The 55,872-nt window shown below is 67.8% G+C and carries 58 protein-coding genes and 1 riboswitch (1 of these 59 only partly in view); of the genes, 51 read left to right on the top strand and 7 right to left on the bottom strand.

Going from position 1 to position 55,872, the window contains the following annotated elements; all coding sequences use genetic code 11:
• From HWX55_RS29860 to msrQ, 4 genes are all read left to right on the top strand, one after another.
• A protein-coding gene (locus HWX55_RS29860) for a cytochrome c biogenesis protein ResB (protein ID WP_175978350.1) crosses the window boundary here: on the top strand, positions 1-345 show its end. Its footprint begins 1,869 nt before the window's first position; only the last 345 of its 2,214 coding nucleotides appear in the window; the start codon falls outside the window, past its left edge; the stop codon is at positions 343-345.
• A gap of 4 nt (positions 346-349) precedes the next feature.
• Complete coding sequence (gene ccsB / locus HWX55_RS29855) at positions 350-1,528, top strand: c-type cytochrome biogenesis protein CcsB (RefSeq protein ID WP_175978349.1); 1,179 nt, start codon at positions 350-352, stop codon at positions 1,526-1,528.
• A 160-nt stretch (positions 1,529-1,688) separates the two neighbouring features.
• Complete coding sequence (gene msrP, locus HWX55_RS29850) at positions 1,689-2,684, top strand: protein-methionine-sulfoxide reductase catalytic subunit MsrP (RefSeq protein ID WP_175978348.1); 996 nt, start codon at positions 1,689-1,691, stop codon at positions 2,682-2,684.
• A gap of 20 nt (positions 2,685-2,704) precedes the next feature.
• The gene (msrQ, locus tag HWX55_RS29845; RefSeq protein WP_175978347.1) at positions 2,705-3,391 is read left to right on the top strand and encodes a protein-methionine-sulfoxide reductase heme-binding subunit MsrQ; all 687 of its coding nucleotides are present in this window, start codon (positions 2,705-2,707) and stop codon (positions 3,389-3,391) included.
• An 81-nt stretch (positions 3,392-3,472) separates the two neighbouring features.
• Here msrQ and HWX55_RS29840 read toward each other — a convergent pair whose 3' ends face one another.
• Entirely contained in the window at positions 3,473-3,751 is a 279-nt protein-coding gene (locus tag HWX55_RS29840; protein ID WP_175978346.1) for a lipoprotein, read from the bottom strand.
• A gap of 36 nt (positions 3,752-3,787) precedes the next feature.
• On the opposite strand from HWX55_RS29840, the gene cyaY reads away from it, so the two are divergent.
• The gene (cyaY, locus tag HWX55_RS29835; protein WP_050013156.1) at positions 3,788-4,114 is read left to right on the top strand and encodes an iron donor protein CyaY; all 327 of its coding nucleotides are present in this window, start codon (positions 3,788-3,790) and stop codon (positions 4,112-4,114) included.
• A gap of 81 nt (positions 4,115-4,195) precedes the next feature.
• Here cyaY and HWX55_RS29830 read toward each other — a convergent pair whose 3' ends face one another.
• Positions 4,196-6,589, bottom strand: coding sequence for a penicillin-binding protein 1A (locus HWX55_RS29830; RefSeq protein ID WP_175978345.1), 2,394 nt, complete (start codon positions 6,587-6,589; stop codon positions 4,196-4,198).
• A gap of 220 nt (positions 6,590-6,809) precedes the next feature.
• Between HWX55_RS29830 and HWX55_RS29825 the strand changes: the two genes are divergently transcribed.
• The 12 genes from HWX55_RS29825 to ugpQ all read left to right on the top strand — a co-directional run bounded on the left by HWX55_RS29825 (position 6,810) and on the right by ugpQ (position 18,956).
• On the top strand, positions 6,810-7,733 hold the full coding sequence (locus HWX55_RS29825; RefSeq protein WP_175978344.1) for a competence protein ComA: 924 nt from the start codon (positions 6,810-6,812) through the stop codon (positions 7,731-7,733).
• A complete protein-coding gene (locus HWX55_RS29820; protein ID WP_175978343.1) occupies positions 7,730-8,383 on the top strand; it encodes a fimbrial protein in 654 nt (217 codons plus the stop codon). Before HWX55_RS29825 ends, HWX55_RS29820 begins: the two co-directional genes overlap by 4 nt.
• Complete coding sequence (locus HWX55_RS29815) at positions 8,380-9,246, top strand: pilus assembly protein (protein ID WP_175978355.1); 867 nt, start codon at positions 8,380-8,382, stop codon at positions 9,244-9,246. The genes HWX55_RS29820 and HWX55_RS29815 overlap by 4 nt, the downstream gene beginning before the upstream one ends.
• Positions 9,243-10,874 (top strand): type IV pilus secretin PilQ, encoded by a 1,632-nt coding sequence (gene pilQ, locus HWX55_RS29810; RefSeq protein WP_175978342.1) that lies wholly within the window; start codon positions 9,243-9,245, stop codon positions 10,872-10,874. Before HWX55_RS29815 ends, pilQ begins: the two co-directional genes overlap by 4 nt.
• Positions 10,875-10,914: 40 nt before the next feature.
• Positions 10,915-11,469: a shikimate kinase AroK gene (gene aroK / locus HWX55_RS29805; protein ID WP_069619412.1), complete on the top strand. Its 555-nt coding sequence runs from the start codon at positions 10,915-10,917 to the stop codon at positions 11,467-11,469.
• The gene (aroB, locus tag HWX55_RS29800) at positions 11,466-12,545 is read left to right on the top strand and encodes a 3-dehydroquinate synthase (RefSeq protein WP_175978341.1); all 1,080 of its coding nucleotides are present in this window, start codon (positions 11,466-11,468) and stop codon (positions 12,543-12,545) included. Before aroK ends, aroB begins: the two co-directional genes overlap by 4 nt.
• Before the next feature lie 64 nt (positions 12,546-12,609).
• Positions 12,610-13,794 carry a deoxyguanosinetriphosphate triphosphohydrolase gene (locus tag HWX55_RS29795; protein WP_244140679.1) on the top strand — a complete coding sequence of 395 codons (1,185 nt, stop codon included), beginning with the start codon at positions 12,610-12,612 and terminating at the stop codon, positions 13,792-13,794.
• Positions 13,795-13,882: 88 nt separating this feature from the next.
• Entirely contained in the window at positions 13,883-15,217 is a 1,335-nt protein-coding gene (gene ugpB / locus HWX55_RS29790; protein ID WP_175978339.1) for a sn-glycerol-3-phosphate ABC transporter substrate-binding protein UgpB, read from the top strand.
• Between the two features lie 96 nt (positions 15,218-15,313).
• Positions 15,314-16,198, top strand: a complete 885-nt coding sequence (gene ugpA / locus HWX55_RS29785; protein WP_006481867.1) for a sn-glycerol-3-phosphate ABC transporter permease UgpA — start codon at positions 15,314-15,316, stop codon at positions 16,196-16,198.
• Positions 16,195-17,040 (top strand): sn-glycerol-3-phosphate ABC transporter permease UgpE, encoded by an 846-nt coding sequence (gene ugpE / locus HWX55_RS29780; protein WP_050013146.1) that lies wholly within the window; start codon positions 16,195-16,197, stop codon positions 17,038-17,040. Before ugpA ends, ugpE begins: the two co-directional genes overlap by 4 nt.
• A gap of 32 nt (positions 17,041-17,072) precedes the next feature.
• A complete protein-coding gene (locus HWX55_RS29775) occupies positions 17,073-18,158 on the top strand; it encodes a sn-glycerol-3-phosphate import ATP-binding protein UgpC (RefSeq protein WP_175978338.1) in 1,086 nt (361 codons plus the stop codon).
• A 27-nt stretch (positions 18,159-18,185) separates the two neighbouring features.
• A complete protein-coding gene (ugpQ, locus tag HWX55_RS29770; RefSeq protein ID WP_175978337.1) occupies positions 18,186-18,956 on the top strand; it encodes a glycerophosphodiester phosphodiesterase in 771 nt (256 codons plus the stop codon).
• Between the two features lie 188 nt (positions 18,957-19,144).
• Here ugpQ and HWX55_RS29765 read toward each other — a convergent pair whose 3' ends face one another.
• Positions 19,145-19,876 carry an OmpW family outer membrane protein gene (locus HWX55_RS29765; protein ID WP_175978336.1) on the bottom strand — a complete coding sequence of 244 codons (732 nt, stop codon included), beginning with the start codon at positions 19,874-19,876 and terminating at the stop codon, positions 19,145-19,147.
• A gap of 193 nt (positions 19,877-20,069) precedes the next feature.
• Between HWX55_RS29765 and HWX55_RS29760 the strand changes: the two genes are divergently transcribed.
• The 5 genes from HWX55_RS29760 (at position 20,070) to thpR (ending at position 28,187) form a co-directional block, all read left to right on the top strand.
• Entirely contained in the window at positions 20,070-20,783 is a 714-nt protein-coding gene (locus HWX55_RS29760) for a transposase (RefSeq protein ID WP_027783329.1), read from the top strand.
• Positions 20,784-21,071: 288 nt separating this feature from the next.
• Positions 21,072-25,775 carry a glutamate synthase-related protein gene (locus tag HWX55_RS29755; RefSeq protein WP_175978335.1) on the top strand — a complete coding sequence of 1,568 codons (4,704 nt, stop codon included), beginning with the start codon at positions 21,072-21,074 and terminating at the stop codon, positions 25,773-25,775.
• Between the two features lie 85 nt (positions 25,776-25,860).
• Positions 25,861-27,327, top strand: coding sequence for a glutamate synthase subunit beta (locus tag HWX55_RS29750; protein WP_175978334.1), 1,467 nt, complete (start codon positions 25,861-25,863; stop codon positions 27,325-27,327).
• A 159-nt stretch (positions 27,328-27,486) separates the two neighbouring features.
• Complete coding sequence (locus HWX55_RS36370) at positions 27,487-27,621, top strand: hypothetical protein (RefSeq protein WP_256975441.1); 135 nt, start codon at positions 27,487-27,489, stop codon at positions 27,619-27,621.
• Complete coding sequence (thpR, locus tag HWX55_RS29745; RefSeq protein ID WP_175978333.1) at positions 27,618-28,187, top strand: RNA 2',3'-cyclic phosphodiesterase; 570 nt, start codon at positions 27,618-27,620, stop codon at positions 28,185-28,187. Before HWX55_RS36370 ends, thpR begins: the two co-directional genes overlap by 4 nt.
• A gap of 53 nt (positions 28,188-28,240) precedes the next feature.
• Here the strand turns inward: thpR and HWX55_RS29740 are convergent, their stop codons facing one another.
• The 4 genes from HWX55_RS29740 to HWX55_RS29725 all read right to left on the bottom strand — a co-directional run bounded on the left by HWX55_RS29740 (position 28,241) and on the right by HWX55_RS29725 (position 33,481).
• Complete coding sequence (locus HWX55_RS29740) at positions 28,241-29,524, bottom strand: D-amino acid dehydrogenase (protein ID WP_175978332.1); 1,284 nt, start codon at positions 29,522-29,524, stop codon at positions 28,241-28,243.
• A gap of 25 nt (positions 29,525-29,549) precedes the next feature.
• Complete coding sequence (locus HWX55_RS29735) at positions 29,550-30,812, bottom strand: MFS transporter (protein WP_175978331.1); 1,263 nt, start codon at positions 30,810-30,812, stop codon at positions 29,550-29,552.
• A gap of 126 nt (positions 30,813-30,938) precedes the next feature.
• Positions 30,939-31,715: an SDR family oxidoreductase gene (locus HWX55_RS29730; protein WP_175978330.1), complete on the bottom strand. Its 777-nt coding sequence runs from the start codon at positions 31,713-31,715 to the stop codon at positions 30,939-30,941.
• The gene (locus tag HWX55_RS29725; protein WP_175978329.1) at positions 31,712-33,481 is read right to left on the bottom strand and encodes an ABC transporter ATP-binding protein/permease; all 1,770 of its coding nucleotides are present in this window, start codon (positions 33,479-33,481) and stop codon (positions 31,712-31,714) included. The genes HWX55_RS29730 and HWX55_RS29725 overlap by 4 nt, the downstream gene beginning before the upstream one ends.
• Before the next feature lie 270 nt (positions 33,482-33,751).
• Positions 33,752-33,875, top strand: a riboswitch (TPP riboswitch).
• Between the two features lie 225 nt (positions 33,876-34,100).
• On the opposite strand from HWX55_RS29725, the gene HWX55_RS29720 reads away from it, so the two are divergent.
• From HWX55_RS29720 to tatC, 29 genes are all read left to right on the top strand, one after another.
• A complete protein-coding gene (locus HWX55_RS29720) occupies positions 34,101-35,237 on the top strand; it encodes an FAD-dependent oxidoreductase (protein ID WP_175978328.1) in 1,137 nt (378 codons plus the stop codon).
• A 32-nt stretch (positions 35,238-35,269) separates the two neighbouring features.
• Complete coding sequence (thiS, locus tag HWX55_RS29715; RefSeq protein ID WP_027783340.1) at positions 35,270-35,467, top strand: sulfur carrier protein ThiS; 198 nt, start codon at positions 35,270-35,272, stop codon at positions 35,465-35,467.
• A gap of 38 nt (positions 35,468-35,505) precedes the next feature.
• Positions 35,506-36,321: a thiazole synthase gene (locus tag HWX55_RS29710; protein WP_089488086.1), complete on the top strand. Its 816-nt coding sequence runs from the start codon at positions 35,506-35,508 to the stop codon at positions 36,319-36,321.
• Positions 36,318-37,442 (top strand): thiamine phosphate synthase, encoded by a 1,125-nt coding sequence (gene thiE / locus HWX55_RS29705; RefSeq protein WP_175978327.1) that lies wholly within the window; start codon positions 36,318-36,320, stop codon positions 37,440-37,442. The genes HWX55_RS29710 and thiE overlap by 4 nt, the downstream gene beginning before the upstream one ends.
• Before the next feature lie 84 nt (positions 37,443-37,526).
• Positions 37,527-38,348: an ABC transporter ATP-binding protein gene (locus tag HWX55_RS29700; RefSeq protein WP_050013134.1), complete on the top strand. Its 822-nt coding sequence runs from the start codon at positions 37,527-37,529 to the stop codon at positions 38,346-38,348.
• Complete coding sequence (gene mlaE, locus HWX55_RS29695; RefSeq protein WP_050013133.1) at positions 38,345-39,112, top strand: lipid asymmetry maintenance ABC transporter permease subunit MlaE; 768 nt, start codon at positions 38,345-38,347, stop codon at positions 39,110-39,112. The genes HWX55_RS29700 and mlaE overlap by 4 nt, the downstream gene beginning before the upstream one ends.
• A gap of 24 nt (positions 39,113-39,136) precedes the next feature.
• Complete coding sequence (gene mlaD / locus HWX55_RS29690) at positions 39,137-39,706, top strand: outer membrane lipid asymmetry maintenance protein MlaD (RefSeq protein ID WP_175978326.1); 570 nt, start codon at positions 39,137-39,139, stop codon at positions 39,704-39,706.
• 30 nt (positions 39,707-39,736) lie between these two features.
• Positions 39,737-40,699: a VacJ family lipoprotein gene (locus tag HWX55_RS29685; RefSeq protein ID WP_175978354.1), complete on the top strand. Its 963-nt coding sequence runs from the start codon at positions 39,737-39,739 to the stop codon at positions 40,697-40,699.
• Positions 40,700-40,810: 111 nt separating this feature from the next.
• The gene (locus tag HWX55_RS29680) at positions 40,811-41,440 is read left to right on the top strand and encodes an ABC transporter substrate-binding protein (protein WP_050013177.1); all 630 of its coding nucleotides are present in this window, start codon (positions 40,811-40,813) and stop codon (positions 41,438-41,440) included.
• Positions 41,437-41,712, top strand: a complete 276-nt coding sequence (locus HWX55_RS29675) for an STAS domain-containing protein (RefSeq protein WP_050013131.1) — start codon at positions 41,437-41,439, stop codon at positions 41,710-41,712. Before HWX55_RS29680 ends, HWX55_RS29675 begins: the two co-directional genes overlap by 4 nt.
• A 192-nt stretch (positions 41,713-41,904) precedes the next feature.
• Positions 41,905-42,831, top strand: coding sequence for an ABC transporter ATP-binding protein (locus HWX55_RS29670; RefSeq protein ID WP_175978325.1), 927 nt, complete (start codon positions 41,905-41,907; stop codon positions 42,829-42,831).
• Positions 42,828-43,649, top strand: a complete 822-nt coding sequence (locus tag HWX55_RS29665) for an ABC transporter permease (RefSeq protein ID WP_244140678.1) — start codon at positions 42,828-42,830, stop codon at positions 43,647-43,649. The genes HWX55_RS29670 and HWX55_RS29665 overlap by 4 nt, the downstream gene beginning before the upstream one ends.
• A 55-nt stretch (positions 43,650-43,704) precedes the next feature.
• Positions 43,705-43,944: a BolA family protein gene (locus tag HWX55_RS29660; RefSeq protein WP_006477131.1), complete on the top strand. Its 240-nt coding sequence runs from the start codon at positions 43,705-43,707 to the stop codon at positions 43,942-43,944.
• Between the two features lie 14 nt (positions 43,945-43,958).
• Positions 43,959-45,308 carry a UDP-N-acetylglucosamine 1-carboxyvinyltransferase gene (gene murA, locus HWX55_RS29655; RefSeq protein WP_175978324.1) on the top strand — a complete coding sequence of 450 codons (1,350 nt, stop codon included), beginning with the start codon at positions 43,959-43,961 and terminating at the stop codon, positions 45,306-45,308.
• Positions 45,305-45,958, top strand: a complete 654-nt coding sequence (gene hisG / locus HWX55_RS29650; RefSeq protein WP_050013128.1) for an ATP phosphoribosyltransferase — start codon at positions 45,305-45,307, stop codon at positions 45,956-45,958. Before murA ends, hisG begins: the two co-directional genes overlap by 4 nt.
• Positions 45,959-45,982: 24 nt before the next feature.
• Positions 45,983-47,299 (top strand): histidinol dehydrogenase, encoded by a 1,317-nt coding sequence (gene hisD, locus HWX55_RS29645; RefSeq protein WP_175978323.1) that lies wholly within the window; start codon positions 45,983-45,985, stop codon positions 47,297-47,299.
• A 140-nt stretch (positions 47,300-47,439) separates the two neighbouring features.
• Complete coding sequence (gene hisC / locus HWX55_RS29640; protein WP_175978322.1) at positions 47,440-48,513, top strand: histidinol-phosphate transaminase; 1,074 nt, start codon at positions 47,440-47,442, stop codon at positions 48,511-48,513.
• Between the two features lie 64 nt (positions 48,514-48,577).
• Positions 48,578-49,165, top strand: coding sequence for an imidazoleglycerol-phosphate dehydratase HisB (gene hisB, locus HWX55_RS29635; protein WP_011546606.1), 588 nt, complete (start codon positions 48,578-48,580; stop codon positions 49,163-49,165).
• 60 nt (positions 49,166-49,225) lie between these two features.
• Positions 49,226-49,846, top strand: a complete 621-nt coding sequence (locus tag HWX55_RS29630) for a MarC family protein (protein WP_175978321.1) — start codon at positions 49,226-49,228, stop codon at positions 49,844-49,846.
• Positions 49,843-50,484, top strand: coding sequence for an imidazole glycerol phosphate synthase subunit HisH (gene hisH, locus HWX55_RS29625; RefSeq protein ID WP_050013124.1), 642 nt, complete (start codon positions 49,843-49,845; stop codon positions 50,482-50,484). The genes HWX55_RS29630 and hisH overlap by 4 nt, the downstream gene beginning before the upstream one ends.
• Positions 50,485-50,648: 164 nt before the next feature.
• Positions 50,649-51,404, top strand: a complete 756-nt coding sequence (gene hisA / locus HWX55_RS29620) for a 1-(5-phosphoribosyl)-5-[(5-phosphoribosylamino)methylideneamino]imidazole-4-carboxamide isomerase (protein WP_006477123.1) — start codon at positions 50,649-50,651, stop codon at positions 51,402-51,404.
• Positions 51,405-51,509: 105 nt separating this feature from the next.
• Positions 51,510-52,283, top strand: coding sequence for an imidazole glycerol phosphate synthase subunit HisF (gene hisF / locus HWX55_RS29615; protein ID WP_027783356.1), 774 nt, complete (start codon positions 51,510-51,512; stop codon positions 52,281-52,283).
• The gene (gene hisI, locus HWX55_RS29610) at positions 52,283-52,699 is read left to right on the top strand and encodes a phosphoribosyl-AMP cyclohydrolase (RefSeq protein ID WP_175978320.1); all 417 of its coding nucleotides are present in this window, start codon (positions 52,283-52,285) and stop codon (positions 52,697-52,699) included. The genes hisF and hisI overlap by 1 nt, the downstream gene beginning before the upstream one ends.
• Positions 52,696-53,061: a phosphoribosyl-ATP diphosphatase gene (locus HWX55_RS29605; protein WP_011546603.1), complete on the top strand. Its 366-nt coding sequence runs from the start codon at positions 52,696-52,698 to the stop codon at positions 53,059-53,061. Before hisI ends, HWX55_RS29605 begins: the two co-directional genes overlap by 4 nt.
• Before the next feature lie 70 nt (positions 53,062-53,131).
• Positions 53,132-53,524 (top strand): hypothetical protein, encoded by a 393-nt coding sequence (locus HWX55_RS29600; RefSeq protein WP_050013122.1) that lies wholly within the window; start codon positions 53,132-53,134, stop codon positions 53,522-53,524.
• A 31-nt stretch (positions 53,525-53,555) separates the two neighbouring features.
• A complete protein-coding gene (locus tag HWX55_RS29595; RefSeq protein ID WP_050013121.1) occupies positions 53,556-53,921 on the top strand; it encodes a histidine triad nucleotide-binding protein in 366 nt (121 codons plus the stop codon).
• A 94-nt stretch (positions 53,922-54,015) separates the two neighbouring features.
• Complete coding sequence (gene tatA, locus HWX55_RS29590; RefSeq protein WP_006477115.1) at positions 54,016-54,246, top strand: Sec-independent protein translocase subunit TatA; 231 nt, start codon at positions 54,016-54,018, stop codon at positions 54,244-54,246.
• A 24-nt stretch (positions 54,247-54,270) separates the two neighbouring features.
• Positions 54,271-54,804 (top strand): Sec-independent protein translocase protein TatB, encoded by a 534-nt coding sequence (gene tatB / locus HWX55_RS29585; protein WP_175978319.1) that lies wholly within the window; start codon positions 54,271-54,273, stop codon positions 54,802-54,804.
• 41 nt (positions 54,805-54,845) lie between these two features.
• On the top strand, positions 54,846-55,634 hold the full coding sequence (gene tatC / locus HWX55_RS29580; RefSeq protein ID WP_050013119.1) for a twin-arginine translocase subunit TatC: 789 nt from the start codon (positions 54,846-54,848) through the stop codon (positions 55,632-55,634).
• Positions 55,635-55,872 lie beyond the last annotated feature (238 nt).

Below are 55,872 nucleotides of genomic sequence, written 5' to 3'. Positions count from 1 at the left end.
TTCAAGCAGGTGCAAGCTTCGGTATTTCAGCTGACGCGCGCGCCCGGCAAGAATCTGGTGTATCTTGGCAGCCTGCTGCTGGTCGCCGGCATCTTCTCGATGTTCTACGTGCGCGAGCGGCGGCTCTGGTTCTGGCTGAAGGACGCCGGTTCGGGCGTCGAGGTGGTGATGGCCATGTCCACGGCCCGCAAGACCTTCGATTTCGAGAAAGAATTCGTGCAGACGCGCGACGCGGCCGGCGCCGCCTTGCACGCCGCACCTCGCGACGCCGCACCCGCCGGTGCGGTTTCGACGGCCCGCGCGCCTGCCGGCGGCGGTTCCGATTCCGAGAATTCCACCCGGTAACATCATGGATCTCACGCAAGTTTCCTCTTCCCGTACGGCGCCGGCATCGTCGCCGCTGTTCGACGATCGTCCGTTCCTCGCGCGCCTGTCACTGTTCGACTGGCTGTTCGCGCTGGCGCTGGTGGCGGGCGCGGGCTATGCGCTCGTGCACTACAACGCGCACATGGATTACTACGACAAGGCGGTGATGATCGGCACCGTGCCGGCGCTCGTCGCGCTCGGCTGGCGCTGGAAGCCCGCGCGGCTGATGATGGCGTCGATTGCCGTGCTGTCGCTGCTGTCGATCCAGATCTACCAGGGCGATCTCGCGCGCGCCGATTCGGCGTTCTTCCTCAAGTACTTCCTGTCGAGCCAGTCGGCGATCCTGTGGATGAGCGCGCTGTTCGTGCTCGCGACGATCTTCTACTGGATCGGCCTGCTCGCGCGCTCCGAAACGGGCGCCGCGATCGGCCAGAAGCTCACGTGGGTCGCCGTGCTGATGGGCTTCACCGGGCTGATGGTGCGCTGGTACGAGTCCTACCTGATCGGTGCGGACGTCGGGCATATCCCCGTGTCGAACCTGTATGAAGTGTTCGTCCTGTTCAGCCTGATCACCGCGCTGCTTTATCTGTATTACGAAGGCCACTACGGCACGCGTTCGCTCGGCGCATTCGTGCTGCTGGTCATCAGCGCGGCGGTCGGCTTCCTGATGTGGTACTCGGTCGCGCGCGATGCGCAGCAGATCCAGCCGCTCGTGCCGGCGCTGCAAAGCTGGTGGATGAAGATCCACGTGCCGGCGAACTTCATCGGCTACGGCAGCTTCGCGCTGTCGGCGATGGTGTCGGTCGCGTATCTGATGAAGGAGCGCGGGATCCTCGCCGATCGCCTGCCGACGCTGGAAGTGCTCGACGACGTGATGTACAAGTCGATCGCGGTTGGTTTCGCGTTCTTCACGATCGCGACGATCCTCGGCGCGCTGTGGGCGGCCGAAGCGTGGGGCGGCTACTGGAGCTGGGATCCGAAGGAAACCTGGGCGCTGATCGTGTGGCTGAACTACGCGGCGTGGCTGCACATGCGGCTGATGAAGGGCCTGCGCGGCGCGGTGGCCGCGTGGTGGGCGCTCACCGGCCTGCTGGTCACGACGTTCGCGTTCCTCGGCGTCAACATGTTCCTGTCCGGGCTGCACAGCTACGGCAAACTGTAAGATTTCCGCCGCTCGTCCGACTATCGAACCGCCGGTGCACTGCGTGCCCGGCGGTTTTCTTTTGTAACGCGGCGGGCGAACCGGGCGTCGAACGGCGCGTGACGGGCCGGGTCGAACGCTGATGAAGCATGCGCGCCGCGCATGCGGGAGGAGCTGCACGATGTGGATCAAACGCCCTTTGCGTAACGTACTGACCGGCGCGGACATCGCGCCGAGCGAGATCACCCCGCGCGCGGTATTCGAAAACCGGCGGCGCGTGTTGCAGGCGGCCGGCCTCGCGGCCGCGGGCGGCCTGTTCGGCGCGAGCGGCGCGGCGCTCGCCGCGTATGCGTCGCCCGACGCGCGGGCGGCGAAGCTCGCGGCAAAAACGAACCCGAAGTTCGTCGCCATCGACAAGGTGACGCCGTTCAAGGACATCACGTCCTACAACAACTTCTACGAATTCGGCACCGACAAGAGCGACCCGGCGCAGAACGCCGGCACGCTACGGCCGCGCCCGTGGCGCGTGAGCGTCGAAGGCGAGGTGCAGCACCCGAAAGTGTTCGATCTCGACGAGTTGCTGAAGCTCGCGCCGCTCGAGGAGCGCGTGTACCGGCTGCGCTGCGTCGAGGGCTGGTCGATGGTGATCCCGTGGATCGGCGTGCCGCTGTCCGAGCTGATCAAGCGCGTACAGCCGACCGGCAACGCGAAATACGTGCAGTTCGTCACGCTGGCCGATCCGTCGCAGATGCCCGGCCTGTCGACGCCCGTGCTCGACTGGCCGTATTCGGAAGGGTTGCGCATGGACGAGGCGATGAATCCGCTGACGCTGCTGACGATGGGCGTCTACGGGCAGGTGCTGCCAAACCAGAACGGCGCGCCGGTGCGGATCGTCGTGCCGTGGAAGTACGGCTTCAAGAGCGCGAAGTCGCTCGTGAAGATCCGCTTCGTCGACAAGCAGCCGAAGACGAGCTGGAACACGTACGCCGCGAACGAGTACGGCTTTTATTCGAACGTGAACCCGAACGTCGATCATCCGCGCTGGAGCCAGGCGACCGAGCGGCGCATCGGCGAGGACGGCTTTTTCACGCCGAAGCGCAAGACGCTGATGTTCAACGGCTACGGCGATCTGGTCGCCTCGATGTATCAGGGCATGGACCTGAAGAAGAATTTCTGAGCGCGACGGTGAGAAACGACATGCGTCCTTCGACGCTCACTTCCGAGCGCGCTGCGGGTGTCCGGTCGGCCGCACGCACCGCGCGGACCGGTGCGATCCGTGCCGCCGCGCCGCGCTGGCTCGCACCGGCCAAGGTGCTGGCGTTCGCGGCCGGCCTGTATCCGCTCGCGCGCGTCGTGCTGTTCGGGCTGACCGACCGGTTGGGCGCGAACCCGATCGAATTCATCACGCGCTCGACCGGCTTGTGGACGCTCGTCCTGTTGTGCATCACGCTTGCCGTCACGCCGCTCAGGCGCATCACGGGCTTCGCGTCGCTGCTGCGCTTTCGCCGGATGATCGGGCTGTTCGCGTTCTTTTACGCGACGCTGCATTTCACGACCTACCTGTGGTTCGACAAGTGGTTCGACGTCGTCGCGATCCTGAAGGACGTCGGCAAGCGCCCGTTCATCACCGTCGGCTTCGCGGCGTTCGTGCTGCTGATTCCGCTCGCCGCGACGTCGCCGCGCGCGATGGTGCGCCGGCTGGGGCGCCACTGGGCGACGCTGCACAGCGCGATCTATGCGATCGCGCTGTTCGGCGTGCTGCACTTCTGGTGGATGCGGGCCGGCAAGCACGATCTCGCGCAGCCGAAGCTCTACGCGGCGATCGTCGCCGCGCTGCTCGGCTGGCGGCTGGTGGCGTGGGGCTGGCGGCGCGTGCGTGCGTAACGCGGCGGCCCGAAAAAACAAAAGGCGATGACCGGGGAGTCATCGCCTCGTTGCGCGCGCCGCGCGGGCGGCATCGCGTCGTTACTTCGTGGCGGCCGGGCCCGATGCCGGGGCGGACATGGTCGATGCACTGCTCGACAGTTCGGGCGACAGCGTGAGCGGCGAGCCGGACGTGTCGGGCGTCTCGTCGGACGACGCGTTTTCGTCGGTCGGTTTCACGTCCGACGGCGGCGTGTTCTGCTGCTGGATCGGCTTGGGCATCGGGGGTACGGTGGGCAGATAGAGCGCGCCGCTTTGACCGCAGCCGGCAAGAACCGCCAAAGCCGCTACAATCGCGCTCATCCGGAAAACGACTCGCATGATCGTCCCTGAACAATTTAACCGATAGAGTTTAGCATGTCCGATACTGAATACCTGGCCCGTGCCGAGGCCGTGCTGGCGGCCGTCGAGCGTACCGTGGACGTCGCGAACGACGGCGATCACGACATCGATCTGGAGCGCAACGGCAGCGTGCTGACGCTGACGTTCGAAAACGGCTCGAAGATCATCGTCAACCTGCAACCGCCGATGAAGGAAGTGTGGATCGCCGCGAAGGCCGGTGGATTCCACTACCGTTTCGTCGACGGTGCGTGGCGCGATACGCGCACGGGCACCGAGTTCTTCTCGGCGCTCACCGAATACGCGACGCAGCAGGCCGGCCTGCCGATCACGTTCGGCGCGTGACGGCCGGGGCAGCGGGCCCCGAACGTCGTGCCCAAAGAAAAAGCGCCCCGCGGGGCGCTTTTTTCATGGTCGGGCCGCGGGTCAGTGGCCCTGGAACAGGTTCATGATGTCCTGCTTTTCCTGTTCGTCGACGTGCGGCACGGCCTCGTCGACGTTCTGCGCGGCCGGCGCCTGCGGCACGCCGACCGTCGACACGAAGCCGTGCCCCGGCGTGAACTCGGTGAAATACAGCTCGCCGCCGAGCGACTCGACGCCGTCCGGCACCGTCGGCTTGAATTCCGGCACGCCCTTCAGCGCCGCACCCATGTAGTCGATCCAGACCGGCAGCGACAGGCCGCCGCCGGTTTCGCGATCGCCGAGGCTGCGCGGATTGTCGTAGCCGATCCACGCGATCGCGGCGAGCGTGTGCTGGTAGCCGGCGAACCATGCGTCGTGCGAGTCGTTCGTCGTGCCGGTCTTGCCCGCGAGGTCGGCGCGCTTCAGCACGTTGGTCCGCGCGCCCGTGCCGCGCTGCGCGACGCTCTGCAGCAGGCTGTTCATCACGTACGCGTTGCGCGCGTCGATCGCGCGTGGCGCGTTCTGCTCGGCGACGAGCGGCTGCGCGCGCGCGACGATCGCGCCGTTCGGATCGGTGACTTCGGCGATCAGGTACGGATTGACGCGGTAGCCGCCGTTCGCGAAGACCGAGTACGCGCCGGCCATCTGCAGCGGCGTGACCTGGCCGGCGCCGAGCGCCATCGGCAGGTAGGCCGGATGGCGCTCGGCGTCGAAGCCGAAGCGCGTGATGTATTGCTGCGCGTATTTCGTGCCGATGTGGTTCAGGATCCGGATCGACACGAGGTTGCGCGAGCGCTGCAGCGCGGTGCGCATCGACATTGGGCCCTCGAAGCCGCCGCCGTAGTTCTTCGGCTCCCACGGCTGGCCGCCCGTTTCCGCGGCGCTGAAATACAGCGGGCCGTCGTTGATCACGGTCGCCGGCCCGAGGCCCTTGTCGAGCGACGCCGAGTAGATGAACGGCTTGAACGACGAACCCGGTTGCCGCCATGCCTGCGTGACGTGGTTGAACTTGTTCTTGTTGTAGTCGAAGCCGCCGACGAGCGAGCGGATCGCGCCGTCCTGCGGGACGATCGACAGGAACGCACCCTCGACCTGCGGCAACTGCGTGATCGACCACTTGCCGGCGTCGTTCTTCACCACGCGGACGATCGCGCCCGGGCGGATCCGGCGGTTCGGCTGCGCGTTGGCCGACAGCGCGCCCGACGCGAAGCGCAGGTTGTCGCCCTCGATCGTCGCGGTACTGCCGTCGATGAACGCCACCGTGATCTGGCGCGGGCTCGCGGCCGTCACGACCGCGGCGATCAGCTCGCCGTTGTCGGGATGCTCGAGCAGCGCGTCGTCGATCGCCTGTTCGCGGTCGTCGGCACCGGCCGGCAGCTCGATGAAGCCTTCCGGCCCGCGATAGCCGTGACGGCGCTCGTAATCCATGATGCCCTTGCGCAGCGCGGTGTACGCGACCTGCTGGTCCGCGGAATCGATCGTCGTGACGACGTTGAAGCCGCGCGTGTAGGTTTCCTCACGGTACTGCGCGTACATCATCTGTCTGACCATTTCGGCGACGTACTCGGCGTGCACGCTGAAATCGCGGCCCGGCCCCTTGACGACGAGCGGCTGCGCGGACGCTTCGTCGTACTGTTCGCGCGTGATGAAGTTCAGCTCGAGCATCCGCTGCAGGATGTATTCCTGGCGTACCTTCGCGCGCTTCGGGTTGACGACCGGGTTGTACGCGGACGGCGCCTTCGGCAGCCCCGCGAGCATCGCGGCTTCCGCGAGCGTGATGTCCTTCAGGTCCTTGCCGAAATAGACCCGCGCGGCGCTCGCGAAGCCGTACGCGCGCTGGCCGAGATAGATCTGATTCATGTAGACCTCGAGAATCTGATCCTTCGTCAGCGCGCGCTCGATCCGGTACGCGAGCAGCATCTCGTAGATCTTGCGCGTGTAGGTCTTCTCGCTCGACAGGAAGAAGTTGCGCGCGACCTGCATCGTGATCGTGCTCGCGCCCTGCGACGCATGGCCGTTCGTCAGCGCGACGAAGCCGGCGCGGATGATGCCGGTGAGGTCGACGCCGCCGTGATCGTAGAAGCGCGCATCCTCGATCGCGAGGATCGCCTTCTTCAGCGAGTCGGGCACGTCCTTGAAATGGACGACGTCGCGGCGCTCCTCGCCGAATTCGCCGATCAGCACGTGATCGGACGTGTAGATGCGCAGCGGCACCTTCGGGCGATAGTCGGTCAGCGCATCGAGCGACGGCATGTTCGGCCAGGCCACGACGAGCGCGTAGCCGAGCACGAGGCCGCCGGCCACGACGAGGGCCACGCACATCGCGGCGAAGCCGAGCAGGACTTTTTGCCACCAGGGCCGCTTCTTCGGCTCCGGGGCGGGAGGCGGGGACGTAGGAGTCGTGGATTGCATAGGCATACCGGAAAACAGTCCCGCGATTATAGCTGCCCGGTAGGAGCGCTCCTGACGCGGGGGCCGCCCGTCGCCAAGCCGCGGGTCGGCGTGCCGTCAGCATAGTCCGTGCACGGCCGCCGTGGACCAATGCTGGCCGTTTGGCCGACTGTCGGCGGCGCGCGTCGCTTTGCAGAATCAGGTCTCGGATGCGCGGCGTGGGCCGCGACGATCTCGGGAGGCTGGGATGGCAGGACGATGGGTGGCGCGGTTTGCACAGGGCAGGCACCGGTCGACGGGAATCGACGTCGGTGCGCACGAAGTGAGGGTGGCCGTGCTGAGCCGGCGCGGCAGGGAAGCGGAGGTGCGCGTCGAGGGGCTGGAGCGCGAACCGGTCGGCTTGGCGGGCGGGCCGGAGGACGCGCGTTGGGCGGCGGTCGCGCGGTCGCTGGCGGCGGCCGTGGCGCGGCTGTCGGCGTCCGACGTGCAGTGCGACGCGCGCGGCGTGATGGCGCTGCACGATGACGAGATGCGCACCGCGACGCTCGATCTGGCCGGGCGCGGCGACATCCCGGACGCCGCGCGGCAGGCCGCCGAACGCATCTCGGGGCTCGCGCCGGACAGTCTCGCGTTCGACTGGCGGCACTACGGCGGCGCGCGGTCCGGCGAGATCGCGGTGGCGGTCGCGCCGCTGGCGCTGCTCGAGCGGCGGATCGACGTGGCCGCGCAGGCCGGTATCGACCTGACGGTGATCGACGGCGAGTCGGCCGCCGTGCTGCGCGCGCTGCGCTATGCCGCACGGTTCGAACTCGATGCGCAGGGCGCGTACGCCGTGCTGTGGTTCTGCGACGCGGGCGTGCGCGGCTGGCGAATCGAGGGACGGTCGGCGATGCCGGTGCTCTCCCTGTCCGGCACGTTGCCGGAGGCGCTTCCCGATGCGTTGCGTCGGCGCGTGCTGGGGGGCGTGGGCTGCGTACTCGTCGCCGGGGACGAGCGATGTATCGCCCGCTTCGATACGTCGATTGCCGAGATCGGCGACGTGCTCGGCACGGCAGTGGTCCCGTTCGACTGCACGGGCTGGGACGGCCAGCCGTGCGCGCGCGCCGCCGTGCCAGGCGGCCCGGCGTTTGCCGTCGCGTTCGGGCTGGCGTTGCGTGGGGTGTGGGAATGACGGCCGGTCACGTGGCGGCAAACGGAGACGGCGCGGCGGCGCAGCAGCTCGTACAGGCGGTACTCGGCGACTTCAACCTGCTGCCGTACCGCGAGCGGTTGGCGCGGGCATTGCGGCGTCGGCGGGCCACGCAGTGCGGTGTGGCGATCCTGCTCGGCGTGCTTGGCGCCGGTCTGTGGACGGGCGCTGCGGTGTTGTCGCGGTGGCGGGTGGATGCCGAGCGCGCCGGCGTGGAGGCGCGGCTGCGACAGGTGCAGCCGCGGGTGGCCGTTGCGACGCGCGCGGCCGATGCAGCCGCCGCCGTCGCGCGGCGCGACGCGCAGGCGGCTGCGCTGGCCGCACCTTACCGGCGCGTGGCCGGGTTGCTGGCGACCCTGAACCACGTGCGCGCCGATCATGTCCGGCTCGATGCGCTGCGCATGACGACGACCGGCGCGGTGCTCGATGCGCGCGCCGCGAGTTACCGGGCGGCTGCGCGGTGGCTCGCCGCGATGGCGCGCGAGCAGCGCGACTGGCGGATCGATATAGATACGTTGAAGCCTGCGTCGGATGCGCCGGCTTCGACGGCCGGGATGCCGTTCCGGTTCTCGGTGCAGTTGCGCTGGCACGATGCGACGTCGTCGCGGACGGTGTCGGGAGGGGGCGCATGACGGCGCTCGCGCATGGGCCGGCGCTGCGCGCGGGCGCCAGGGCGGGCCACATGCCGCGCGTGTCGGCGGCCGCCGCGCATGCCGCGGGTTGCGTGCTGGCGTTCGCGGCCGTGCTGGCAGGCGGCATTCATCTGGCGAATGCGGCCGACTGGAGCGGGCTGGTACAGAGTCGCGCGTTGCTCGCCGCGGCGCAGGCGCGCGCGGCCGACGCGCAGCGCGTGCTGGCTTCCGCCGGACAACGACGCGACGGGCATCCTGCGTCGACGCGTGACGATCGCTTGCCGCCTACGCCGGAATGGGCCGCGCTGATGCTGGCGCTGGCCGATCTCGCCGCGTCGAGCGGGTTGCACGGCGTATCGATCGAACCGCAGCGCGCCGATGGCGCGGCATCGGACGGCCGACGCAGCGTACACATCGCCGCGGACGGCGGCTTTCACGCGCTGCTGCATATGGTTGGCGGGCTGGCGCGCTTCCCGGTGTTGGCGGTACCGTCGGCGCTGCGTATCGAGCGCGGCATGTCGGCGGCGCGGGTGGATATGTCCGTCGACGTATTTCCGGCGCTGCCGGCGACAACGGCCGCGGCGGGCAACACGCCGGTTCGCGCCGCTGCGCCCGACGCCGATCCGTTCGGCGAGGGGGGCCTCGCCGAAGCGGCGGGGCGCGCGGCCCGCCTTGCCGGCACGATTCGCGACGCGCGTACCGGTCTCGCGTTGTTCGACGACGGCGACGGCGCGTTCACGGCCGTCGCACCTGGCGAGGTGCTGGGGGTCGCGCGCGTGGTGCGTGTCGACCGCGCGGCCGTGACGCTTGCGACGGCGGACGGATCGCAGCGGCTTGTGCTTGACGACGGAGGCCGGCCATGACGAAGCACGGCTGTTGGATGCTCGTCATCTGGGCCGGCGTGACGGCGGCCGGCGCAAGCGCGTCGGTGCCGCCGCTGCCGGCGGGCTGGCCGGCCGGGGCGACGAATGTGTCGGTGCCGAGCCTGCCGCAGCCGCTGCGCGTGGCCGATAGCGTGGACAGCGCGGTAGCGGAGGACGCCGGCCCGCCGCCGTTCGATCAGGCGGCGCGCACGGCGCTGCAGACGGAAGCCGCCGCGCCGGTCCCCGCGCTCGAGGGACCGCCGATCCCGCTGGCGCCGCCGGCCCGGATGAGCGACGCCGCGGCACGGCAACCGGGCGATGCGGACGACGCGCGGCGGATCTCGCTGAATCTGCAGGGCGTCGGGCTCGCGGCGGCGTTCGACGCGATCGCGCGATTCACGGGGCTCAATATCGTCGTCGGCGAGCAGGTGCGCGGCACGGTCACGTTACGTCTGAACAATGTCCGCTGGCGCGACGCGTTCGACACGCTGCTCGACACGCACGGGCTCGCGATGTCCCGGCGCGGCAGCGTGATCTGGGTCACGCCGGCCGCCGAGCTGGCTGCGCGCGAACGCGAGCGCTTCGACATGCATGCGCGGGCCGCCGATCTGGAGCCGCTCGCAAGCCGTACGTTCGTGCTGCACTATCCGCGCGCCCAGGACGTGCAGCGGCTGCTGGCCGGCGCGACCGGCCAGCGCCTGCTGTCGAAGCGCGGCGCGGCGGCGGCCGATCCCCGTACGAACCTGCTGTTCGGGACCGATCTCGCGCCGCGCATCGTGCAGATCGCGGGCCTGATCGACGCGATTGACCGGCCGTCGCGGCAGGTCCGGATCGAGGCCCGCATCGTCGAAGGCGAGCAGGGTTTCTCGCGCAACCTCGGCGCACGTGTCGCACTGCGTGCGCAGGGGCGGCCGCCGTCGGCCGAGGGTACGTCCTTCACGGCGGACGCGCGCAACGCGCTGGATCTCGCCGCGCGGCCGCTCGGCGGCTTCGATGCGGCGACCGCCGGCTTCACGCTGTTCGCCGCGCCGCTCAGCCGCGTACTCGACATCGAGTTGAGCGCGCTGGAAGCGCAAGGCCGGGGCCAGATCGTTTCGCGTCCGCGGGTGGTGACGGCCGACCGCGTGAAGGCCATCGTCGAGCAGGGCGCCGAGCTGCCGTACCAGGCGAAGGTCGGCAACGGCATGAGCGGCGTGCAGTTCCGCCGCGCGACGCTGAAGCTGGAGGTCGAGCCGCAGATCACGCCGGACGGGCGCGTGGTGCTCGATCTCGACGTGACGAAGGACAGCGTCGGCGAGCCGACCGCGGCCGGCCCTGCGATCCATACGAAGCACGTGCAGACGCGCGTCGAGGTCGAGAATGGCGGGACGGTCGCGATTGGCGGCATCTATGAACAACTGAGCCGGAACGATGTGACGCGGGTGCCGCTCTTGGGCAAAATACCGTTTCTGGGCGCGCTTTTCCGGCACCGCGCGCAGCGCGACCAGCGCAACGAACTGGTCGTCTTCATCACGCCGACCGTCGTCGATGCGCGTTGCGGCGCACCCGGCGCGGGCGACGCGGATGCCGAGGAAACGGGGCCGGAAGCCGCCGGCGCAGGCTCGACAAGGCAGCCGCTTTGCCAGTAAGCTGCGCCACACACCAGCAAGATTGAAGCAGAGGAAGCCGTTGCAAGCGCGGGACCCACATGCAAACGTATTTTTCGTCGGCCTTATGGGAGCGGGTAAGACCACCGTGGGCCGTGCGGTCGCGCGTCGTCTCGACAGGACGTTCTTCGACTCCGACCACGAAATCGAGGCCCGTACGGGCGCGCGCATTCCGGTGATCTTCGAGCTGGAGGGCGAGGCCGGCTTTCGCGATCGCGAAACGCAGGTGATCGCCGAGCTCGCGCAGCGCGAGAACATCGTGCTCGCGACGGGCGGCGGCGCGGTGCTGCGCCCGGAAAACCGCGACAGCCTGAAAAGCCACGGCATCGTCGTCTACCTGCGCGCCAACCCGCACGATCTGTGGCTGCGCACGCGCAAGGACAAGAACCGCCCGCTGTTGCAGACCGAAGATCCGAAGGGGCGTCTCGAAGCGCTGTACGAAGTGCGTGACCCGCTGTACCGCGAATGCGCGGATTTCGTCATCGAGACCGGCCGTCCGTCGGTCAACGGTCTCGTCAACATGGTGTTGATGCAACTCGAACTGGCCGGCGTCATCGCCAAGCCGCTACAAGCATGATTACTGTCAACGTCGATCTGGGCGACCGCGCCTACCCGATTCATATTGGCGCCGGCCTGATCGGCCGCACCGAGCTGTTCTCGCCCCACATCAAGGGTTCGTCGGTCACGATCGTCACGAACACGACGGTCGATCCGCTCTACGGCAACGCGCTGCGCGCGGCGCTCGCGCCGCTCGGCAAGCGCGTGTCGACGGTCGTGCTGCCGGACGGCGAGGCGTACAAGAACTGGGAAACGCTGAACCTGATCTTCGACGGCCTGCTGACGGATCACGCGGACCGCAAGACGACGCTCGTCGCGCTCGGCGGCGGCGTGGTCGGCGACATGACGGGCTTTGCCGCCGCGTGCTACATGCGCGGCGTGCCGTTCATCCAGGTGCCGACGACGCTGCTGTCGCAGGTCGATTCGTCGGTCGGCGGCAAGACGGGCATCAACCACCCGCTCGGCAAGAACATGATCGGCACGTTCTACCAGCCGCAGGCCGTGATCGCGGACATCGGCGCGCTGACGACGCTGCCCGATCGCGAACTGGCGGCCGGCGTCGCCGAAGTCATCAAGACGGGCGCGATCGCCGATGCCGAATTCTTCGACTGGATCGAGGCGAACGTCGACGCGCTGAACCGTCGCGAGCCCGCTGCGCTCGCGCACGCGGTGAAGCGTTCGTGCGAGATCAAGGCGAGCGTCGTCGCGGCCGACGAGCGCGAAGGCGGCCTGCGCGCGATCCTGAACTTCGGCCACACGTTCGGCCATGCGATCGAGGCCGGGCTCGGCTACGGCGAATGGCTGCACGGCGAGGCGGTCGGCTGCGGAATGGTGATGGCGGGCGACCTGTCGGTGCGGCTCGGCCTGCTCGACGAAGCGTCGCGGCAGCGCCTCGATGCGGTGATCGCGGCCGCGCATCTGCCGACCCGCGGGCCGGCGCTCGGCGATGCGCGCTACATGGACCTGATGCGCGTCGACAAGAAGGCTGAGGCCGGCGCGATCAAGTTCATCCTGCTGAAGCGATTCGGCGATACGCTGATCACGCAGGCGCCGGACGAAGCGGTATTCGCTACACTGGCGCAAACGACCGGCTAACGGCGCCCGGATCCGCCGGCGCCCCTGACATGGAGGAGACGTGAGCGAGACATCCAGCAGCACATTGCCCGAAGCCGGCCGCGCATCCGTCGCGCCGGTGGCCGAGCCGCCGACGCTGGCGGCGCTGGAAGCCCATCTCGCTCCGTATGCCGCGCACGCGTCGCAGTCACGCGGCCGCCGCCATCCGGAAACCCCGCCGGCGGCGCGCACCGAATTCCAGCGCGATCGCGACCGCATCGTCCATTCGACCGCGTTTCGCCGGCTCGAATACAAGACGCAGGTCTTCGTCAATCACGAAGGCGACCTGTTCCGCACCCGCCTCACGCACAGCCTCGAAGTCGCGCAGATCGCGCGCTCGGTCGCGCGCAACCTGCGGCTGAACGAGGATCTCGTCGAGGCGATCTCGCTCGCGCACGATCTCGGCCATACGCCGTTCGGCCATGCCGGACAGGACGCGCTGAATGCGTGCATGCGCGAGCACGGCGGCTTCGAGCACAACCTGCAGAGCCTCGCGGTGGTCGACGAGCTCGAGGAGCACTACGGCGCGTTCAACGGGCTGAACCTGTGCTTCGAGACGCGCGAAGGCATCCTGAAGCACTGCTCGCGCGAGAACGCGCGCAAGCTCGGCGCGCTCGGCGAGCGCTTCCTGCAGGGCCGCCAGCCGTCGCTCGAGGCGCAGCTCGCGAACATCGCCGACGAGATCGCCTACAACAACCACGACGTCGACGACGGCCTGCGCTCCGGCCTGATCACGATCGAGCAGCTCGCGGAAGTCGAGCTGTGGCAGCGTCACTACGAAGCGGCGCTCGCTGAATTCCCGCACCTCGAAGGCCGCCGTCTCGTGCACGAGACGGTGCGCCGCATCATCAACACGCTGATCGTCGACCTGATCGACGAAACCACGCGCAATCTCGCCCGCGTCGCGCCCGCGTCGCTCGACGACGTGCGCGCCGCGCCGCCGCTCGTGTCGCACAGCCCCGAGGTCGCCGCGCAGGCAGCGGCCCTCAAGCGCTTCCTCTTCAAGAACCTGTATCGCCACTACAAGGTGATGCGCATGGCGAGCAAGGCGCAACGCGTCGTCACGGGGCTGTTCGACGCGTTCATCGACGATCCGCGCCTGCTGCCGCCGCCGTACCAGTCCGACGACGCGGCGCAGCAGCCGCGTCTCGTCGCGCACTATATCGCCGGCATGACCGACCGCTTCGCGCTGAAGGAATATCAGCGCCTGTTCGTCATCAGCGACAACTGACTGTCACAAACGATCACTAGACTTCGCCGGTTCAATGGCGACGGGAAGGTTGCACACGCTGTTGGTAACGTTTTCATAGGAGAGGTCGATGAAGAAGAAGCCTGCGGGGACACTGGTTCGTTCGATCGCGCTCGGCGGCGCGCTGTTGTTCGGGGTGCAGCACGTGGCGCTCGCCGCGACGGAAATTCAGTTCTGGCATGCGATGGAGGCCGCGCTCGGCGAGCGGGTCAACGCGATCGCCGACCAGTTCAACGCGTCGCAAAGCGACTACAAGATCGTGCCGGTCTTCAAGGGCACCTACGACCAGGCGCTCGCGGCCGGCATCGCGGCCTATCGCAGCGGCAACGCGCCGGCGATCCTGCAGGTCTATGAAGTCGGCACGGCGACGATGATGCAGGCGAGGAAGGCGGTCGTGCCCGTCTACGACGTGTTCAAGCAGGCCGGCGTGACGCTCGACGAGAAGGCGTTCGTGCCGACCATCGCGAGCTACTACAGCGACGCCAAGACGGGCCACCTCGTGTCGATGCCGTTCAACAGCTCGACGCCGGTGCTGTACTACAACAAGGACGCGTTCAAGAAGGCCGGCCTCGATCCGAACCAGCCGCCGAAGACGTGGGCCGACGTGAAGGCCGATGCCGAGAAGCTGCGCAAGTCGGGCATGGCGTGCGGCTTCACGACCGGCTGGCAGGGCTGGATCCAGCTCGAAAACTACAGCGCATGGCACGGGCTGCCGTTCGCGAGCCGCAACAACGGCTTCGACGGCACCGACGCCGTGCTCGAGTTCAACAAGCCGCAGCAGATCGAACATATCTCCTTCCTGCAGCAGATGGCGAAGGACGGCACGTTCACGTACGCGGGCCGCAAGGATGAAGCGTCGGCGAAGTTCTACAGCGGCGACTGCGGGATCCTGACGACGTCGTCGGGCGCGCTCGCGAACGTGCAGAAGTTCGCGAAGTTCAGCTACGGCACGGGCATGATGCCGTACGACGCGAACGTGAAGGGCGCGCCGCAGAACGCGATCATCGGCGGCGCGAGCCTGTGGGTGCTGGCCGGTAAGGATCCGGCGACCTACAAGGGCGTCGCGAAATTCCTCTCTTACCTGGCGTCGCCCGCGGTCGCCGCGAAGTGGCACCAGGACACGGGCTACCTGCCGGTCACGACCGCCGCATACGACCTGACGCGTCAGCAGGGCTTCTACGCGAAGAACCCGAGCGCCGAAACCGCGATCAAGCAGATGCTGAACAAGCCGCCGCTGCCGTACACGAAGGGGCTGCGGCTGGGCAACATGCCGCAGATCCGCACGGTCGTCGACGAGGAGTTCGAACAGGTCTGGGCGCAGAAGAAGTCGCCGAAGGACGCGCTCGATTCGGCCGCGTCGCGCGGCGACGAACTGCTGCGCCGCTTCGAGAAGTCGGGCGGCTGAGCACGCATCGCGTCGTGCCGCCGGCGGCGCCGCGCGCGAGCGCGTGCCGTCCGGCGGCGCGGTTTCCCTTCCGTTTCGCCTGACCGGATATCCGCGATGCAATCCCGTTCCCGTTTCGGTACGAGCCCGGTGCCGTACCTGCTGATCGCGCCGCAGCTCGCGATCACCGCCGTGTTCTTCCTGTGGCCGGCCGGCGTCGCGCTGTGGCAGTCGACGCAGATGCAGGATGCGTTCGGCACGTCGAGCGAATTCGTCGGCTTCGCGAATTTCACGCACCTGTTCGCCGATCCGCTGTATCTCGATTCGTTCCGCACGACGCTCGTGTTCAGTTCGCTGGTCACCGTGAGCGGGCTCGTCGTGTCGCTGCTGCTCGCCGCATGCGCCGACCGCGTGATCCGCGGCGCGCGCGCGTACCGCACGCTGCTGATCTGGCCGTACGCGGTCGCGCCGACGATCGCGGCCGTGCTGTGGGCGTTCCTGTTCAACCCGAGCATCGGCCTGATCACGTATGCGCTCGCGAAGGGCGGCATCGTGTGGAACCACGCGCTGAACGGCGGCCAGGCGATGTTCCTCGTCGTGCTGGCGTCGGTGTGGAAGCAGGTGAGCTACAACTTCCTGTTCTTCTACGCGGGACTGCAGGCGATTCCGCGCTCGCTGATCGAGGCGGCCGCGATCGACGGCGCGGGGCCGGTGCGGCGCTTCTTCAACATCGTGCTGCCGCTGCTGTCGCCGACGAGCTTCTTCCTGCTGGTCGTGAACCTCGTCTACGCGTTCTTCGACACGTTCCCGGTGATCGACGCGGCCACCGGCGGCGGCCCGGCGCAGAGCACCAAGACGCTGATCTACAAGATCTTCGCGGAGGGCTTCCAGGGGCTCGACATCGGCAGTTCGGGCGCGCAGTCGGTCGTGCTGATGATCATCGTCGTGGGGCTCACGGTGATCCAGTTCCGCTTCGTCGAGCGCAGGGTGCAATACGCATGATCGAAAATCGCAAGGGTTTCGACCTGTTCTGCCACGCGGTGCTGATCGCGGGTGTCGTGCTGATCGTGTTTCCCGTCTACGTCGCGTTCTGCGCGGCGACGATGAACGCGCAGGAAGTGTTCACGGTGCCGCTGTCGCTCGTGCCGAGCACGCACCTGTTCGAGAACGTCGCGTACATCTGGGGGCACGGCAGCGGCGGCACGACGGCGCCGTTCGGCCGGCTGCTCGTGAACAGCTTCGCGATGGCGCTCGGGATCGCGGTCGGCAAGATCGCGGTGTCGATCCTGTCCGCGTACGCGATCGTCTATTTCCGCTTCCCGTTCCGCAATACGGCGTTCTGGCTGATCTTCGTCACGCTGATGCTGCCGGTGGAAGTGCGGATCTTCCCGACCGTGCAGGTCGTGTCGACGCTGCACCTGACGAACACCTACGCGGGGCTCTCGCTGCCGCTGATCGCATCGGCGACCGCGACGTTCCTGTTCCGCCAGTTCTTCATGACGCTGCCCGACGAGCTGATGGACGCGGCGCGCATCGACGGCGCGGGGCCGCTGCGCTTCTTCTGGGACGTCGTGCTGCCGCTGTCGAAGACGAGCATCGCCGCGCTGTTCGTGATCACGTTCATCTACGGCTGGAACCAGTATCTGTGGCCGATCCTGATCACGACGGAAGCGTCGCTGTCGACGGCGGTGGTGGGCATCAAGACGATGATCGCGAGCGGCGACGCCGCGACCGAATGGCAATACGTGATGGCGGCGACGCTGCTGGCGATGATCCCGCCGCTCGTCGTCGTGCTGGCGATGCAGCGCTGGTTCGTGCGCGGCCTCGTCGATTCCGAGAAATGAATGACCGACGGTAACCGGGAGAAGGACCAGGTATGGCTGCGCTGAGCTTGAAGGGCGTCAGGAAATCCTACGACGGCAAGCAGCACGTGCTGCATGGCATCGACGTGGAGATCGCCGACGGCGAATTCATCGTGCTGGTCGGCCCGTCGGGCTGCGGCAAGTCGACGTTGCTGCGGATGATCGCGGGGCTCGAGAGCGTGACGGACGGCGAGATCGCGATCGGCGACCGAGTCGTCAACACGCTGGAGCCGAAGGACCGCGACATCGCGATGGTGTTCCAGAACTATGCGCTGTACCCGCACATGACGGTCGCGCAGAACATGGGCTACGGGCTGAAGATCCGCGGGATCGAGCGCGCGACGATCGATGCGCGGGTGGCCGCGGCCGCGAAGATCCTCGAGCTCGAGCCGCTGCTCGCGCGGCGGCCGCGCGAACTGTCGGGCGGCCAGCGGCAGCGCGTGGCGATGGGGCGCGCGATCGTGCGCGAGCCGTCGGTGTTCCTGTTCGACGAGCCGTTGTCGAACCTCGACGCGAAGCTGCGCGTGCAGATGCGGCTCGAGATCCAGCGGCTGCATGCGCGGCTCGCGACGACGAGCGTGTACGTGACGCACGACCAGATCGAGGCGATGACGCTCGCGCAGCGGGTGATCGTGATGAACCGCGGCTACGCGGAGCAGATCGGCGCGCCGGTCGACGTGTACGAGAAACCGGCGACGGTGTTCGTCGCGGGCTTCATTGGCTCGCCCGCGATGAACCTGATGCACGGCCGGCTGTCGGAGGACGGCGCGACCTTCACGGTCGCGGGCGGCGGCCCCGCGCTGCCGCTCGCCGGCGCGCCCGGCATCGGCCGCGAGATCGCCGCCGGGCGCGACTGGGTGCTCGGCGTGCGGCCCGAACACATGACGCCGCAGCCGGGCGTCGCGCAGGCGCCGCTGCCGGTCGATTCGTGCGAGCTGCTCGGCGCGGACAATCTCGCGCACGGCCGCTGGGGCAATCACGACGTCGCGGTGCGCCTGCCCCACGCCGACCGCCCGGCCCGCGGCACGGCGCTGGCGGCTGCGCTGCCCGCGCACCGGCTGCATTTCTTCGATCCCGAAACCGGCAAGCGTGCCGGCTGAAACTGTCCGACTGCCGAGAGACCGACGATGATCACCCGCCCCGACTGGCCCTATCCGCGCGTCGTCGCCCATCGCGGCGGCGGCACGCTCGCGCCGGAGAACACGCTGGCCGCGCTTGACGAGGGCGCGCGGCGCGGTCACCGGATGGTCGAGTTCGACGCGAAGTTGTCGGCCGACGACGTGACGTTCCTGCTGCACGACGACACGGTCGACCGGACTTCGAACGGCCACGGCGCGGCGGCGGGCATGCGTTATGCGGCGCTGGCCGCGCTCGACGCGGGCGCGTGGCGCGATGCCCGCTTCGCGGGCGAACGGATGCCGACGCTGGAGGCGGCCGCGGCGCGCTGCATCGCGCACGGGCTGGCCGCGAACGTCGAGATCAAGCCGTGCCCGGGGCGCGAGCGCGAAACCGGGCAGCGTGTGGCGGCCGACGCGGCCGCGTACTGGCGCGATGCCGCGGTGGCGCCGCTGCTGTCGTCATTCTCGTTCGACGCATTGCAGCAGGCGCGCGCGACCGTGCCGGGCCTGCCGCGCGGGATGCTCTACGAAGTCGTGCCGGACGACTGGCAGGCGCAGGTGATCGACGCGCTCGGCTGCGTATCGTTGCATGCAGACCACAGTCGGCTCGACGAACCGCTCGTGCGCGCGATCAAGGCCGCCGGGCTGCGCATCCTGGTTTACACGGTGAACGACCTCGAACGGGCGCGCGAACTCGCGCGTTGGGGCGTCGATGCCGTCTGCACGGACCGCATCGACCTGATTGCGCCCCACGCGCTGGACGACATCGACGCCGTCTGATTGGCCGCCGCCACGGCTTGCGCCGCGGCGGCGCTGGCGAAACCGTTGCGCGGAATGTGCCTGACGCGAAAAAACGACGCCCCGACGGGATTTCCGCCGGGGCGTTTTGCATCGTGGAGACGTTACGTCAGGAAAAATCCGCTACAAATTGCAGCAGGATTAACCATTCCCCAAATATTCGACTACGCTTAGAAGCGGTAGCCGACGTTCAGGTACGTGACGATCGGGTTCAGCGAGATCTTCGCCTTCGACGTTTCGGTCAGGGTACCGACCGGCGTCCGGCGGGCCGTCGTGAAGGTCGCGGTCACCTTGACCGGGATGTACGAGAGCGACAGCCCCGCGAACCAGTGTTTGGTGAAGTTGTACGTGAAGCCGGCGTTGAAGACGGGCGCCCACTGGTTGCTGGTCGTCGCGCTGGTCGGGCCGCCGAGCACGCCGTTCTCGAAGCTGCCGTTCGTGATCTTCGCGCCGGTGAACCAGACGTACGTCGCGCCGACGCCGACATACGGACGGAACTTCGCATTGGCGTCGTTGAAGTGGTAGCGCAGCAACACGGCGGGGCTCCACTGGTACGCACGGCCGAGTACGCCGAATCTTTCGAACTGACCCTTGCCGGTAATGTCGAACTTCGGCGGTATCCCCATCACGAGCTCGGTGGAGATATGGTCGGTGACGAAGTAGCCCGCCGCGAGGCCCAGCGTGTCGGCGTCGTTGATGCCGGCGCCGGTGTTGGGAATGGATTGGTTGATGGGCGTGCCGCCCACGCGGTAGACGAACAGCGGGTCGCTGCTGTCCTGCGGCGAAAGGTGCAGCCAGCCGGTGCTGACGTAGAAATCACCTGCGGATTGTGCGTGTGCCGTACCGCCCGCGAATGCGAATGCGAGCGCTGCGGCCCCCGTAATGGCCAGTTTTCGTTTCATTGTGTCTCCTCCGATCAAAGGCGTGCTCATTATGACGACTGCGTTTAAAACCAAACAAGCTCGTAAGTTAGAGTTTTCTCCCTAGGATTCGCACGACCGTACGCTTACGCGCGCCGCTGGGGCAGGCATTCTACGCAGGTGCGCAATTTCGGACCTCCGGGTATTTCCTAACGCGTTCAAACGGACATTCAGCATGGCACGGTTAGCACGACTCTACGTTCCCGACCAGCCGCAGCACGTGATACTGCGCGGCCTGGATCAGCAACCCGCGTTCGTCGACGACCAGGACTACGAACTCTTCATCGATTGCCTGAAGGCCGCCGCACGCGATCACCACCTGTCGGTGCATGCCTACGTGCTGCTGCCGCGCCAGGTGCAACTGCTCGTGACGCCGAGCGACGAGGCCAGCCTGCCGAAGGCGATGCAGGCCGTCGGCCGTCGCTACGTCGCGCATTTCAACCGGCGCTATTCGCGGCGCGGCACCCTGTGGGAAGGCCGCTACCGGGCGACGGTGATCGAAGGCGAGCGCTATTTCCTGCTCGCGAGCCGCGTGGTCGAGATGAGCCCGGTGCGCTCGCAGCTCGTCGCGACGCCCGAGGCCTATCGCTGGTCGAGCTACCGGCATCACGTCGGACTCACCGTCGACAGCCTGATCACCGACCATCCGCTCTACTGGGCGCTCGGCAACACGCCGTTCGACCGTCAGCGCGCGTACAAGGAGCTGTGCGAGCAGCCGCTCGACGAGCGGCAGGCCGACCAGCTGCAGCAGGCGACGCTGAAGGGCTGGGTGCTCGGCGGCGAGAATTACCGCGAGTGGGCGGCGCGCACCGCGAACCGGCGCGTGTCGCCGTTGCCGCGCGGACGCCCCAGAAAGGTGCGCGAGAACACGCCGCCGATCCAGCAGTAACGCCGGAAAGGCAGGTCAGAAGCGGCGCTGCAGGCGCCGCTTCTTTTTGCACCAAAACGATACGCCCCCAATAAAACGGCACCATCTCAAGGCATTCATTTAATTGGGGATCGATCAAGCGGTTTTTGTTGCTATTCCCTTGATTCGTCGCGTATATTCCGAATTCCGGTGGCCCGGGCGAAGCCTGCCCAACCACCGTCGGCCGCGCCGTCTCCCGCCGGGAGCGGGATCGATGGCAACAAGAAAACGGTTCAACGGCCTCCAGGCCCCCTTTACGACGGTGTCCCCATGAACGACCACCAGCAGCCGCTCGCCGCGGTGCCCGCCGCACAAGGTCTGTACGACCCGCAAAACGAACACGACGCCTGCGGCGTCGGCTTCGTCGCTCACATCAAGGGCAAGAAGAGTCACGAGATCATTCAGCAGGGTCTGAAGATCCTCGAGAACCTCGACCACCGCGGCGCGGTCGGCGCCGATCCGCTGATGGGCGACGGCGCGGGCATCCTGATCCAGATTCCGGACGCGTTCTATCGCGAGGAAATGGCGAAGCAGGGCGTGGACCTACCGCCGGCCGGCGAATATGGCGTCGGGATGATCTTCCTGCCGAAGGAAAACGCATCGCGTCTCGCGTGCGAGCAGGAGCTCGAGCGTACGGTGAAGGCCGAAGGCCAGGTCGTGCTCGGCTGGCGCGACGTGCCGGTCGACCATGCGATGCCGATCTCGCCGACGGTCAAGGCGAGCGAGCCGCTGATCCGCCAGATCTTCATCGGCCGCGGCAAGGACATCATGGTGACGGACGCGCTCGAGCGGAAGCTGTACGTGATCCGCAAGACGGCGAGCCACCGCATCCAGGCGCTGAAGCTCAAGCACGGCAAGGAATACTTCGTGCCGTCGATGTCGGCGCGCACGGTCGTCTACAAGGGGCTGCTGCTGGCCGGCCAGGTCGGCGTGTACTACCGCGACCTGCAGGACCCGCGCGTCGTGTCGGCGCTCGCGCTCGTGCACCAGCGCTTCTCGACCAACACGTTCCCGGCGTGGGAGCTGGCTCACCCGTACCGGATGATCGCGCACAACGGCGAGATCAACACCGTGAAGGGCAACGTGAACTGGCTGAACGCGCGTACCGGCGCGATCGCGTCGCACGTGCTCGCCGACGATCTGCCGAAGCTGTGGCCGCTGATCTACCCGGGCCAGTCGGATACCGCATCGTTCGACAACTGTCTCGAACTGCTGGTGATGGCCGGCTACCCGCTCGTGCACGCGGTGATGATGATGATCCCGGAAGCGTGGGAACAGCACACGCTGATGGACGAGAACCGCCGCGCGTTCTACGAATACCACGCCGCGATGATGGAGCCGTGGGACGGCCCGGCCGCGATCGCGTTCACCGACGGCCGCCAGATCGGCGCGACGCTCGACCGTAACGGCCTGCGCCCGGCGCGCTACATCGTGACCGACGACGACCTCGTCATCATGGCGTCGGAGGCCGGCACGCTGCCGATCCCCGAATCGAAGATCGTCAAGAAGTGGCGCCTGCAGCCGGGCAAGATGTTCCTGATCGACATGGAACACGGCCGCATCATCGACGACAAGGAACTGAAGGACAACCTCGCGAACGCGAAGCCGTACAAGAGCTGGATCGACGCGGTGCGCATCAAGCTCGACGAGATCGAGCCGAAGGCCGAGGAAGTCGCGGCCGGCCGCACGCAGGGCGCCGCGCTGCTCGACCGCCAGCAGGCGTTCGGCTATACGCAGGAAGACCTGAAGTTCCTGATGGCGCCGATGGCGCAGCAGGGCGAGGAAGCCGTCGGTTCGATGGGCAACGACTCGCCGCTCGCGGTGATGTCGAACAAGAACAAGACGCTCTATCACTACTTCAAGCAGCTGTTCGCGCAGGTCACGAACCCGCCGATCGACCCGATCCGCGAGAACATGGTGATGTCGCTCGTGTCGTTCATCGGCCCGAAGCCGAACCTGCTCGACACGAACAACATCAACCCGCCGATGCGCCTCGAAGTGTCGCAGCCGGTGCTCGACTTCAAGGACATCGCGAAGATCCGCGCGATCGACCAGTACACGGGCGGCAAGTTCAGCGCGTACGAGCTCAACATCTGCTATCCGGTCGCCTGGGGCAAGGAAGGCATCGAGGCGCGCCTCGCGTCGCTGTGCGCGGAAGCCGTCGACGCGGTGAAGTCGGGCTACAACATGCTGATCGTGTCGGACCGCAAGACGGACGCCGAGCACGTCGCGATTCCCGCGCTGCTCGCCACGTCGGCGATCCACACGCACCTCGTCCAGCAAGGGCTGCGCACGAGCACGGGCCTCGTCGTCGAGACGGGCTCCGCGCGTGAAACGCACCACTTCGCGCTGCTCGCGGGCTACGGCGCGGAAGCCGTGCACCCGTACCTCGCGATGGAAACGCTCGCGAAGATGGCCGAAGGCCTGCCGGGCGACCTGTCGCCGGAGAAGGCCGTCTACAACTTCACGAAGGCGGTCGGCAAGGGCCTGCAGAAGGTGATGTCGAAGATGGGCATCTCGACGTACATGTCGTACACGGGCGCGCAGATCTTCGAAGCGCTCGGCCTGTCGAGCGACCTCGTCGAGAAGTACTTCAAGGGCACGGCGTCGAAGGTTGGCGGCATCGGCCTGTTCGAAGTCGCGGAAGAGGCGATCCGCCTGCACCGCGATGCGTTCGGCGATAGCCCGGTCCTGCGCGACATGCTCGACGCGGGCGGCGAGTACGCGTACCGCGTGCGCGGCGAAGACCACATGTGGACGCCGGATTCGATCGCGAAGCTGCAGCACGCGACGCGCAGCAACTCGTACCAGACGTACAAGGAATACGCGCACCTGATCAACGACCAGACCAAGCGTCACATGACGTTCCGCGGCCTGTTCGAGTTCAAGGTCGAGCCGACCAAGGCGATCCCGATCGACGACGTCGAGCCGGCGAAGGAGATCGTCAAGCGCTTCGCGACCGGCGCGATGTCGCTCGGCTCGATCAGCACCGAAGCGCACGCGACGCTCGCGGTCGCGATGAACCGGATCGGCGGCAAGTCGAATACCGGCGAAGGCGGCGAGGACCAGAAGCGCTATCGCAACGAACTGCGCGGCATTCCGATCAAGTCGGGCGAGACGATGAAGTCGGTGATCGGCGACGAGATCGTCAGCGACATTCCGCTGAAGGACGGCGATTCGCTGCGCTCGAAGATCAAGCAGGTCGCGTCGGGCCGCTTCGGCGTCACCGCCGAGTACCTCGCATCGGCCGACCAGATCCAGATCAAGATGGCGCAGGGCGCGAAGCCGGGCGAAGGCGGCCAGCTGCCGGGCCACAAGGTGTCGGAATACATCGGCAAGCTGCGTTACTCGGTGCCGGGCGTCGGCCTGATCTCGCCGCCGCCGCACCACGACATCTACTCGATCGAGGATCTGGCGCAGCTGATCCACGACCTGAAGAACGTGAACCCCAGCGCGAGCATCTCCGTGAAGCTCGTGTCGGAAGTGGGCGTGGGCACGGTCGCGGCCGGTGTCGCGAAGGCGAAGGCCGACCACGTCGTGATCGCCGGCCATGACGGCGGCACGGGCGCGTCGCCGCTGTCGTCGGTCAAGCATGCGGGCACGCCGTGGGAGCTCGGCCTCGCCGAAACGCAGCAGACGCTGGTGCTGAACCGCCTGCGCGGCCGCATCCGCGTGCAGGCCGACGGCCAGATGAAGACGGGTCGCGACGTCGTGATCGGCGCGCTGCTCGGCGCGGACGAATTCGGCTTCGCGACGGCGCCGCTCGTCGTCGAAGGCTGCATCATGATGCGCAAGTGCCACCTGAACACATGCCCGGTCGGCGTCGCGACGCAGGATCCGGTGCTGCGCGCGAAGTTCAAGGGCCAGCCCGAGCACGTCGTGAACTACTTCTTCTTCGTCGCCGAGGAAGTGCGCGAGATCATGGCGCAGCTCGGCATCGCGAAGTTCGACGACCTGATTGGCCGCGCCGACCTGCTCGACACCCGTAAGGGCATCGAGCACTGGAAGGCGAAGGGCCTCGACTTCTCGCGCGTGTTCTACCAGCCGGAAGAGTGCGAGGACGTCGCGCGCCGTCACGTCGACGTGCAGGATCACGGCCTCGAGCGCGCGCTCGACCACGTGCTGATCGAGAAGGCGAAGGCCGCGATCGAGAACGGCGAACATGTGTCGTTCATCCAGCCGGTGCGCAACGTGAACCGGACGGTCGGCGCGATGCTGTCGGGCGTGATCGCGAAGAAGCACGGCCACGACGGCCTGGCCGACGACGCGGTGCACATCCAGCTGAAGGGCACGGCCGGCCAGAGCTTCGGCGCGTTCCTCGCGAAGGGCCTGACGCTCGACCTCGTCGGCGACGGCAACGACTACGTCGGCAAGGGCCTGTCGGGCGGCCGGATCATCATCCGCCCGACCAACGACTTCCGCGGCAAGTCCGAGGAAAACATCATCTGCGGCAACACGGTGATGTACGGCGCGATCGAAGGCGAAGCCTTCTTCCGCGGCGTGGCCGGCGAGCGCTTCTGCGTGCGCAACTCGGGCGCGACGGCGGTCGTCGAAGGCACGGGCGACCACGGCTGCGAATACATGACGGGCGGCACGGTCGTCGTGCTCGGCGAGACCGGGCGCAACTTCGCGGCCGGCATGTCGGGCGGTCTCGCGTACATCTACGATCCGGAAGGTACGTTCGCGGCCAAGTGCAACAAGTCGATGGTCGCGCTCGAGCCGGTGCTGCAGCAGGCCGAGCAGGAGCGCACGGTCGACCGCGCGCTCTGGCACGAAGGCACGACGGACGAAGCGCTGCTCAAGGGGCTCGTCGAGCGTCATTTCCAGTTCACGGGTTCGCCGCGCGCGAAGTCGCTGCTGGAAAACTGGGACGCGGCGCGCCGCCAGTTCGTGAAGGTGTTCCCGCACGAATACAAGCGCGCGCTGGGCGAGATCGGTGCGAAGAAGGCGGCGAAGGAAGTGCTGGCCGCCTGAGCGACGAACGACATAGCGAATGCCGCGCGCGCCTGACGGCCGCGCGCGGCTCCCCCACCCGATACACCGAACAGAAGAGCACCTTATGGGCAAGGCAACCGGTTTTCTGGAGTTCGAACGCCGCCACGAGGCGTACGAAGCACCGCTCACGCGCGTGAAGCACTACAAGGAATTCGTCGCGGCGCTGACCGACGCGGACGCGAAGGTCCAGGGCGCGCGCTGCATGGATTGCGGCATCCCGTTCTGCAACAACGGCTGCCCGGTCAACAACATCATCCCGGACTTCAACGATCTCGTTTACCGCCAGGACTGGCAGCAGGCGATCGAAGTCCTGCACTCGACCAACAACTTCCCCGAGTTCACGGGCCGCATCTGCCCGGCGCCGTGCGAGGCGGCGTGCACGCTCGGGATCAACGACGACCCGGTCGGCATCAAGTCGATCGAGCACGCGATCATCGACAAGGCCTGGGCGGAGGGCTGGGTGAAGCCGCTGCCGGCCGAGCACAAGACCGGCAAGAAGGTCGCGGTCGTCGGTTCGGGCCCCGCGGGCCTCGCCGCCGCGCAGCAGCTCGCGCGGGCGGGCCACGACGTGACGGTGTTCGAGAAGAACGACCGTATCGGCGGCCTGCTGCGTTACGGGATTCCCGATTTCAAGCTCGAGAAGTGGCTGATCGACCGCCGCATGCGCCAGATGGAAGCGGAAGGCGTGACGTTCCGCACCAGCGTGTTCGTCGGCAAGGAGCCGCTGCCCGAGTCGATCGGCAGCCTCGCGAAGGAAACCATCTCGCCGGACACGCTGAAGGAAGAGTTCGACGCGGTCGTGATCGCCGGCGGTTCGGAAACGCCGCGCGACCTGCCGGTGCCGGGCCGCGAACTCGCGGGCGTTCACTTCGCGATGGATTTCCTGCCGCAGCAGAACCGCGTGAACGCGGGCGACAAGCTCACGGACCAGCTGCTCGCGAAGGGCAAGCACGTGATCGTGATCGGTGGCGGCGATACGGGTTCGGACTGCGTCGGCACGTCGAATCGCCACGGCGCGAAGCAGGTCACGCAGTTCGAGCTGCTGCCGCAGCCGCCGGAAGAGGAAAACAAGCCGCTCGTGTGGCCGTACTGGCCGATCAAGCTGCGCACGTCGTCGTCGCACGAGGAAGGCTGCGAGCGTGACTGGGCGGTCGCGACGAAGCGTCTCGAAGGCAAGAACGGCAAGGTCGAGAAGCTGATCGCGGTGCGCGTCGAGTGGAAGGACGGCAAGATGCAGGAAGTGCCGGGTTCCGAGTTCGAGATGAAGGCCGATCTCGTGCTGCTCGCGATGGGCTTCACGCAACCGGCCGCGCCGGTGCTCGACGCGTTCGGCGTCGCGAAGGACGCGCGCGGCAATGCGCGCGCGGCGACCGAAGGCGATCGTTCGTATTACACATCGGTCGACAAGGTGTTCGCGGCAGGCGACATGCGTCGCGGCCAGTCGCTAGTCGTGTGGGCAATCCGCGAAGGCCGCCAGTGCGCGCGCTCGGTCGACGCGTACCTGATGGGGCATTCGGAACTGCCGCGCTGAGCTGAATCGCGCGAGCGGGTTTCGATGAACGCCGGGCGTCCGAGAGGGCGCCCGGTTTTTTTATGCCCGGCGCGGCTGCGTGTTGGCGCGGCCCCCGTCATTGCCGTCGAGCGTCGCCTAATCTGATCACATCGGGGATTTCATTTACGGGGGCTCTGGATGGAAACATTCGCGCATCGGCTGATCGACGCCGTCAACGGCGTGTTGTGGAGCGACGCGCCGATCGCGCTGCCGCAGCGTCCGGCGTCGGCCGACGCGGTGGCCGAAGTGCGCGCGACGGTGCGCGAGTCATGAACGGCGACCGGCTCCGTGCGTTCGTCGCGCTGATGCCCGATGCGGCGTCGCGCGACGCGCTGCACGCGTTGCCGGTCACCCGTGGCGCGCGGCGCACGCTGCCCGCGCAACTGCACATGACGCTCGCGTTCATCGGCGCAATCGAGCGGGAGCGGTGCGACGCGCTGGCCGCGCGCCTGGCCGCGCTTGCCGCCGCACATGCGTTGCCGCTATTGCCGGTCGAGCGGATCGCGTGGTGGCCGAGCCTGCCGCGCGCGCGGCTGATCGTCGCGGAATTCGCGGCCGATGCCGCCTGCGTCGCGCTGAATGCGGGGCTGGCGGCGCTGCTGCACGAACTCGGCGTACCGGCCGACCGGCGGCCGTTCCGGCCGCACGTGACGCTCGCGCGGCTGCCGCACGATGCGGTCGGCCAGCCTGCGCACGGCGGCGCGCCGGGGCGGCCCGTCGACGTGCGCGTCGAAGCGCTGACGCTGTTCGAAAGCCGGCTGTCGCAGGAGGGCGTGTCGCATCGGCCGATCGTGTCGGCGCCGATCGCCTTGGCCGAGGGCCGGACGCCGCCGCGGTAGCGACACGCGCCGACGGCCGCGCATCGCATCGACGCTATGACCCTCCGGCTGCACTACCCGTCGTAACGCGCGAGCGTCAGCCCGGCCAGATCGATCTCCGGTGCGCGCCCGGTGACGAGATCCGCGACCACCTTTCCCGACCCCATCGACATTGCCCAGCCTGTCGAGCCGTGGCCGACGTTGAGCCAGAGACCCTCGATCCCGCTCGCGCCGAGCAGCGGCGGCCCGTCGGGCGTCATCGGCCGGCGGCCGACCCAGAAGCGCGCCGACGCGCGGTCGGCCGCATGCGGGAACCAGTCGTCGAGCACCTTCATCAGCGTGTCGAGCGCCTGCTGCCGCAGCGCCGCGCGGCGGTTGCCGAGCTCCGCGGTGCCCGCGACGCGCAGCGTCGGGCCGAAGCGCGTGATCGCGGTCTTCAGCGATTCGTCCATCAGCGCGGCGCACGGCGCCTTTTCGTCGTCGACGACCGCGAGCGTGGCCGAGTAGCCCTTCACCGGATACAGCGGCACGTCGATTCCGTGCGGTCGCAGCAGGCCGGCGCTGTCGACGCCGAGCGCGACGACGATCGCGTCCGCGGCGAGCAGCGCATCGCGTTGACCGGCCGCGCCTGCTTCGAGCGAGTCGACCCGCACGCCGCGCACCTTGCCGCCCGCGACATCGAGCGCTCGAATGCCGGTGCGGAACCGGAACGTCGCGCCGTTCGCCTCGCACAGCGTCCGCAGTTCGCGGGTGAAGCGCGCGCAGTCGCCGGCTTCGTCGTCGGGCAGGTAAATGCCGCCGACGGGGGCCTGCCTGGCCCAGCGCAGGCCCGGCTCGATCGCGGTACAGCCGGCCGCGTCCAGTTCGCGAAACGCGATGCCGGCATCGCGCAGCACCTTCAGCGCGGGCTGCGCCATCTCGACGTCGAACGCGCCGCGCAGCAGTTGCAGGTAGCCGCGGCTCGCGCCGTAGTCGAATGGATAGCGCTCGCGAAACGCATGCAGGCACGCGCGGCTGTAATACGCGATACGCTGCATCCGCTGCTTGTTCACGCGGAACCGCTCGAATTCGCATTCGCGCAGCCAGCGCGCGATCCAGCGCCACTGCGCGGCATCGAGCGTCGGCCGGAAGATCAGCGGCGACGCCGGCTTGAACAGGTACTTGAGGATCTTGCCGGGCATCCCGGGCGCGGCCCACGGCGTCACATAGCCGGGCGCGATCACGCCCGCGTTGCCGAGGCTCGTCGCTTGCGCGACGTCGGCCTCGCGTTCGATCACGGTGACGTCGCAACCTGCTTCGCGCAGGTGCCAGGCGGTGGTGACGCCGATCACGCCGGCGCCGAGAACGATCACGTGCATGCGGTGTCCGGGATGAAGCGGTGGCTCACGACGCGACGGCAGGATCGTCGGCGAGCGACTTGCCGCGCGTTTCCGGCAGCACGAGCGCCGCGACGATCACGAGCAGGTAGCCGCCGCCCGCGACGAGGCCGATCGCCTTCACGAGCGACATCGATTGCGACAGCGCGCCGACGAGGATCGGGAAGAACGAGCCGAGCCCGCGGCCGAGGTTGTAGCAGAAGCCCTGGCCCGAGCCGCGGATCGCGCCCGGATACAGCTCCGACAGATACGCGCCGACGCCCGCGAAGATGCCTTGCACGACGATGCCGAGCGGAAAGCCGAGCAGCAGCATCGCGGTATCGGTGATCGGCAGCATCGTGTACGCCATGCCGAGCGAGAAAGACCCGATCGCGAACAGGATGAACGATGCGCGGCGGCCGAGCCGGTCGGACAGGATCGCGCCGACCACGTAGCCGACGAACGAGCCGACGATCAACACGACCAGATAGCCGCTCGTGTTGAACACCGACAGGTGACGCACGGTTTTGAGATAGGTGGGCAGCCACGTCGTGATCGCGTAGTAGCCGCCGAGCATGCCGGTGCACAGCGCGCTGCCGAACAGCGTCGCGCGCAGGTGCGGCGGCGAGAAGATCTCGAGGAAGTGGCCCGACACGCGGCCTTCGTCGCGGGCGCGGCGCGTGGCCGTGTAGATGTCGGGATCGCTGACGTTGCGGCGGATGTACAGGATCCACAGCGCGGGCACGATGCCGATCCAGAAGCACGCGCGCCACGCGACCTGCTCGGGCAGCAGTGCGAAGAACGCCCAGTAAAGGATCGCGGCCGTGCCCCAGCCGAACGACCAGCTGCTCTGCACGGTGCCGACGGCCTTCGCGCGATGCTCGGGCGAGCGGATCGTCTCGGCCATCATGATCGTCACGACCGACCATTCGCCGCCGAAGCCGAAACCCTGCAGCGTGCGCGTCGCAAGGAGCTGCCAGAACGAATGCGTGAAGCCGGACAGGCACGTGAACAGCGCGAACGTCGCGATCGTCCACTGCAGCACGCGCACGCGGCCGTAGCGGTCGGCGAGGATGCCGGCGACCCAGCCGCCGATCGCCGACGAGATCAGCGAACTGGTCGCGATCATCCCGGCTTCGCTCTTCGTCATGCCCCAGGTGGCGATCAGCGTCGGAATCAGGAACGAATAGATCATGAAGTCGAACGCATCGACCGCATAGCCGCCGAATCCGGCGTATAGCGTCCGGCGCTCGCGCGTCGACAATTCGTTGAACCACTGGAATGCCTGCATGCTTGCCGCCCTCTCTCGTCTTGTCTCGTCCGGCGCTGCCGCGTCGCGGTTATTTTACGGGCGCGATTCGGCGCGCCAAAAAGGCGGATGCAGGATCGTGCGGGAAAGCAGGCAGGCAAAGACGCGTCAGAGCGTCAGGCCGCCGTCGACGTGGATGACCTGGCCGGTGATCTGCCGCGCGGCGTCCGACAGCAGGAACGCAATCAATGCGGCGACGTCGTTGGGCTCGGCGATTCGGCCGAGCGGCGTCGCCTGCTGGGCCTGCGCCCACGCGGCGGCGTTGCCGGCGCTCGGTCCGTGGTCCTTGCGCGTGAAGCCCGGCGCGACCGCGTTGACGGTGATGCCGTGCGCGGCGAATTCGGCGGCTGCACTACGCACCAGCGATTCGAGCGCGGCCTTCGCGGCGGCGGTCGCCGCGAACGGCGCATCGGCGCGGTAGCGGTGCGCGACGAACGAACTGACCGCGACGATCCGCGGTGCGGCCGACGCTTCGAGCAGCGGCCGCGCGCGGCCCGCGAGCGCGGAGAACGCACCGGGCATCGCCGCGAACGCGGACGCGAGCGCATCCGTGGACAGATCGGAAAAGGATTGCCGCGCGGCGAAGCCGGCGTTTGCGACGAGCTGGTCGAGCCGGCCGAAGCGGGCGGCGACGGCATCGACGAGCGTCGCGGCAATACCCGGCTCGCCGAGATCGCCGGTCAGCGTCAGGCATTCCGCGCCGGCCGCCGTGCATGCTTGTGCGACGTCGGCGAGCCGTGCGCGTGCCGCATCGTCGGCGCCGCGCGCGTGCAGCGCCAGCGCGACGCCGGGCGCCGCGAGCCGCCGCGCGAGCGCCGCGCCGATCCCCGCACCTGCGCCGGTGATCAGCGCAATCCGCACGAGGTGCGCGGCGCGTGGGCTCACGCAGCGACCTTGTCGTCGTCGTTCACGCGCTCGACGTTGATCGTGCCGACGTGGAACGCGGCCAGCGATTCGCGGTGCGCGATGCTGACGATCGCGGCCTTCGGCAGCCGTTCGGCGAACAGGTGATAGAGGCGCGCTTCGTTGTCGGCGTCGAGCGCGCTGGTCGCTTCGTCGAGGAACAGGAAGTCGGGCTTGTGCAGCAGCACGCGCGCGCCGGCCAGGCGCTGCTGCTCGCCCGGCGACAGTACGCGGGTCCAGTGCGCGGTTTCGTCGAGGCGCTCGACGTAATCCCCGAGGCGGCACGCGCGCAGCGCATCGCGGCACGCTTCGTCGCTGAACGCGTCGGGCGTCGCCGGATAGGTGAGCGCGGCCTTCAGCGTGCCGATCGGCAAATAGCTGGTTTGCGGCACGAACATCATCCGCGCGCCGACCGGCGCGTCGATCGCGCCGTCGCCGAACGGCCACAGGCCCGCGAGCGCGCGCATGAACGTGCTCTTGCCGGAACCCGACTTGCCGATCACGAGCCAGCGCGAACCGGGCTCGATCGTGACGTCGCCGATGTTCGCGAGCGCGTTGCCGTTCGGCAGCGCGAGCTTCAGCGACGACGTGGACAGTTTCGCTGCGTCGACGTAATGCAGGTTGATGCCGCCGTGCTCGGTCGCGGGCGACAGGCTTTCCTTCAGGTGCGACGTGCCCATCACGCGCTTGAATTCGCGCAGACGGTTGACGGTGGCGCGCCATTCGACGAGGGTCGAGTAGCTGTTGATGAACCACGAGAACGAATCGCTGACGGTGCCGAACGCGGACGAGATCTGCATCAGCACGCCGAACGAGAACGCACCGGCGAAGTAGCGCGGCGCGGCCACGACGAGCGGGAAGATGATCGCGATCTGCCCGTAGAAGCTCAGCACGAACGTGAGCCGCTTCGTGTACTTCATCACGCGCCACCAGTTGTCGCGGATGCGCATGAAGAGGGTCTGTGCGTTGCCGGTCTCGGTCTTCTCGCCGTCGTAGAACGCGATCTGCTCGGCGTTCTCGCGCACGCGGATCAGCCCGAAGCGGAAATCGGCCTCGACGCGCTGCTGCTGGTAGTTGATCGACACGAGCGGATGGCCGACCTTCTGGATGATCAGCGAGCCGACCACCGCGTACAGCGCGGCCGCCCACACCATGTAGCCGGGAATCGCGATCGGCGTCGCGCCGAGCGTGAACGTCAGTGCGCCGGCGAGCGACCACAGGATCGTGATGAACGACACGAGCGTGACGACCGTCGACAGCAGGTCGAGCGACAGCGCGAGCGTCGTGGTCGCGAACGACTGGAGGTCGTCGGTGATCCGCTGGTCGGGGTTGTCCGCGAGGCGGTCACGCTCGATCCGGTAGAACGCGCGATCGCCGAGCCACTGGCCGAGGAAGCGGTCGGTGAGCCACTGGCGCCAGCGGAAGCCGAGCATCTGCCGCAGGTAGCGGCCGTACACGGCGAGGATGATGAACGCGAACGCGAGCGCGGAGAACTGCATCAGCAGGTTCGGGAAGTCGTGGACGTCCTTCGACTGCAGCGCGTTGTAGAACTGCGCGTTCCACTTGTTCAGCCGGACGTTGATCCAGACCACGCAGAGATTGATCGCGATGATCGTGACCAGCAGGCCCCACGCGATTTTCCATTCGGACGATACCCAGTAGGGCTTGATGAGGCTCCATGCGGATACCGGGCGCTCGTCCTGCGGCGCGTCGGAGGCGGAGCGGACGGGATCGATCGATTGGGTCATGTGCTTCCTGATGATGAGCCGGCGCGCGGGCCGGGCGAAACCGGGCGCGCGCCGCGATACGGCATGCCGGGGCGCGGCGCCGACTGACGGCGGGCGTCCGGATGGTCGCCCGTGCGTCTTAAACGGCACTTAAAATCCGGCGGTGACGCGGCAACCGGCCGCTCGCGCGGCCGGCCTGCGGGCATTGTGCCAGAGCGGCGCGGCCGCCCGGCGAATTTGCCGCAAGGGGGACAGTTTGCGGCGCTTTCCGCTTTTATGGTCTAATGGCCGACGACGAAACAGGGGTGCTTCGTGGCGCGGCCGGCGGATGTTCCGGGCAGTGCGGCGAGGCTGAGAAAGACCCTTCGCACCCGATCCGGGTAATACCGGCGAGGGAAGTTTCTGATCCCGCCGGGCCGCGCTGGCCGCCATCCCACATGGTCAGCGCCCGAGTCCCGCCCGGCCGGCCTTTGCTGCCGGTTTCGTCCTTTTGGGTACGCGCATTGCGCGTTACGGAAGGAATGATGGCCGCACAATCTTCAGTCTTTTGCAGGGTCCCCGGCCCGATGTCGCATGCGTTCGCATGCGACGGCGCGCGGGCGTCGGCGTTCGTCGCGCGTGATCGCGCGGAGGGCGCGCGATGAACGTCCGCGATGCACGGCCCGATTTCGCGGTGCTCGGCGGCGGTCTCGTCGGCCGCCTGATCGCGTGGCGCCTCGCCGGCGACGGGCACCGCGTCGCGCTCCACGAGCGCGGCGGTCCGGACGGCGAGCAGTCGGCCGCATGGATTGCGGCCGCGATGCTCGCGCCGCTCGCGGAAGCGGCGAGCGCGGAACGGCTGATCACCGAGCTCGGCGTCGCGTCGCTCGCGCGTTGGCCGCAGTGGCTCGCGGAACTGCCCGAACCTGTCTTCTTCCAGCAGCACGGCACGCTCGTCGTCTGGCATCACGCGGACCGCGCGGAGGCGCCGCTGTTCGAGCGGCGCGTGCGCGCGAATGCGCCGGCCGAGCTGTTCGACGGCGGCTTCGTGACGCTCGCCGGCGCGCAGGTCGACGCGGCCGAACCTGCGCTCGCGGGCCGCTTCGCGCGCGGGCTGATGCTGCCGCGCGAAGGGCAGCTCGACAATCGCCAGGCGCTGCACGCGCTCGCGGCGGGCCTCGCCGAACGCGGTGTCGCGCTGCACTGGCACGCGCCGGTCGACGACGCGAACCTGCCCGCCGCGCATTTCACGATCGATTGCCGCGGGCTCGGCGCGAAACCCGCGCTGCCCGCGCTGCGCGGCATCCGCGGCGAAGTCGCGCGCGTGCACGCGCCCGGCATCGGGCTCACCCGGCCCGTGCGGCTGCTGCATCCGCGCTACCCGCTGTACGTCGCGCCGAAGCAGGACGATCTCTACGTGATCGGCGCGACCGAGGTGGAGGGCGAAGACATGTCGCCCGTCAGCGTGCGCTCCGCGCTCGAACTGCTGAGCGCGGCGTTCTCCGTGCATCCGGCGTTCGGCGAGGCGCGCATCCTCGAACTCAACGCGCAGTGCCGGCCGACGCTGCCCGATCATCGCCCGGCGGTGATCTGGGACGGCGCGTCGACGCTTGCCGTCAACGGCTTGTACCGGCACGGCTTCATGATCGCGCCGGAAGTCGCGCAGGCGGCCGTCGCGTTCGCGCAGGCCGCGCTCGGCGGCAAGCTCGGCGACGCCGACGCGTTTGCCGCGTGGCGCGACGCCGCCCGCTGGCCGGCGCTGCATCATCACCGCAACGACGCGCGCCAGCCGGCCTGACGCGCGCCGCCGACCGAATCCGACCGAGCCTCATGGATATCCAGATCAATCAACAGACCCTGACGTTGCCCGACGGCGCGACCGTGGCCGACGCGCTGGCCGCGTACGGCGCGCGTCCGCCGTACGCGGTGGCGCTGAACGGCAACTTCGTCGCGCGCACGCAGCATGCGGCGCGCGCGCTCGCGGCGGGCGACAAGCTCGACGTCGTGCACCCCGTCGCGGGCGGCTGAGCGCCGCCGGTTCGTCCCCGCTCTTCCAGGAAAACGACATGACGTCCCACTCCTCCGCCGACGCATTGACGCTGTACGGCGTCACCTTCGCCAGTCGCGTGCTGCTCGGCACGTCGCGCTATCCGTCGCTGCAGTCGCTGTCCGATTCGATCGCTGCGTCGCGTCCCGGGATGGTGACGGTCGCGCTGCGCCGCCAGATGACGGGCGGCACCGCCGAAGCCGGCTTCTTCGACCTGCTCAAGCGCCACGCGGTGCCGCTGCTGCCGAACACGGCCGGCTGTCAGACCGTCGCCGAAGCCGTGACCACCGCGCACATGGCGCGCGAGGTCTTCGACACGGACTGGATCAAGCTCGAACTGATCGGCGACGACTACACATTGCAGCCCGACCCGGTCGGGCTGATCGAGGCCGCCGCGCAACTGGTCAAGGACGGCTTCAAGGTGCTGCCGTACTGCACCGAGGATCTCGTGATCGGCCGGCGCCTGCTCGACGTCGGCTGCGAGGCGCTGATGCCGTGGGGCGCGCCGATCGGCACCGGCAAGGGCGTCGTGAATCCGTACGGCCTGCGCGTGCTACGCGAACGGCTGCCGGACGTACCGCTGATCGTGGACGCCGGGCTCGGCGTGCCGTCGCACGCGTGCCAGGTGATGGAATGGGGCTTCGATGGCGTGCTGCTGAATACGGCCGTGTCGCAGGCCACGCACCCGGAGATCATGGCGCGCGCGTTCGCGCAGGGCGTCGAGGCCGGCCGCGCCGCGTATCTCGCCGGCCCAATGGATGCGCGCGACACCGCGCACGCGAGCACGCCGGTCGTCGGGATGCCGTTCTGGCACCAGGACGGGGGCGGCGCATGAGCGCGCGCTTCGCCGACGCGTTCTGGCCACCGGCCGACGAGCTGGCCGAAGCGGCCGAGCGGATTCGCGCGCGGCTCGGCGACTGGCCGGACGGCGCGGCGCCGTGGCGGCTCTGCGTGGCGGCGCCTGACGTGCCCGCCGACGGCGACGTGCTGATCGTGTCGGCCGGCGATCGTGCCGCGCAGGCGCGCGCGTCGGCCGTGTCGCGGCCTGCGTCGCCGGACGCGGTGGCGATCGAATTCGACGAGCAGGGCGCCGTGCTGCATGCGGCCGGCGTGCGCTACGCGCTCGACGCCGCGCATCCGCTCGCGGACGACTGGATCGCGGCGCTCGCCGCGTTCCTCGATTGCGGCTTCGCGCCGGTCGACGCGCTGGTGCTCGCGCTGGCGTGGCGCGACGGCGACGAGACGCGCGCCGCCGACGCGTGGCCGGTCGATCCCGCGCAATTCCCGCGCGTCGCCGGGCTGCAGCCTGCGCCGGAACCGGCGTTCGCTCCGTGTCCCGCGCGGCTCGGCCTCTATCCGGTCGTGCCGAGCGCAGAATGGGTCGAGCGCGTGCTCGACGGCGGCGCGCGAACCGTGCAACTGCGCGTGAAGGACGCGACGCCGGACGCGCTGCGCCGGGAAATCGCGCGCGCGGTCGCGGCCGGGCGCCGCTATCCCGATGCGCGCGTGTTCATCAACGATCACTGGCAAATCGCTGCAGAAGAAGGCGCGTACGGCGTGCATCTCGGCCAGGAGGACCTCGAAACGGCCGATCTGGCCGCGATCGCGCGCGCGGGCCTGCGGCTCGGACTGTCGAGCCACGGTTATTACGAGATGTTGCGGGCGCTGCACGAGCGGCCGAGCTATCTCGCGCTCGGCCCCGTGTACGCGACCGCCACCAAGGCCGTCGCCGCGCCGCCGCAGGGCCTCGCGCGGATTACCCGCTACGCGCGCTTCGCCGGCGCGAGCGCGCCGCTCGTCGCGATCGGCGGGGTCGGGCTCGACACGCTGCCGGCCGTGCTGGCGACGGGCGTCGGCAGCGTCGCGGTGGTCAGCGCGGTCACGGGCGCGGACGACTATCGGACGGCGCTTGTTGCGCTGCAGCAGTGCTTTGCCCGACAATTTGACAATCATTGACCGCAGGGCCCGGAACGGCGTCACGACATCATTCCAATGCAGGCCCTATAATTCGGCGTTCTGCGTAAAAGGACTGTCAGCTCCGTGAGCCCCACTCCTACCGAGACCCTGCTGGAACTTCGCGACGTCGACTTCGGCTACGGCGACCGCCTCGTCCTGTCCAACCTGAACCTGCGCTTCGGGCGCGGGCAGGTCGTCGCGGTCATGGGCGGCTCGGGTTGCGGCAAGACCACCGTGCTGCGCCTGATCGGCGGCCTCGTGCGCGCGAACCGCGGCCAGGTGCTGTTCGACGGCGCCGACGTCGGCGCGCAAACGCGCGACGGCCTGTATGCGCTGCGCCGCAAGATGGGCATGCTGTTCCAGTTCGGCGCGTTGTTCACCGACATGTCGGTGTTCGAGAACGTCGCGTTCGCGCTGCGCGAGCATACCGACCTGCCCGAAGACCTGATCCGCGATCTGGTGCTGATGAAGCTGAACGCGGTCGGGCTGCGCGGTGCGCGCGACCTGATGCCGTCCGAGGTGTCGGGCGGGATGGCGCGCCGCATCGCGCTGGCGCGCGCGATCGCGCTCGATCCGCAGCTCATCATGTACGACGAGCCGTTCGCGGGCCTCGATCCGATTTCGCTCGGCATCACCGCGAACCTGATTCGCACGCTGAACGAGGCGCTCGGCGCGACGTCGATCCTCGTCACGCACGACGTGCCGGAATCGTTCGCGATCGCCGACTACGTGTATTTTCTGGCCAACGGCGGCGTGCTTGCGCAGGGCACGCCCGACGAGCTGCGCGCGTCGACCGATCCGAGCGTGCGGCAATTCATCGACGGCGCGCCGGACGGCCCGTTCAAATTTCATTACACGAGCCCGCCGCTTGCAGCGGATTTCGGCCTCGGCGGAGGGCGCGCATGATCAGCGCGATCGGACGTTACGTCATCGGCGGCCTCGAGCGGGCGGGCTACGGCACGCGCCTGTTCGTGCGCCTCGTGCTGGAATTCTTCCCGCTGCTGCGCCGGCCGCGGCTGGTCACGAAGCAGATCCATTTCCTCGGCAACTATTCGTTCGTGATCATTGCCGTGTCGGGGCTGTTCGTCGGCTTCGTGCTCGGCCTGCAGGGGTATTACACGCTGAACCGCTATGGTTCCGAGCAGGCGCTCGGCCTGCTGGTTGCGCTGTCGCTCGTGCGCGAGCTGGGGCCGGTCGTCACCGCGCTGCTGTTCGCGGGCCGCGCGGGCACGTCGCTGACGGCCGAGATCGGCCTGATGAAGGCCGGCGAGCAGCTCACCGCGCTCGAGATGATGGCGGTCGACCCGATCAAGAACGTGATCGCGCCGCGCATGTGGGCGGGCATCATCGCGATGCCGCTGCTGGCCGCGATCTTCAACGCGGTCGGCGTGCTCGGCGGTTACTTCGTCGGCGTCGTGCTGATCGGCGTCGATCCGGGCGCGTTCTGGTCGCAGATGCAGGGCGGGGTCCAGGTCTGGGCCGACGTCGGCAACGGCGTGATCAAGAGCATCGTGTTCGGGTTCGCCGTGACCTTCATTGCACTGTTTCAAGGGTATGAAGCGAAGCCCACGCCCGAAGGCGTGTCGCGCGCGACCACCAAGACGGTCGTGTTCGCGTCGCTCGCCGTACTCGGCCTCGATTTCCTGCTGACCGCGCTGATGTTCAGCTAAGCCTCAGCCAAGCCAAATTTTGGGATGACGATGAAAAAGACTGCTCTCGACTTCTGGGTCGGCCTGTTCGTGGTGGTGGGCTTCCTTGCGGTGCTGTTCCTGGCGCTGAAGGTCGGCAACATGAGCTCGCTGTCGTTTCAGCCGACCTACTCGGTGAGGATGAAATTCGACAACATCGGCGGGCTGAAGCCGCGCGCGGCCGTGAAGAGCGCGGGCGTCGTGGTCGGCCGCGTGAAGTCGATCGGCTTCGACACGAACACGTACCAGGCGCTCGTCACGATCGACGTCGACGGCCAGTACCCGTTCCCGAAGGATTCGTCGGCGAAGATCCTGACGTCGGGCCTGCTCGGCGAGCAATATATCGGCCTCGAGCCGGGCGGCGACACCGAAATGCTGAAGGCGGGCGATACGATCACGATGACGCAATCGGCGATCGTGCTCGAGAACCTGATCGGCCAGTTCCTGTACAGCAAGGCCGCCGATGCGGGCGGTGCGAAGCCGGCATCCGGCGCATCGGGCGCGCCCGCCGCACCCGCCGCGCCCGCACCGGTGGCGGTGCCGGCATCGGCGGTGTCCGGTTCGGCCGGCCAATAACCACACGAGAGAAAACAAGAGGGAATGACCATGCACACGATCCGCATCAGGCACGCCGCGCTGGCGATGGCGGCAGTCGCCGCGTTGAGCGGCTGCGCGACCGTGCAGACGCCGACCAAGGGCGATCCGCTCGAAGGCTTCAACCGCTCGATGTACAAGTTCAACGACACCGTCGATACCTATGCGCTGAAGCCGGTCGCGAAAGGCTACCAGTACGTGGTGCCGCAGCCGGTGCGCGACAGCGTGACGAACTTCTTCTCGAACATCGGCGACGTGTACATCGCGGCGAACAACATCGTGCAGCTGCGGATCGCGGACGGCGTCGGCGACATCATGCGCGTCGTGATCAACACGGTGTTCGGCGTCGGCGGCCTGTTCGACGTCGCGACGATCGCGAAGCTGCCGAAGCACACGGCCGACTTCGGGATCACGATGGGCCGCTACGGGATGCCGTCGGGCCCGTATCTCGTGCTGCCGCTGCTCGGGCCGAGCACGCTGCGCGACACGGCCGGCCTCGGCGTCGACTACGTCGGCAACCCGCTCACCTACGTGAAGCCGGACGGCCTGAGCTGGGGCCTGTTCGGCGTGAACCTGGTCAACACGCGTTCGAACCTGCTCGGCGCGGGCGACGTGCTGGATGCCGCCGCGCTCGACAAGTATTCGTTCGTGCGCAACGCGTATCTGCAGCGTCGCCAGATGCTGATCAGCAACGCGCGCGGCGAGGCCGCCGCGACGTCGAGCAACGACGCGCTGCCGAAGTACGACCTGCCGGAAGACGGCGCGGCACCGGCGGCGGCCGGCGCGGCCGGTACGGCGGGCGCGGCAGCGGTGGGCGGCGCGGCGCCGGCGCCCGCGTCGGGTGCGGCAGTTGCTGCGCCGGCCTCGGGCACGGCCGAATCGCCGAACCCGGCCAGCGAGACGAACGTGCCGGCGATGCAGGTGGCGCCTCCGTCGCCGGGCGGGTTCCGGTTCCCGAGCATCCGGCTGCACTGACGGATTTACATTCGTTACAGCCGGAAACGATTCAGTCGGTAGCGTATGCGAACTTGCGCGTAAGCTACCTGCTCCAACCTTCGCATCGACTCATTCATGCAGGCCACTATGATGAAAAAACTGTTCCTGATCCCCGTTTTCGCGGCGCTGTTCTCGTTCGGCAGCGCGGCTCACGCGCAAGTCGACCAGTCGAACCCGCAGGCGCTGATCAAGACGGCGACGCAGCAGGTGCTCGACGAAGTCAAGCAGCAGACGATCAAGCAGGGCGACACCAACCGCATCATCACGATCGTCAACAAGGACATCCTGCCGTACACCGATTTCCGCCGCACCACGCAGCTCGCGATGGGCCGCAACTGGCGCACCGCGACGGCCGAGCAGCAACAGCAGGTTCAGGAGCAGTTCAAGCTGCTGCTGATCCGCACGTATTCGGGTGCGCTCGCCCAGCTGAAGCCGGACCAGCAGATCCAGTACCCGCCGTTCCGCGCCGATCCGGCCGACACCGACGTCGTCGTGAAGACGGTCGCGATGAACAACGGCCAGCCGGTCCAGATCGACTACCGCCTGTACAAGACGGCGAACGGCTGGAAGGTGTATGACCTGAACGTGCTCGGCGCGTGGCTGATCCAGACGTACCAGCAGCAGTTCAACGAGAAGATCCAGCAAAGCGGCGTCGAAGGGCTGATCCAGTTCCTCACGCAGCGCAACCAGCAACTTGCCGCCGGCAAGCAAGCGTCGTGAGCGGCTTCGAAGCCGGCTCCTCGCTGACCGTCGCGAGCGCGAAGTCCGCGCTCGCGGACGGTCTTGCGCGCATCGGCGCGGGCGCGACCGCCGTCGATTGCGCGGCGCTCACGCAGTTCGATTCGTCCGCGCTCGCCGTGCTGCTCGCATGGCAACGTGCCGCCAAAACGCGCGGCGCAGCCCTCGACATCCTCAATCTCCCTCCGAAGCTCGCCAGCCTCGCGCGCGCGTACGGCGTCGACGCGCTCATCGAAGGCACCGGCCGACATTGACGCTGTCCGATCGAAGCCTGCCGCGCCAGCCGGCGCGCGCACGCTTCAGGCCGCGCGCCGCCGGCGCCGACTCCCCCAGCCGGTTTGCCCTATAATCAAGCGTTTTGCGGGGCAGCCAATCGGCGTCCGGCCCCCATTTTCTTTCGCAGCAAGCACAAAATAGGCGTCGCGGCCCTGGCGTCGCGCACAGTCATGTCAGCCATAGAAATCCGTCACGTCAAGAAGCGCTACAAGTCGCTTCAGGCGCTCAAGGGCGTCAGCCTGTCGGTCGAGGAAGGCGAGTTTTTCGGTCTGCTCGGCCCCAACGGCGCAGGCAAGACCACGCTCATCAGTATCCTCGCCGGGCTCGCCCGGGCCGACGAAGGCAGTATCTCGGTGCGCGGTCACGACGTCGTCCAGGATTTCCGCAACGCGCGCCGCTCGCTCGGCGTCGTGCCGCAGGAACTCGTTTTCGACCCGTTCTTCACCGTCCGCGAGACGCTGCGGATCCAGTCCGGCTATTTCGGGCTGCGCCGCAACGACGACTGGATCGACGAAGTGATGGCCAATCTCGATCTCACCGAGAAAGCCGACGCGAACATGCGCGCGCTGTCGGGCGGGATGAAGCGCCGCGTGCTCGTCGCGCAGGCGCTCGTGCACCGGCCGCCGGTGATCGTGCTCGACGAGCCGACCGCCGGCGTCGACGTCGAATTGCGCCAGACGCTGTGGAAATTCATCTCGCGCCTGAACCGCGAGGGCCACACGATCGTGCTGACCACCCATTACCTCGAGGAAGCCGAGTCGCTGTGCGATCGCATCGCGATGCTGCGCCGCGGCGAAGTCGTCGCGCTCGACCGCACCGACGCGCTGCTGCGCCGCTTCGCGGGGCTGCAGCTGTACCTGCGGCTCGCGACCGGCGCGCTGCCGGCCGAGCTGCGCGGGCTGGAGACCGACCCGGCCGCGCGCGCGCCGGGCGAGCACCTGCTGCGCCTCGCGAGCTACGACGAGGTCGAACGCATCCTCGCGCAATGCCGTGCGGCCGGCTGCACGTTCGACGAGATCGAGGTCCGCAAGGCCGACCTCGAGGATGTGTTCGTCCAGGTGATGAACGGGGCCGAGGTCATCGAGGGTCTGGCATGAATCAACACTCCCCACGCGAACTGCGTTCGCTGCCGCTCGAAGGGGCGGCCCGGCCCGTGCCGGGAAACGGGTTTCGTACGCTGTTCTACAAGGAACTGCTGCGTTTCTGGAAGGTGTCGTTCCAGACGGTGTGCGCGCCGATCGTCACGGCGCTGCTGTACCTGACGATCTTCGGCCATGCGCTGTCGGGCCGCGTCGAGGTGTATCCGGGCGTCGAGTACGTGAGCTTTCTCGTGCCGGGCCTCGTGATGATGAGCGTGCTGCAGAACGCGTTCGCGAACAGCTCGTCGTCGCTGATCCAGTCGAAGATCACCGGCAACCTCGTGTTCATGCTGCTGCCGCCGCTGTCGTATCGCGACATCTTCGGCGCGTACGTGCTCGCGTCCGTCGTGCGCGGGCTCGCGGTCGGCGCCGGCGTGTTCGTCGTGACGATCTGGTTTATCCCGATGCACTTCGCGGCGCCGTTGTTCATCATCGCGTTCGCGCTGCTCGGCTCGGCGATCCTCGGCACGCTCGGCCTGATCGCCGGGATCTGGGCCGAGAAGTTCGACCAGCTCGCCGCGTTCCAGAACTTCCTGATCATGCCGCTGACGTTCCTGTCCGGCGTGTTCTATTCGACGCACTCGCTGCCGCCCGTGTGGCGCGAAGTGTCGCGTCTCAACCCGTTTTTCTACATGATCGACGGCTTCCGTTTCGGGTTCTTCGGCGCGTCCGACATCAACCCGTTCGCGAGCCTCGCGATCGTCACCGGTTTCTTCGTGCTGCTCGCGCTGATCGCGATGCGGCTGCTCGCGACCGGCTACAAACTGCGTCATTGATATCGACAGGCCGCGGCCGCCCCGGGGCGGCGCGCGCCGACAGGAGCCTTACACCATGTTGCCGACTCCCGAACAGGTCAAGCAATACATCGCCGGCGGTCTCGCCTGCACGCATCTGGAAGTCGAAGGCGACGGCCAGCATTTCTTCGCGACGATCGTGTCGGCGGCCTTCGAAGGCAAGCGGCCGATCCAGCGGCACCAGCTCGTCTATGCGGCGCTCGGCGATCGCATGAAGCAGGAAATTCACGCGCTCAGCATGAAGACGCTGACGCCCGCCGAATGGCAGAACGCATAAACGGAAATCACTGAGTGCAAGTCACCGTCAACGAGCGCGACGCCGTCCAGAGCGTCGCCACGGCACACCCGGCCGCCAACGGGGAATCGCAGGGACAGGGGATGGACAAGCTCGTGATCGAAGGCGGCAAGCGCCTGGCCGGCGAGATCGTCGTGTCGGGCGCGAAGAACGCCGCGCTGCCGATCCTGTGCGCGGGGCTGCTCAGCGCCGAGCCGGTCGAGCTCGACAACGTGCCGAACCTGAAGGACGTCCGCACCACGCTGAAGGTGCTGAACCAGATGGGCGTGAAGAGCGAGACCGACGGCGCCCGCGTGCAGCTCGACGCGTCGCGCGTCGACAACCTCGTCGCGCCGTACGAGCTTGTGAAGACGATGCGTGCGTCGATCCTCGTGCTCGGGCCGCTGCTCGCGCGCTTCGGCGAGGCGAAGGTGTCGCTGCCGGGCGGCTGCGCGATCGGCGCGCGGCCGGTCGACCAGCACATCAAGGGCCTGCAGGCGATGGGCGCCGAGATCAGCATCGAGCACGGCTTCATCGAAGCGCGCGCGAAGCGCCTGAAGGGCGCGCGCATCGTGACCGACATGATCACGGTGACGGGGACGGAAAACCTGCTGATGGCCGCGACGCTCGCCGACGGCGAGACGGTGATCGAAAACGCCGCGCGCGAGCCGGAAGTGAGCGATCTCGCACACTTGCTGGTCGCGATGGGCGCGAAAATCGACGGCATCGGCACCGATCGCCTCGTGATCCAGGGCGTCGAGCGGCTGCACGGCGCGCGCCATGCGGTGATCCCCGACCGTATCGAGGCCGGCACGTTCCTGTGCGCGGTCGCGGCGGCCGGCGGCGACGTGATGCTGACGGGCGTGCGCCCGCACATCCTCGACGCGGTGATCGACAAGCTGCGCGAAGCCGGCGTGTCGATCGAGGAAGGCGACAGCTGGCTGCGCGTGAAGATGGACCGCCGCCCGTCGGCGGTGACGATCCGCACGTCGGAATACCCGGCGTTTCCGACCGACATGCAGGCGCAGTTCATGGCCCTCAATACGGTCGCGACGGGCACCGCGCAGGTCGTCGAAACCATTTTCGAGAACCGCTTCATGCATGTGCAGGAGTTGAACCGGCTCGGCGCGAACATCACGATCGACGGCAACACGGCGCTCGTGACGGGCGTCGACAAGCTGTCTGGCGCGAACGTGATGGCGACCGACCTGCGTGCGTCGGCGAGCCTCGTGATCGCGGGGCTGCGTGCGGACGGCGAAACGCTCGTCGACCGCATCTATCACCTGGACCGCGGTTACGACCGCATGGAAACCAAACTGACCGCCGTTGGCGCGAACGTGCGCCGCCTCTCCGGGAGCCAAGCATGACCGCGCCGCTGACCCTCGCCCTGTCGAAGGGCCGGATTTTCGAGGAAACCCTGCCGCTGCTGGCCGCGGCCGGCGTGCAGGTGGCCGAGGATCCGGAAACGTCGCGCAAGCTGATCCTGCCGACGACCGATCCGAACCTGCGCGTGATCATCGTGCGCGCGAGCGACGTGCCGACCTACGTCGAATACGGCGCGGCCGATTTCGGCGTGGCCGGCAAGGACGTGCTGGTCGAGCACGGCGGCTCGGGCCTGTACCAGCCGATCGATCTGAACATTGCGCGCTGCCGGATGTCGGTGGCCGTGTCCGCCGGTTTCGACTACGCGAACGCGGTGCGCCAGGGCGCGCGCCTGCGGGTCGCGACGAAATACGTCGAAACGGCGCGCGAACACTTTGCCGCGAAGGGCGTGCACGTCGACCTGATCAAGCTGTACGGCTCGATGGAGCTGGCGCCGCTGGTCGGGCTGGCCGACGCGATCGTCGACCTCGTCAGCTCGGGCGGCACGCTGAAGGCGAACAATCTGGTCGAGGTCGAGGAGATCATGGCGATCTCGTCGCGCCTCGTCGTGAACCAGGCCGCGCTCAAGCTGAAGCGCGCGGCGCTCAAGCCGATCCTCGACGCGTTCGAACGCGCGTCGCAGAATGGCGGTTGAGCGCATCACCGTAACGGAACTCCCATGTCCATCACCATCCGCAAGCTCGATTCGACGAACGAAGGCTTCGGCGCCGCGCTGCGCGCCGTGCTCGCGTTCGAGGCGAGCGAAGACGAAGCGATCGAGCAGTCGGTCGCGCAGATCCTCGCTGACGTGAAGTCGCGCGGCGACGCCGCGGTGCTCGAGTACACGAACCGCTTCGACCGGCTGAGCGCGAACAGCGTCGCCGCGCTCGAACTGCCGCAGGACGCGCTGCAGACGGCGCTCGACGGCCTCGCGCCGAAGGCGCGCGCGGCGCTGGAAGCGGCCGCGGCGCGGGTGCGCGCGTACCACGAGAAGCAGAAGATCGAGTGCGGCACGCACAGCTGGCAGTACACGGAAAGCGACGGCACGGTGCTCGGCCAGAAGGTCACGCCGCTCGACCGCGTCGGCCTGTACGTGCCGGGCGGCAAGGCCGCGTATCCGTCGTCGGTGCTGATGAACGCGATTCCCGCGCGCGTCGCGGGGGTCGGCGAGATCGTGATGGTCGTGCCGACGCCGGACGGCGTGAAGAACGACCTCGTGCTCGCCGCGGCGCTGCTCGGCGGCGTCGATCGCGTGTTCACGATCGGCGGCGCGCAGGCGGTCGGCGCGCTCGCGTACGGCACGGCGACGGTGCCGGCCGTCGACAAGATCTGCGGCCCCGGCAACGCGTACGTCGCGTCGGCGAAGCGCCGCGTATTCGGCACGGTCGGCATCGACATGATCGCCGGGCCGTCGGAAATCCTCGTGCTGTGCGACGGCACGACCGATCCGAACTGGGTCGCGATGGACCTGTTCTCGCAGGCCGAGCACGACGAACTCGCGCAATCGATCCTGCTGTGCCCGGACGGCGCGTTCCTCGATCGCGTCGAGAAGGCGATCGACGAACTGCTGCCGACGATGCCGCGCCAGGACGTGATCCGTGCGTCGCTCGAAGGCCGCGGCGCGCTGATCAAGGTGCGCGACATGGCCGAGGCGTGCCGGATCGCGAACGACATCGCGCCGGAACACCTCGAAATTTCGGCGCTGGAGCCGCAGCAATGGGGCCAGCAGATCCGCCACGCGGGCGCGATCTTCCTCGGCCGCTACACGAGCGAGAGCCTCGGCGACTACTGCGCGGGCCCGAACCACGTGCTGCCGACGTCGCGCACCGCGCGCTTCTCGTCGCCGCTCGGCGTGTACGACTTCATCAAGCGCTCGAGCCTGATCGAGGTCAGCGCGGAAGGCGCGCAGACGCTCGGCGAGATCGCGTCCGAGCTCGCCTACGGCGAAGGGCTGCAGGCGCACGCAAGGAGCGCCGAGTTCCGGATGAAGAGCTGACCGCGCAGGGTGCGCGGGCCGGGCGGGCGCCGAGGCGCCGGCGCCGGCCGCCCCGGATCGGGGCAGGGGACGAGCGCAGGGCGGCAGCCGCCGCCTTGCCGACCATTTGACGCCGGCGCGACGCACGCCGGCTTGAGACCATGACGACGCCACCAGACATCATCCGCCGCGACGTGCTCGCGATGACGAGCTATCCGGTTCCCGACGCGAGCGGGTTCGTGAAGCTCGACGCGATGGAGAACCCGTATTCGCTGCCGGCGCCGCTCGCCGCGGCGCTCGGCGAGCGGCTCGCGCAGGTCGCGCTGAACCGCTACCCGGCGCCGCGCCCGGCCGCGCTGCTCGACAAGCTGCGCCACGCGATGCGCGTGCCGGCCGGCTGCGACGTGCTGCTCGGCAACGGTTCCGACGAAATCATCAGCATGATCTCGGTCGCGTGCGCGAAGCCGGGCGCCAAGGTGCTCGCGCCGGTGCCGGGCTTCGTGATGTACGAGCTGTCGGCGAAGTTCGCGCAGCTCGAGTTCGTCGGCGTGCCGCTGAAGGCGGACCTGACGCTCGACGCCGACGCGCTGCTCGCGGCGATCGCCGAGCACCGGCCGGCGATCGTCTATCTCGCGTATCCGAACAACCCGACCGGCACGCTGTACGACGACGCCGACGTCGAGCGGATCGTCGCGGCCGCGCGGCAGAGCCTGATCGTGATCGACGAGGCGTACCAGCCGTTCGCCGAGCGTTCGTGGCTGCCGCGCGCCGGCGAGTTCGACAACGTCGTCGTGATGCGCACGGTGTCGAAGCTCGGCCTCGCGGGCATCCGGCTCGGCTATCTGGTCGGCTCGCCCGCATGGCTGAACGAGTTCGACAAGGTGCGCCCGCCGTACAACATCAACGTGCTGACCCAGGCGACCGCCGATTTCCTGCTCGACCACCTCGACGTGCTCGACGCGCAGGCGGCCGAATTGCGCGCGGAACGCGCGCGCCTCGCGCAGGCGGTGGCCGCGCTGCCGGGCGCGACGGTGTTCCCGAGCGCCGGCAATTTCCTGCTGGTGCGCGTGCCGGACGCCGCGGCCGTGTTCGATGCGCTGCTCACCGAGCGGGTGCTGGTCAAAAACGTGAGTAAAATGCATCCGTTACTGGCCGAATGCGTGCGGCTGACCGTCGGTTCTCCCGACGAAAACGCCCGCCTGCTGGCCGCCTTGAAACTCGCGCTGCCCGGTTGAGCCCAGGGCGCGGCGGCGCGCGACGATCAATCCCCATTTACATAGACTCAATCAAGGAATTGCCATGCGTGTGGCGGAAGTCGTTCGCAATACCAGCGAAACGCAGATCCGTGTGAAGCTCGATCTCGACGGCACCGGCCGGCAGAAGCTGGCCACCGGCGTGCCGTTTCTCGACCATATGCTCGACCAGATCGCGCGACACGGTCTGGTCGATCTCGAGGTCGAAGCGCACGGCGACACGCATATCGACGATCACCACACGGTCGAGGATGTCGGCATCACGCTCGGCCAGGCCGTCGCGAAGGCGATCGGCGACCGCAAGGGCATCCGCCGCTACGGCCATTCGTACGTGCCGCTCGACGAGGCGCTGTCGCGCGTCGTGATCGACTTCTCCGGCCGGCCGGGCCTCGAATTCCACGTGCCGTTCACGCGCGCGCGGATCGGCACGTTCGACGTCGACCTGTCGATCGAATTCTTCCGCGGGTTCGTGAACCACGCGGGCGTCACGCTGCATATCGACAACCTGCGCGGGATCAACGCGCACCATCAGCTCGAGACCGTGTTCAAGGCCTTCGGCCGCGCGCTGCGCGCGGCGGTGGAGCTCGACGAGCGCGCGGCGGGGCAGATTCCGTCGACGAAAGGCAGCCTCTAACTTCCGAACGGACGACGCCAAGGACAACCTCACGGCTTCGGCGCGGCGCGCCGGCTTGCGATGGATCTGCTCAAATCGTTCATTTCGCTGCTCGCGCTGATCAATCCGGTCGGCGCGGTGCCGTTCTTCCTGAGCCTGACGGCACAGCAGGCGGACGACGAGCGGCGGCGCACGATCCGGATCGCATCGGTGTCGGTGTTCTGCGTGATGACGGTGACCGCGCTGCTCGGGCAGCAGATCATCAACTTCTTCGGCATTTCGGTCGGGTCGCTCGAAGTGGGCGGCGGGATCATCATGCTGCTGATGGCGATCAACATGCTGAACGCGCAGATCGGCAACACGCGGTCGACGCCGGAGGAGCGCCACGAAGCCGAGCTGAAGGACAACATCGCGGTCGTGCCGCTCGCGATTCCGCTGCTCACGGGCCCCGGCTCGATCAGCACGGTGATCATCTATGCGGCGAACGCGCATCACTGGTATGAGCGGGCCGGGCTGGTCGCGATCGGCGCGGTCCTGGCTTTTCTGTGTTTCGTCGCGATGCGGCTCGCCGAGCCGATCGCGACCTGGATCGGCCGCACCGGCATCAACATCGCCACGCGGCTGATGGGTCTGATGCTGTCGGCGCTGGCGGTGGAATTCATCGTCGATGGACTGAGGGCGCTACTGCCTGCACTGAGATGAAAACTTCGATTGCGATTGTGGATTATGGGATGGGTAACCTGCGCTCGGTCGCGCAGGCGCTCAAGAAGGCCGAACCGGCCGCCGACGTGGCGATCGTCGACACGCCGGCCGCAATTCGCGCGGCCGACCGCGTCGTGCTGCCCGGCCAGGGCGCGATGCCCGACTGCATGCGCTGCCTCGGCGAGTCGGGCCTGCAGGAGGCCGTGATCGACGCGTCGCGCACGAAGCCGCTGCTCGGCGTGTGCGTCGGCGAGCAGATGCTGTTCGACTGGAGCGCGGAAGGCGACACGAAGGGCCTGGGCCTGCTGCCCGGCAAGGTCGTGCGCTTCGATCTCGACGGCCAATTGCAGGACGACGGCTCGCGCTTCAAGGTGCCGCAGATGGGCTGGAACCGCGTGCGCCAGGCGCAGCCGCACCCGCTGTGGGACGGCGTGCCCGACGACGCGTATTTCTACTTCGTGCACAGCTATTACGTGAGCCCGGACAACCCGGCGCACACGGTTGGCGAAACGGCCTACGGCGCGCCGTTTACGTCCGCGGTCGCGCGGGACAACATCTTCGCGACCCAATTCCACCCGGAGAAAAGCGCGGAGGTCGGATTGCGTCTGTATCGCAACTTCGTCCACTGGAAGCCGTAAAACGTGGCGCGCGAGCCACAGTCGACCTGGCCGAACGGCCTGTCGCGCGGGGCGCTCGCGCGTAAGCGCCGAAAGAGTTGTACTAAACTAGCGAGACGGCGCGGCACCGGTTTGGCCGGTACGCGCCTGATTCTTTTCATTTTCCACGACGACACCCGATTGCTATGTTGCTGATTCCGGCCATCGACCTCAAAGACGGTCAGTGTGTGCGCCTCAAACAGGGCGATATGGACCAGGCCACGATTTTCTCCGAGGACCCGGCGGCGATGGCCCGCAAGTGGGTCGATCTCGGCGCCCGGCGGCTCCATCTCGTCGACCTGAACGGCGCATTCGCCGGCAAGCCGAAGAACCTCGAGGCGATCGAAGCGATCCTCGACGAAGTCGGCGACGAAATCCCGGTCCAGCTCGGCGGCGGCATCCGCAGCCTCGAGACGATCGAGAAGTATCTCGACGCCGGCCTGTCCTACGTGATCATCGGCACCGCGGCCGTGAAGAACCCGGGCTTCCTGCAGGACGCGTGCACCGCGTTCTCCGGCAGCATCATCGTCGGGCTGGACGCGAAGGACGGCAAGGTCGCGACCGACGGCTGGAGCAAGCTGACCGGCCACGAGGTGATCGACCTCGCGAAGAAGTTCGAGGACTACGGCGTCGAATCGATCGTCTACACGGACATCGGCCGCGACGGGATGCTGCAGGGCATCAACATCGACGCGACCGTGAAGCTCGCGCAGGCGGTCGGCATCCCGGTGATCGCATCGGGCGGCCTGTCGAACCTCACGGACATCGAGAGCCTGTGCGAGGTGGAGGAGCACGGCGTCGAAGGCGTGATCTGCGGCCGGGCGATCTACTCCGGCGATCTCGATTTCGCGGCCGCGCAAAAGCGCGCGGACGAACTGAACGGCGAACTCGACAACGCGTAACCGCGATCGTCCCGTTCGCCGGGGCCGCCCGCGGGCGGCCCCACCGGAAGCCTCGCGCGAGGCTTCCGCAACCGGCCGTCCCAGCGCGGCATTTGGCGCAACATCATGGCTCTAGCTAAACGCATCATCCCCTGCCTGGACGTGACCGCCGGGCGTGTCGTCAAGGGCGTCAATTTCGTCGAGCTGCGCGACGCCGGCGACCCCGTCGAAATCGCCCGCCGCTACGACGACCAGGGTGCCGACGAACTGACCTTCCTCGACATCACCGCGACGTCCGACCAGCGCGACCTGATCCTGCCGATCATCGAAGCCGTCGCGTCGCAGGTCTTCATTCCGCTGACCGTCGGCGGCGGCGTGCGCGCCGTCGAGGACGTGCGGCGCCTGCTGAACGCGGGCGCGGACAAGGTCAGCATGAATTCGTCGGCGGTCGCGAATCCGCAGCTCGTGCGCGACGCGGCCGACAAGTACGGCTCGCAGTGCATCGTCGTCGCGATCGACGCGAAGCGCGTGTCGGCAGACGGCGAGACGCCGCGCTGGGAAGTGTTCACGCACGGCGGCCGCAAGAACACGGGCCTCGACGCGATCGAATGGGCGCGCAAGATGGCCGAACTCGGCGCGGGCGAGATCCTGCTCACGAGCATGGACCGCGACGGCACGAAATCGGGCTTCGACCTCGCGCTCACGCGCGGCGTGTCGGACGCGGTGCCGGTGCCGGTGATCGCATCGGGCGGCGTCGGCTGCCTGCAGGATCTCGCGGACGGCATCAAGGACGGCCGCGCCGACGCGGTGCTGGCCGCGAGCATCTTCCACTACGGCGAGCACACGGTCGGCGAGGCGAAGCGCTTCATGTCCGACCAGGGCATCGCGGTGAGGCTGTGATGAATACCGAAACGAAATCCGTGCCCGCGTGGCTCGACAAGGTTCGCTGGGACGACAACGGCCTCGTGCCGGTGATCGCGCAGGAAGCGGCGACGAACGACGTGCTGATGTTCGCGTGGATGAACCGCGAAGCGCTCGCGAAGACGATCGAGACGCGGCGCGCGGTCTATTATTCGCGTTCGCGCAAGCGCCTGTGGTTCAAGGGCGAGGAGTCGGGCCACGTGCAGCACGTGCACGAGGTGCGGCTCGACTGCGACGAGGACGTCGTGCTGCTGAAGGTCGAGCAGGTGTCGGGCATCGCGTGCCACACCGGCCGGCATTCGTGCTTCTTCCAGAAATTCGAAGGTACGGTGGACGGCGGCGACTGGGTCGCGGTCGAGCCGGTGCTGAAAGACCCCGAACACATCTACAAATGACGCAATCGACCGAAGACACGCTGCTGCGCCTCGCGGCCGTGATCGACAGCCGCAAGGGCGGCGATCCCGATCAATCGTACGTATCGCGCCTGTTCCACAAGGGCGACGACGCGGTGCTGAAAAAGATCGGCGAAGAGGCGACGGAAGTCGTGCTGGCCGCGAAGGACGTGCGCCAGGGCGGCGCGCCGAGCGCGCTCGTCGGCGAGGTGGCCGACCTGTGGTTCCATTGCCTCGTGATGCTGTCGCATTTCGACCTGAGCCCGGCCGACGTGATCGCCGAGCTCGAGCGCCGCGAAGGCTTGTCGGGCATCGAGGAAAAAGCGCTGCGCAAGCGCCGCGAACGCGAGGAAAACGGCGGCTGACGAACAGTCCCCGCCGCGGTGGCAACAGTGCGGTAAGCTGTAAGAATTGTCATCTAACGGGGGTAGCATCATGAACGATACGTCGAACCAGTTTCCGACGCCGGCGGTACCGGGCGCCGCGGATGCCGAGCGCCTGAACGGGCTGCGCACGCTGACCCACGTGCTGTACGGTCTTTATGCGTTTCACTGGCTGACGGGCGGCGTCACGGGCATCATCGCGATCATCATCAACTACGTGAAGCGCGGCGACGTGGCCGGCACGCCGTACGCCGATCACTTCGAGTGGCAGATCCGCACGTTCTGGCGCGCGCTGATCGCCTACGTGATCGGGTTCGCGCTGATGTTCGTCGTGGTCGGATTCGTCGTGATGTTTGTCACGTGGATTTGGACGCTGTACCGTATCATCAAGGGTTGGCTGTACCTGAACGACAACAAGACGCTCGATCCGCAGGCGTGGTTCTGACCGGCCGCACGCGGGCGTTTGCAGGAGCAACATGAGTCACGATCCGAATTGCCTGTTCTGCAAGATCGCGGCAGGCGAGATCCCGAGCACGAAGGTGCACGAGGACGACGAATTCGTCGCGTTCCGCGACATCCGCCCGGCGGCCGACACGCACGTGCTCGTGATTCCGCGCCGGCATCTGCCGACGCTGTCCGCGGCGGTCGACGCCGACGCGCCGATGCTCGGCCGGCTGATGCTGCTCGTCGCGCGTCTGGCCGACCAGCTCGGCGTCGCGTATACGGGCGGCGAAACCGGTTTTCGCACGGTGATCAACACGGGCCCGGGCGGCGGGCAGGAGGTCTACCACCTGCACGCGCATATCCTGGCCGGCCCGCGCCCGTGGCAACGGATGGGTTGACGACGCGGGGCGTTTCCCCGCATCCGATAGTCGAAGCCGGCGCGTCGCCGGCGATTTACGCCGCACCGCGGCGTGGTTGAGGAGAGGTTTCATCATGGGTGGATTGAGCATTTGGCACTGGCTGATCGTGCTGCTGATCGTCGCGCTGGTTTTCGGTACGAAGAAGCTGCGTAACATCGGCAACGATCTCGGCAGCGCCGTGAAGGGTTTCAAGGACGGCATGAAGGAAGGCGAAACGCCGGCCGACGCGCAGCAACTGCCGCGTTCGGGCGCGGTCGACGTCAACGCGAAGGAAACGACGCGTTCCGATTCGAACAAGGCGTAACGCCGGCACGCTGAGGCATTCGCGATGCTGGATCTCGGTCTTTCGAAGATGGCGCTGATCGGCGTCGTCGCGCTCGTCGTGCTCGGCCCCGAGCGCCTGCCGCGCGTCGCGCGTACGGCAGGCGCGCTGTTCGGCCGCGCGCAGCGGTACATCAACGACGTGAAGGCCGAGGTCTCGCGCGAAATCGAACTCGACGCGCTGCGGACGATGAAGACCGATTTCGAATCGGCCGCGCGCAATGTCGAGACGACGATTCACGACAACCTGCGCGAGCACGAGAAGGAACTGAACGACACGTGGCATTCCGCGGTCGGCGGTCTCAACGAAGGCTCGGTCGATGCCGGCCTGCACGGTAGCGACACGCCCGCGGCGCCGTCGTGGCGTGGCGCCAGCACGGCCGCGCTTGCGCCGAAGCGTCGCAACTGGCGCATCAAGCAGGCGGCGACGCCTGTCTGGTACAAGCGCGCGACGACCCGTCGCACGCACGTGCAGTCGGGCGCCGCGCGTGTCGCGCGCCATCAGCCGGCCAGCCTGCGCCGGCCGACGCGCTTCTTCTGAGTCGAGCGCATGCTCGCTCGTCAATCCTACCGAGGGCCGGTGTGAGCGACCCCCAGCAGAACCCGGGCGACGCCCCGGAAGAAACCTTCATTTCCCATCTCGTCGAGCTTCGCGATCGCATCATTCGCGCGGGGCTGGCCGTGATCGTCGTGTTCGTCGGGCTCGTGTACTGGGCGCCGGACATCTTCAAGCTGCTCGCGCGGCCGTTGATGGAGAACCTGCCGAAAGACGGCAAGATGATCGTCACCGACGTCACCGGCTCGTTCTTCGTGCCGATGAAGGTCACGATGCTCGTCGCGCTCGTGATCGCGCTGCCGATCGTGCTGTACCAGATCTGGGCGTTCGTCGCGCCGGGGTTGTACCAGCACGAGAAGAAGCTCGTCACGCCGCTCGTCGGCAGCAGCTACGTGCTGTTCCTGTGCGGGATGGCGTTCGCGTACTTCCTCGTGTTCCCGACGATCTTCCGCGTGATGGCGCATTACAACGCGCCGCTCGGCGCCGAGATGACGACCGACATCGACAACTACCTGAGCTTCGTGCTCGGGATGTTCATCGCGTTCGGGGTCACGTTCGAGGTGCCGATCGTCGTCGTGCTGCTCGTCAGGATGGGCGTGCTGTCCCTGAAGAAGCTGAAGGAGATGCGGCCGTACGTGATCGTCGGCGCATTCGTGGTCGCGGCGGTCGTCACCCCGCCGGACGTGTTCTCGCAACTGATGCTCGCACTGCCGCTGATCGTGCTGTTCGAGATCGGCCTGTTGGCCGCGCGGTTCTTCGTGCCGAAGAAGCCGGTAGAAGAGGGCGAGGCGGGGAACGGCGAAGCCGCGAGTTGACGGCGCGGCGCCGGGGCGGCTTTCCGGCCCGGCCCGAGGCGCCCGATACCGCGGTGGGCCGCCAGCCAGCGCATCGCCAAGCTACCTTCCGGTACCGGACGTCGTTTGAAGCAAAGCAAAAGGGCAGCCAATGAACTGACCCCACGAAGTTGGACGGTTGAAGACTAGGTGCCCAAGGGCTGAGTCCTGTATTGCACGGGACTCAGCCCTTTCAACTTGAGCTTAATGCGTTCGTGGT

The sequence above is a fragment of the Burkholderia sp. BCC1047 genome (assembly GCF_902833155.1).
Taxonomy (GTDB): domain Bacteria; phylum Pseudomonadota; class Gammaproteobacteria; order Burkholderiales; family Burkholderiaceae; genus Burkholderia; species Burkholderia sola.
This window is presented reverse-complemented; position numbering and strand designations above follow the sequence as displayed.

Bases quoted from the DNA above. Each gene is read 5' to 3' on its own strand.
- ccsB (WP_175978349.1), top strand. From the start codon at position 350: ATGGATCTCACGCAAGTTTCCTCTTCCCGTACGGCGCCGGCATCGTCG.
- msrP (WP_175978348.1), top strand. From the start codon at position 1,689: ATGTGGATCAAACGCCCTTTGCGTAACGTACTGACCGGCGCGGACATC.
- msrQ (WP_175978347.1), top strand. From the start codon at position 2,705: ATGCGTCCTTCGACGCTCACTTCCGAGCGCGCTGCGGGTGTCCGGTCG.
- HWX55_RS29840 (WP_175978346.1), bottom strand. From the start codon at position 3,751: ATGCGAGTCGTTTTCCGGATGAGCGCGATTGTAGCGGCTTTGGCGGTT.
- cyaY (WP_050013156.1), top strand. From the start codon at position 3,788: ATGTCCGATACTGAATACCTGGCCCGTGCCGAGGCCGTGCTGGCGGCC.
- HWX55_RS29830 (WP_175978345.1), bottom strand. From the start codon at position 6,589: ATGCCTATGCAATCCACGACTCCTACGTCCCCGCCTCCCGCCCCGGAG.
- HWX55_RS29825 (WP_175978344.1), top strand. From the start codon at position 6,810: ATGGCAGGACGATGGGTGGCGCGGTTTGCACAGGGCAGGCACCGGTCG.
- HWX55_RS29820 (WP_175978343.1), top strand. From the start codon at position 7,730: ATGACGGCCGGTCACGTGGCGGCAAACGGAGACGGCGCGGCGGCGCAG.
- HWX55_RS29815 (WP_175978355.1), top strand. From the start codon at position 8,380: ATGACGGCGCTCGCGCATGGGCCGGCGCTGCGCGCGGGCGCCAGGGCG.
- pilQ (WP_175978342.1), top strand. From the start codon at position 9,243: ATGACGAAGCACGGCTGTTGGATGCTCGTCATCTGGGCCGGCGTGACG.
- aroB (WP_175978341.1), top strand. From the start codon at position 11,466: ATGATTACTGTCAACGTCGATCTGGGCGACCGCGCCTACCCGATTCAT.
- ugpB (WP_175978339.1), top strand. From the start codon at position 13,883: ATGAAGAAGAAGCCTGCGGGGACACTGGTTCGTTCGATCGCGCTCGGC.
- ugpA (WP_006481867.1), top strand. From the start codon at position 15,314: ATGCAATCCCGTTCCCGTTTCGGTACGAGCCCGGTGCCGTACCTGCTG.
- ugpE (WP_050013146.1), top strand. From the start codon at position 16,195: ATGATCGAAAATCGCAAGGGTTTCGACCTGTTCTGCCACGCGGTGCTG.
- HWX55_RS29775 (WP_175978338.1), top strand. From the start codon at position 17,073: ATGGCTGCGCTGAGCTTGAAGGGCGTCAGGAAATCCTACGACGGCAAG.
- ugpQ (WP_175978337.1), top strand. From the start codon at position 18,186: ATGATCACCCGCCCCGACTGGCCCTATCCGCGCGTCGTCGCCCATCGC.
- HWX55_RS29765 (WP_175978336.1), bottom strand. From the start codon at position 19,876: ATGAAACGAAAACTGGCCATTACGGGGGCCGCAGCGCTCGCATTCGCA.
- HWX55_RS29760 (WP_027783329.1), top strand. From the start codon at position 20,070: ATGGCACGGTTAGCACGACTCTACGTTCCCGACCAGCCGCAGCACGTG.
- HWX55_RS29755 (WP_175978335.1), top strand. From the start codon at position 21,072: ATGAACGACCACCAGCAGCCGCTCGCCGCGGTGCCCGCCGCACAAGGT.
- HWX55_RS29750 (WP_175978334.1), top strand. From the start codon at position 25,861: ATGGGCAAGGCAACCGGTTTTCTGGAGTTCGAACGCCGCCACGAGGCG.
- HWX55_RS36370 (WP_256975441.1), top strand. From the start codon at position 27,487: ATGGAAACATTCGCGCATCGGCTGATCGACGCCGTCAACGGCGTGTTG.
- thpR (WP_175978333.1), top strand. From the start codon at position 27,618: ATGAACGGCGACCGGCTCCGTGCGTTCGTCGCGCTGATGCCCGATGCG.
- HWX55_RS29740 (WP_175978332.1), bottom strand. From the start codon at position 29,524: ATGCACGTGATCGTTCTCGGCGCCGGCGTGATCGGCGTCACCACCGCC.
- HWX55_RS29735 (WP_175978331.1), bottom strand. From the start codon at position 30,812: ATGCAGGCATTCCAGTGGTTCAACGAATTGTCGACGCGCGAGCGCCGG.
- HWX55_RS29725 (WP_175978329.1), bottom strand. From the start codon at position 33,481: ATGACCCAATCGATCGATCCCGTCCGCTCCGCCTCCGACGCGCCGCAG.
- HWX55_RS29720 (WP_175978328.1), top strand. From the start codon at position 34,101: ATGAACGTCCGCGATGCACGGCCCGATTTCGCGGTGCTCGGCGGCGGT.
- thiS (WP_027783340.1), top strand. From the start codon at position 35,270: ATGGATATCCAGATCAATCAACAGACCCTGACGTTGCCCGACGGCGCG.
- HWX55_RS29710 (WP_089488086.1), top strand. From the start codon at position 35,506: ATGACGTCCCACTCCTCCGCCGACGCATTGACGCTGTACGGCGTCACC.
- thiE (WP_175978327.1), top strand. From the start codon at position 36,318: ATGAGCGCGCGCTTCGCCGACGCGTTCTGGCCACCGGCCGACGAGCTG.
- mlaE (WP_050013133.1), top strand. From the start codon at position 38,345: ATGATCAGCGCGATCGGACGTTACGTCATCGGCGGCCTCGAGCGGGCG.
- mlaD (WP_175978326.1), top strand. From the start codon at position 39,137: ATGACGATGAAAAAGACTGCTCTCGACTTCTGGGTCGGCCTGTTCGTG.
- HWX55_RS29685 (WP_175978354.1), top strand. From the start codon at position 39,737: ATGCACACGATCCGCATCAGGCACGCCGCGCTGGCGATGGCGGCAGTC.
- HWX55_RS29680 (WP_050013177.1), top strand. From the start codon at position 40,811: ATGAAAAAACTGTTCCTGATCCCCGTTTTCGCGGCGCTGTTCTCGTTC.
- HWX55_RS29670 (WP_175978325.1), top strand. From the start codon at position 41,905: ATGTCAGCCATAGAAATCCGTCACGTCAAGAAGCGCTACAAGTCGCTT.
- HWX55_RS29665 (WP_244140678.1), top strand. From the start codon at position 42,828: ATGAATCAACACTCCCCACGCGAACTGCGTTCGCTGCCGCTCGAAGGG.
- HWX55_RS29660 (WP_006477131.1), top strand. From the start codon at position 43,705: ATGTTGCCGACTCCCGAACAGGTCAAGCAATACATCGCCGGCGGTCTC.
- hisG (WP_050013128.1), top strand. From the start codon at position 45,305: ATGACCGCGCCGCTGACCCTCGCCCTGTCGAAGGGCCGGATTTTCGAG.
- hisD (WP_175978323.1), top strand. From the start codon at position 45,983: ATGTCCATCACCATCCGCAAGCTCGATTCGACGAACGAAGGCTTCGGC.
- hisC (WP_175978322.1), top strand. From the start codon at position 47,440: ATGACGACGCCACCAGACATCATCCGCCGCGACGTGCTCGCGATGACG.
- hisB (WP_011546606.1), top strand. From the start codon at position 48,578: ATGCGTGTGGCGGAAGTCGTTCGCAATACCAGCGAAACGCAGATCCGT.
- HWX55_RS29630 (WP_175978321.1), top strand. From the start codon at position 49,226: ATGGATCTGCTCAAATCGTTCATTTCGCTGCTCGCGCTGATCAATCCG.
- hisH (WP_050013124.1), top strand. From the start codon at position 49,843: ATGAAAACTTCGATTGCGATTGTGGATTATGGGATGGGTAACCTGCGC.
- hisA (WP_006477123.1), top strand. From the start codon at position 50,649: ATGTTGCTGATTCCGGCCATCGACCTCAAAGACGGTCAGTGTGTGCGC.
- hisF (WP_027783356.1), top strand. From the start codon at position 51,510: ATGGCTCTAGCTAAACGCATCATCCCCTGCCTGGACGTGACCGCCGGG.
- hisI (WP_175978320.1), top strand. From the start codon at position 52,283: ATGAATACCGAAACGAAATCCGTGCCCGCGTGGCTCGACAAGGTTCGC.
- HWX55_RS29605 (WP_011546603.1), top strand. From the start codon at position 52,696: ATGACGCAATCGACCGAAGACACGCTGCTGCGCCTCGCGGCCGTGATC.
- HWX55_RS29600 (WP_050013122.1), top strand. From the start codon at position 53,132: ATGAACGATACGTCGAACCAGTTTCCGACGCCGGCGGTACCGGGCGCC.
- HWX55_RS29595 (WP_050013121.1), top strand. From the start codon at position 53,556: ATGAGTCACGATCCGAATTGCCTGTTCTGCAAGATCGCGGCAGGCGAG.
- tatA (WP_006477115.1), top strand. From the start codon at position 54,016: ATGGGTGGATTGAGCATTTGGCACTGGCTGATCGTGCTGCTGATCGTC.
- tatB (WP_175978319.1), top strand. From the start codon at position 54,271: ATGCTGGATCTCGGTCTTTCGAAGATGGCGCTGATCGGCGTCGTCGCG.